Raw genomic sequence first — 48,588 nt, forward strand, 5'->3', positions numbered from 1 at the left:
GTGCGTGGACCGGCCCCTCTCCGCTGGGGATCCAGGAGACGTACGGAACGGATCCGCGGGATCCGGCTGGTCCGCGGGATCTAGGGCGTGTTTCGAAAGTAGCGCCGTCCGCCCGTAGGGCACGGCCTGCGGCGTCCGGTGCACTGCACTCGCTCCGCTCGCTCCGTCTCGGCACACCGAATCCTCCTTCGGATGCCGAGCGCGATCGCGAGGCGGAGGATCGGCACCCTCGATGGCCCGGACGTACTCGGACGACTCCGGCAACGCAGCGAGCGTGCGTGCCAGACGTCGCGGGCCAGGCGGGACTTTCGAAACACGCCCTAGTAGATCGGCTTCTCCGGCTCGATCTGGTTGACCCAGCCGATGACCCCGCCCCCGACATGCACCGCGTCCGAGAAGCCCGCGGACTTGAGCACCGCGAGGACTTCCGCACTGCGGACGCCCGTCTTGCAGTGCAGGACGATCTTCTTGTCCTGCGGGAGGGTCGCCAGGGCGGTGCCCATCAGGAACTCGTTCTTCGGGATCAGCTTGGCGCCGGGGATGGAGACGATCTCGTACTCGTTCGGCTCCCGGACATCGATGATCTCGATGTTCTCCTTCTCGTCGATCCACTCCTTGAGCTGCTTGGGAGTGATCGTCGAGCCGGCCGCCGCCTCCTGGGCCTCCTCGGAGACGACGCCGCAGAAGGCCTCGTAGTCGATGAGTTCGGTGACGGTCGGGTTCGCGCCGCAGACCGCGCAGTCGGGGTCCTTGCGGACCTTGACCTGGCGGTACTGCATCTCCAGGGCGTCGTAGATCACCAGTCGGCCGACCAGCGGGTCGCCGATGCCCGCCAGTACCTTGATCGCCTCGGTGACCTGGATGGAGCCGATGGACGCGCAGAGCACGCCCAGCACGCCGCCCTCGGCGCAGGAGGGGACCATGCCGGGGGGCGGCGGCTCCGGGTAGAGGCAGCGGTAGCAGGGGCCGTGCTCGGACCAGAAGACGCTGGCCTGGCCGTCGAAGCGGTAGATCGAACCCCATACGTACGGCTTGTTCAGCAGCACGCAGGCGTCGTTGACCAGATAGCGGGTGGCGAAGTTGTCGGTGCCGTCCACGATCAGGTCGTACTGGGAGAAGATCTCCATCACGTTCTCGGCCTCAAGCCGCTCTTCGTGAAGGATCACGTTCACATAGGGGTTGATGCCGAGAACGGAGTCACGCGCCGACGCGGCCTTGGAACGGCCGATGTCAGCCTGGCTGTGAATGATCTGACGCTGGAGGTTCGACTCGTCGACCTCGTCGAACTCCACGATGCCGAGAGTGCCGACACCGGCCGCGGCCAGATACATCAGGGCCGGGGAGCCAAGACCTCCGGCGCCCACACACAGCACCTTCGCGTTCTTCAGCCGCTTCTGCCCGTCCATCCCCACGTCCGGGATGATGAGATGACGGGAGTACCTGCGGACCTCGTCGACGGTGAGCTCGGCAGCGGGCTCGACCAGGGGTGGCAGCGACACAGGGACCTCAACTAGGGGGTTGGCCGGTCATTCAGTACGGTTGTTCTCCCTGTAACACTGCCACGGCCCTTCTCATTCCGAGACACACGGTCCGACTCGCGAGACGAATTCGTCCCAGAAGCCGGGCAGGGTCTCGAACGGGTCGGTCGTCCCTGTCCGGTCCGTGAAGAAGATCGTCCCCGCCCCTTGCCGGCGCGCGACGCGCAACGCCTCGTCGAGACGGGCGCGCGGCACCCCGTGGACGAGATGGACGAAGCGCTCCGGCGGGTACTCCGCCGTCCACTCCGCCGCCTGCGACCAGCGGTAGTCGCTCCACGGCCCGGAGAAGGTCACCAGCTGGTCGGCGGCCCCCGCGTACCCGGGGTGCGGGTGGATCCCGTGTCCGAGGACGATGTAGCCGCCGTCACCGGCGCCGCCGTGGACGTCGTCCAGCAGCGCCTCCAGGGCCGCGGCCGTCCGTCGTACGTGGGGCAGCTCCGCGCGCCCCGCCGGGCACCGGTCGAGGTAGAAGCCGCCGACCCGGTACCAGTCGAGGAAGCGCCGCGCGTCGGCGACGATCTCCTCGAAGGGCCGGCCCCCGTACGCCAGGTCCAGATGGCCGAGCACCCGGAGCCGTGCGTTGGTGAGCCGCCCCGCGGTGTCGAGGCAGTGCGGGTCGGGGCGGATGCCGGGGCCGTCCGCGACGTTGAGGACGGCCCAGTGCAGGGGGACGTCCTGGCGGGTCAGTTCGGCCCACTCGACGGGCGCGACCAGCGGGTGCGCGTAACCGGGGACGCCGAGGCCGAGCCCGCCCGCGCGGACGGGGCGGGGCGCGGCCCGGGGGAGGGCGGTGAGAGGCAGCGCGTTCCGGTGGTGGGGGGACGCGCCGCCTCCGCCCGGGGTCAGATGCGGCATGCCGCCTCCATCCAGATGTCCGCGAGGGACTCCTCCAGATTGATCCGCGGGCGCCAGCCGAGCCGGTCGCGCGCGGTCCGTACGTCGGCCTGCTGCCAGGCACCGCAGCCGTCGGGGTACGGGAACGGGCCCGCGCCCAGGTGTTCGGCCACCGTCTCGGCGCGGGGGGCGCCGATGACGGGGTGCGCGGCGCGCAGCCCGGGGGGCCCTTGGGGCAGGTCGAGTTCGTTCAGGGCGCCGGCGAATCCGGCGACCCTGGCGAGTACGGCGGCGGCGTCCCTGAGCTTCACGGCGCGGCCGGTGCCGATGTTGACGACGCCCTGGGCCGCGGAGAGCGAGGCGGCGTGCACGGCGCGCGCGACGTCGCGTACGTCCACGAAGTCGCGCTGGACGCCGAGTCCGCCGAGCTTCAGCTCGCCGTCGCCGGACTGCATGGCGCGGCGCATCGCCTCGGCGAGCCGGCCGAGCGGGGAGCCCGCCGGGGTGCCGGGGCCGACCGGTGAGAAGACCCGGAGCACGATGGCGTCGAGCCCGGAGCCGAGGACCAGCTCGGACGCGGCGAGCTTGGAGACGCCGTACGGGCCGCCGGGGCGGGGCACGGCGTCCTCGGCGGTGGACGAGCCCTGCTGGGAGGGACCGTACTCGGAGGCACAGCCGAGCTGGACGAGCCGGGCGCCGCAGCCGCTGCGGCGCAGGGCCTCGCAGACGGTGGCGACGGCGACGGTGTTGTGCCGGGTGAGTTCGCGGGCACCGCCGCGGGTGGCTCCGGCGCAGTTGATGACGACTCCGGGGTGGACGGCGTCCAGGAACCGGGTGAGCGCGCCGGGGCTGCCCCCGGCGAGGTCGAACCGTACGTCGGCGTCGTCGCCGCGGCCGAGCGCGGTCAGGTGCACGGCGGGGTCGGCGAGCAGCCGGTCGGCCACGAAGCGGCCGAGGAAACCGTTGGCACCGAGCAGCAGGACCCTCATCGCGCGCCCCCTCCGTGCGGACGGGCCGTCTCGGGGGCCGGTACTGGGGATTGCGGGGTCATGTCGTGCGTCTCCTTCTGCCTGCTTCTTCTGTGAGCTGTGAGCTGTGAGCCGAGGGCTGTGGGGGCCGGGGGCGTGCGGGGGTCAGGTGTGCGCCGAGGCCCGGGAGAGGGCGACGGCGGCGTGGATGAGGAGTCCGAGGGCGGCGGCGCCGCAGGCGAGGGCAGGTACGGCGGCCGGTCCTGCGGCATCGACGAGGGCGCGGACCGGGGCGGCGAGCGCGGCGCAGCCGGGGAGGCGGCCGGCGAGCACGGACCCGCAGGCCAGGACCTCCAGGGCGCAGGCGGTGGCGAGGCCGGTGGCCGCCGAGTCGGAGAAGCCGTGGACGGCGAGGAGCCGGGCGAGCAGGAACAGGGTGCCGAGCGCGACGGTGGGGGCGAGCGCGCCGCTCTCGGCGTAGAGCAGGTTGGTCAGCGGGGTCAGCACGGCGAGGGCGCAGGTGTACAGCCCGACGACGGCGAGGAGCAGGGGGCGCGCCCGCGCGGCGAAGTCGGCGAGGCCGCGGCTGGCGGTGAGCCCGCGGCGCGCCCGTACGGAGAAGAGGCGGGCGCACCAGGCGGCGGGCGCGACGGCGGCGGCGAGCGTCACGAGGGGGGTCGCGGTGGCGGGCCAGGGCCCGTGGGGGCCGCCGTCGAGGAGCGCGGTGAGGAGGCCGTCGCCGCAGAGCAGGTAGGCCAGCAGCGCGTACGTCCAGAGTCCGGCGGCGGGTACGGTACGGCCCTCGGCGCGCAGGGGGCCGCGGCGGAGGCAGGCGGACACCGTGCCGGAGAGCGCGAGGGCGCCCGCCAGGGCTATCGCGAGCTGCCGCTGGCCGGTGCTGTGCTCAAGCCCGGCGAGGGTGAGGGAGGCGACGGCGCCGGGCAGCAGCACGACGCCCGCCCACGCGGCGCCGGTCCGTGCGGCGCCGGTCCGTGCCGTGTCTGTCCGTGCCGCGCTTGTCCGTGCCGTGTCCGTCCGTGCGGGGCGCGCGCCTCGTGGGCGGCGCGCGGGGCCCGCACCGTCGGTACCGTCCGCCCCGTGGGCGCCGTCCGCACCGACCGTCCCCTCCGCACCGCCGGCTCCGTCGGTGCCCTGTGGAACCCGTGCGTACAGCTCCTCGGCGAGCGAGAACACGTCCCGGTGCCGGAAGCGCGCGGCGGTACGGTCGGTGATCCCGTGGGCTTCGAGTCCGGCGGCGATCTCCAGCGGATCGACGGCCCGCTCGCAGAGCGCCCGATGCCGGTGCAGCAGCGCCTTGACCGGATCGGCGGACCCCCCGCGCCGCCCGCTCCCCTTCTTCCCCGGGCCGTGGCCCCCGGCCACCGGGTGACCGGCCCCGGTCGTGCGGGCGTGGTGGGTGTCAGCCATCGTGGTCCCCCGCTCCGGCGTAGGCGCCGACGCGCGGCCCGGTGGGGTTCGCCCAGCTCGGGGTGGTGTGCGGGGACCGGCGGCGGGTCGCCGTCCAGTGGCCCGGGACATGGGTCTCGGCCGGGTGGGCGAAGGGCAGGGGGGCTCCGTCGGCGTCGACCGACTCGGCCGCGCGTCGTACGGGGGCGTGGGAGATGAGTTCCAGGTAGAGCGCGCGGAACGCGGCGAGGTTCTGCTCGACGGTGAAGAGTTCGAGTGCGCGGGCGCGGGCCGCGGCGCCCAGGAGTGCGCGGCGCTCGGGGTCGCGCAGCAGCGCGACGCACGCGTCCGCGAGCGCCCGCGGATTGCGCGGGGGTACGACCAGTCCCGTACCGCCGATGACCTCGACGACCGCCCCGACGTCCGTCGAGACCGTGGCGCGCGCGCAGAACATCGCTTCGACCAGGCTGATCGGGAAGCCCTCGACCACGCTGGACAGCACGACCAGGCTGCCCGAGCCGTACGCCTCCGGCAGGTCGGGCGCCTCGGGGCCGCCGATCTCCTCGAAGGAGACGGGGTTGTCGCCGACGGCGTGGGCGTCGGCCGCCTCGTCGGGGAAGAGCTGGGCCGCCAGCCCCCGGCAGTGCGCGAGGTACGCGGCGCCCGCCTCGTCCCGTACCGGCGCGCCGACGATCCGCAGCCGGGTGTCCGGCTCCGCCCTGCGGATCTCCGCGAAGGCGTGCAGCAGCGAGATCAGGTCCTTGGCCGGTTCGATCCTGCCGACCCAGACCAGCGTCGCAGGACCGTCCTCGCCACCGCCGCCGACGCCACTGCCGTCCACGCCACCGACGCCAACGCCGTCCACGCCCGCACTGTCCTCGGGGCCACCGCCGGGTTCGTCCGCGAACGCCGCGAACCGTTCCGCCTCCATCCCCGGGTAGACCGTCCGCAGCTTGGCGCGGTCGGCGCCGCACCGTTCCTGCCAGCGCCGGGCGTGCAGGTTGCCGGGGGTGATGACGCCCGCCTGGCGGTAGATCTCGGCGGCGAGCCGTCGGTGGAAGGCCGCGAGCAGGGCGCGCACCGGCGCGCCGGACAGGACGTCCACGCTTCCGGTGCCCGCACCCGGGGCGCCCGCCGTCGCCAGGTAGTGCGCCCGCAGCCGTACGCCGTACTCGGTGACCAGGAGCGGGACCCCGAAGAAGCGTTTGGCCAGCAGTCCCGACAGGGCCGCCGAGCCGCCGGAGGCCGCGTGGCAGAGGTCGACCGCGCCCAGCCCGTCGTCCTCGCCGTACCAGTCGAGCGACAGGGGACGCAGCGCGCGCTCCAACTGGTCGGCGAACGCGAGGAAGTCGGGCACGGTCGCGGTCTGCACGCTCCGGCGCGCGCCGGGTGCCCGGCAGGCCGACTCCAGCAGCCGTACGGCGGTCTCGGAGCGGAGCGCCGCGTACAGCCCGCCGCGCTCCCTGCCGAGGTCGGCCAGTCCGTACAGCCCCTCGGCGAAGGCCACGCGGCCCGTGCTGTCCGGCCCGCCCTCGGCACAGACCGCCTCGGCCAGCCGGCCGAAGTGGAGTGCGAACCGTCGCCGGTCGCGCCGCCCGTAGCCGCGGCCGTCGTCGGCCGGCGCCCAGAGCGGCGCCGTGCGCACCTGTTCCGCGGGGATGTGGGGTGGCAGCAGGACCCAGCCGGCGCGCTCCTGTTGGGCGCTGCGGCTGAGCGCGTAGATGTGGAACTCGTGCGGCGCGAGGCCGCGTACGAGCCGGTCGCACCAGAGCCTGGACTCACCCGTCGCATACGGATACCCACCGTCCGTAAGCAGTCCGATCCGCACGAGCGCACCCCCGATCTCCCTTGTGGGCGGCCACCGTTGATCGGCGACACGCAGCGGAACGACCGTAAGCGGACAACCGGGTGGTACGACGGACGGTTGTCCGTCGCACCACCGGAAGGGGTGAATGCACGTAACTTTCTCGTACCGGCGGCGTTCTGTCGCACTACGAAAAGGAACAGTTACGTACGGCGAACCTCGTGGCTCAGGTCAGGGCGGCTTCCTCGGCGGGCGCGGCGGGCGCCGGAAGCTCCCGGCGGGCCGCGCGGCGCGCCGCCGCGAGCCCCGGGTCGAGCGCGGGGACGGCGGCCAGGAGCTGCTTCGTGTACGCCTCTGAGGGCGCCCCGTAGACCTCCTCGACCGTGCCCTGTTCCACGATCCTGCCGTCCTTCATGACGGCGATGCGGTCGCTGACCTGGCGGACGACGGCGAGGTCGTGCGCGATGAAGACCAGCGCGAGACCCAGCTCCCGCTGGAGCTCCGCCAGGAGCGCGATGACCTGTGCCTGGGTGGTCACGTCGAGCGCGGAGACGGGCTCGTCGCAGACGATCAGCCGGGGCTCGGCGGCGAGCGCGCGGGCGATCCCGACGCGCTGGCGCTGGCCGCCGCTGAACTCGTGCGGGTACCGGTCGTACCGGTCGGGGTCGAGCCCGACCCGCTCCAGCAGCCCCCGTACCCGCTCGACGATCCGGTGCTCGTCCAGCTCCCCCGCGGCCCGCAGCGGGTCCGCGACGGACTCGCCCACCGAACGGCGCGGGTTGAGCGACGAGACCGGGTCCTGGAAGATCATCTGGAGTTCGCGGCGGTAGGGCCGCAGCTCCTTCTCGGACGCCGTGGCGATCTCCGTACCCCGGTAGTCCAGGGTCCCGGCGGTCGGGTCGAGCAGCCGTACGAGCATCCGGCCGAGCGTGGTCTTGCCGCTGCCGGACTCGCCGACGATGCCCAGGGTCTCCCCCGGCGCGACGGTGAGCGAGACCCCGTCCACCGCAGTGACGGTCTCCCGTCCGCGCCGGAACTCCCGGCGCAGTCCCACGGCTTCGATCAGCGGGCCGTCGGAGCCCGGAGCGCCCGGGGCGCGTTCGACCGGCGCGTCCACCCGGGGCACCGCCGACAGCAGGGTGCGCGTGTACGTGTCCTTCGGCGCGCCCAGGACGTCCGCGACGGAGCCGCGCTCGATCTCGCGCCCGTGCCGCATCACCAGGACCTCGTCGACGCTCTCCGCGGCGACGCCCACGTCGTGGGTGACCAGCAGCAGCCCCATGCCCGTCTCACGGCGCAGGTCGTGGAGGAGGTCGAGGATCTGCGCCTGGACGGTCACGTCGAGCGCAGTGGTCGGTTCGTCCGCGATCAGCAGGCGCGGCTCGCAGGCCAGTGCCATCGCGATCAGCGTGCGCTGGCGCATTCCGCCGCTGAACTCGTGCGGCCGGGAGCGCGCGCGGCGCGCGGCGTCGGGGATGCCCACGCGGTCCAGCACCTCGACCGCCCGCGCACGCGCCGCGCGCCGGGTGGCCCGGGTGTGCACGCGGTAGACCTCCGCGATCTGGTCCCCCACCGTGTAGTACGGGTCCAGTGAGGAGAGCGGGTCCTGGAAGACCATCGCGGCCACCGCGCCGCGCAGCGCGCGCAGTTCGCGCTCGGAGGCGGTGCCCACGTCCGTACCGGCGACCCGGACCGTACCGCCGACGTGCGCGCCGGTCCCCCGGTGCAGCCCGAGGAGCGCGCTCGCGACGGTGCTCTTGCCGCTGCCGGACTCACCGACCAGGCCGATCGCCCGGCCCGCGGCGAGCGAGAAGGAGAGCCCGTCCACGGCGCGTACGGTCTCGTCGTCGCCCGCCGTGAAGTCGACGGTCAGGTCCTCCACGAGGACCAGTTGCTCCGTAGCGGACACCTCAGGAGTCACAGAGGTCGTACGCGTCACAGGAGTGCCACCCTTCGGTCGGCCACGGCGTACAGCAGGTCCGCCACGACATTGGCCAGCACGACGGCCGCTCCGGTCACCAGCACCACGCCCACCACCACCGGCAGGTCGACGTCCCGTACCGAGTCGATGAGCGTCTTGCCGACGCCGGGGATGCCGAACAGGGTCTCGGTGAGCACCGCGCCGCCCATCACCGTGCCGAAATCGTTCGCGTTGAGCGCGATGACCGGCGGCAGGGCGCCGCGCAGCGCGTGCCGTCCGACGACCGCGCGCTCCCCCACCCCGTAGGCGCGGAAGGTGCGGATGTGGTCCTCGGCCAGCGTCTCCAGCGTGGAACTGCGCGTCAGCCGCGCGTATTTCGCGCTCTCGAAGAGCCCCAGGGTGAGCCAGGGGAGCAGCATGTTCCACATCCACTGCTCGGGGTCCTCGCTCAGCGGTACGTACGAGGGGAACGGCAGCCACTGAAGGTACGCGCAGACCACCATCAGGAGCAGCAGGCCCAGGATGAAGACGGGCGTGCCGGTCCCGGCGAGGGTGAGCACGGTCAGCGCGCGCTCGGTGATCCCGCCGCGCCGCAGCGCGGAGAGCAGGCCGGTGCCGATCCCGATGACCAGCCAGACGACCATCGCGCCTACGGCGAGGGAGAGCGTCGCGGGCAGCCGCTCCAGGATGAGCTGGGTGACCTGCTGGTCGGTCTTGTACGAGAAGCCGAGGCAGGGCGCGTCGCAGTGCAGCATCGAGGTGCCGGTGGAGTAGTCGCGCCCCGCGACGATGCCGCGCAGGAAGTGTCCGTACTGCGCGAAGACCGACTGGCCGAGGCCGAGGCGTTCCCGTACCTGGTCGACCTGCTGGGTGGAGCAGCGCTCGCCGCAGGCGAGCCGGGCCGGGTCGCCGGGCGCCAGGTAGAAGAGCGCGTAGACGACGACGGAGAGCACGAGCAGGACCAGGAGCGCGCCGGCCAGCCGTTTGAGCAGATAGCGCGTCATGAGGCGGTGTCCTTGAGGGGGGTGCGGGCCTTGCCCGGCGTACGGGTGCGGGTCCGCGTCCCGACCCGCAGCCGGCTGGCCTCGCGCGGGTCGAGCGCGGTGCGTACCGCGTCGCCCAGCACGGTGAAGGCGAGCACGGTCACGAAGAGCAGCCCGGCGGGGAGCAGGACGTACATCGGGTCCGCCCGGAACCAGGTCTGCGCGGTCGACAGCATCACGCCCCACGACGGGGTCGGCGGCTTGACGCCGACCCCGAGGAAGGACAGCGACGCCTCGATGACGATGTTGGTGGGGACCAGGATCGCCGCGTAGGTGATGACGGGCGCCGCGAGCGAGGGCAGCACCTCGCGTCGCGCGACACGCAGCCGTCCTGAGCCGCCGAGCCGGGCCGCGGCGACGAAGTCGAGCTGCTTCAGCGTGAGGGTCTGCGCTCGGACGATCCGTGAGGTGCCGCCCCAGTTGAGCAGGCCGATGACGAGGATCAGCAGCAGGGGGCGGGGGAAGTCCTGGGGGACGACGGCCGTCAGGGCGATGGCGAGCACCAGCATCGGCAGCGAGATCATCACATCGGCGACCCGGCTGAGGAAGGTGTCCAGCCACCGGTTGCCGAGACCGGCCGCGAGGCCGACGGTGACGCCGATCGCCACCTGGACGACGGTGGCGCCGAGGGCGACGAGCAGCGAGACGCGGGCGCCGTAGAGGAGCCGTACGAACAGGTCGCGTCCGGTGCCGGGTTCGACACCGAGCCAGTGGTCGCCGCTCACCCCGCCGAACGAGCCGTGGGGCACGCCGCCGCGCGCCGAGTCGACGAGCGAGTCGTGGTACGTGTTCGGGTCCTGGCCTTCGAGCGCGGCGAGCAGCGGCGCGGCGAGCGCCAGTACGACGAGCAGGGCGAGGACGCCCCCGGCCACCAGGGCCGAGGGTCGTCCGCGCAGCCGTCGCCAGACCTGGCCCGCGCCGGAGACGGGAGCGGCAGCGGCCGGGGCGGGGGCCGTGGTGGCCGCCGCCCCTGCCGTCACCGGGTCGGGAGCGGTATTCACTTGACCGCGACCTGCGAGATGTCGAGGACGCCGGTCCAGTCGCTGATCACGATGTTCTTGACGTCCTTGCCGTAGAGCCGCTTGTAGACGGGGTGGAAGAGCGGCACGTCGAGGGCCTGCTCACCGATCTTCTTGTCGAGCGCGCCCCAGCGCTTCGCCGCCGCGGACAGGTCGGTCAGCTTGTTGATCTCGTCGATCTCCTTGTTGACCGACGCGTCGTCGAACTGCGCGTGGTTGAAGTTGGAGCCGTCCTTGACGATCTGCCGGCCGTCGAAGATCGGCGCCAGGAAGGGGCCGCCGGACGGCCAGTCGGCGCCCCATCGGGAGAGGAAGAGGCCGGGCCCGTTCTTGACGCTCCAGCGGGCCTCGTTGAACGCGTTCGGTTCCAGTCCCACCAGCTTGACGGTGATGCCCGCCTTCTTGAGCCCTTCCTGGACGGCCGTGGCGACCTCGGGGCTGGTCTCGCGGTTCTGCGCGGTGGAGTGGATCAGGGAGATGGTCAGTCCGTTCGGGTGACCGGCCTCCTTCAGCAGTTCCTTGGCCTTGGCCGGGTCGCCGGTCTTACCCGCCGGGAAGTGGTCGTACGGCGTGTAGCCGAACGCCTTCTGCTCGGGCAGGAAGGTGGTGGCGGGCTCGGCGAGCGCGGAGCCGCCCGCAGCGTTGATCACGCTGGTGCGGTTGATGGCGTAGGAGATCGCCTGGCGCACCTTGGGGTTGTCGAACGGCTTCACCTTCGGGTTGAAGGCGAGGTAGTTCGTGTAGCCGAAGTGACCGGTGCCGACGCGGGCGGCGAGCGCCTTGTCGCTGCCGACCTCGGCCAGTTCGGCGGGGCCGAGGTTGGTGTCGGTGGTGATGGCGGCGGCGTCGGCGCCCGAGCTGGTGGCGAGCCGCTGGTTGATGACGGCCGAGTCGAGACCGGCCTTGACGTCGATCTTGTCGGGGTAGGCGTGGCGCTGGTCGTCGGTCTTCTCGGACCAGTGCGGGTTGCGCTCCAGCACCATGTGCTGGCCGTCGCCCTCGTTCTTGACGACCTTGTACGGGCCCGAGGAGACCGGGTGCTCCTCGTACTTGGCGCCCTTGTCCTTGGCCTTGGGCACCGGCGCGAACTGCGTCTGGGTGGCGACGAAGGGGAAGTCGCCCTCGGGCTTGTTCAGCTTGAAGACGATGGTTCTCGCGTCGGGCGTCACGATCGAGGCCAGCCCCGTCGACGACGTGTCCTTGTACGGGCCCTGGTAGTCGGCGCCGCCGATCAGCCAGTCGCGCAGGTAGGGGGCGCCGCCGGAGAGTTCGCCGGCGAAGGAGCGCTCGATGCCGTACTTGATGTCGGCGGTGGTGATCGGGGTGCCGTCCTCGAACTTCAGCCCCTCTTTGAGGGTGTACGTCCACTCGGTGGCATCCGCGTTGGGGCGGCCCGTGTCGGTGGCGAGGTCGGGGACGACCTTGGTGCCGGCGGCGCCGTCCTCGCGGTTGCGGGTGGTGAGCGTACGGAAGACCAGTGAGGGGACGTTGCCGCCGCCGGAGGTGTAGAGGCGCGCCGGGTCGAAGTCGGCCTGCGGCTCGGTGTTGAGGACCGAAAGCGTGCCGCCCTTCTGGGGCTTGCCCTGGGCCGAGCCGTCGCTCTTGGCATCGTTGTCCTGGGGGCCCGCGCAGGCGGCGGCGCCCGCTGCCACGGCCAGGGTGACGGCTGCCACGGTCACGCGGCGGGTGAACACGGACGGTTGACGCATCGGAAGAAGCCTCTCGGTGGGCTGCGCGCACGGCGTGCACAGAGTGACGGAGTGCACAAGAGTGACAGGAGGGAGCGGGACGGGAACAGAGGGCGTGGAACGCCCGGTGTCCGCGCAGGCGGCAGCGGCGGAGAGGACGGAACAGAGAAGACCGGGACGCCGCGCCCGCGTACGGACGGAATGCGCCGACCACGGCGGTCTGCGGCGGAGAAGAGCGGCAGACGTAACGTGTTCGGGCGGCGTCAGCTACAGAGAATGTCGGCCACGCACAGCGGCGTCACACCGATGAGCGCGAGCTCAAAGGCGGTGTGACGGGAGGCTGGTGCGTAGGGGGACGACATGCGGAGAAATATGGAGGAGGCAGTGTTCGAATGTCAACGCGGAGTGAGACAGCTCTCTCACCATGCGGACGATCACGACACATCACGGGTGCTCGCGGATGATCAGGACGCGTCGTTCTTGATCACGCGCGCTCCTCGTGGCCCCGGGATCACGCGTCCGGATAGACCCAGGGGTTCGGCCGGCACTTGATGCCGTCGAGGTCGAGCGTCTTGGTCTGCTGCTGCATCACCGGCGCGAGCGCGCCCGGCGTGCGGCAGCTCACATGGTTGTGGCCGAGCCGGTGGCCGACCTCGTGGTTGATCAGCATCTGCCGGTAGGGGAACATCGCCTTGACGCCGAAGGTCTCCGCGCCCTGCGCCCAGCGGAAGGCGTTGATCATGACGCGGTCGGTCGCGGCCGAGTCGCAGGACACGTTGTCGACGGTCGTGTCGAGACCGGACTTCGCGCACCAGAACGCCGTGGTCCCCGGGCTCGCCAGCGTGATCACGAAGTCGGACTCACCGCTGGAGATCCGCTCGAAGGCCATGGCACCGTTGTGGGCCCAGCTCCGCCGGTCGTTCAGGGTCTTCTGGACGGCGTCCGCGAACAGCGCCCCGTCGAGGCCGAGTCCGTTCTCGATGTCCACGCGGTAGCGGAACTTCTGCCCCTTGGCGGGCGCCTTGCCGGGCGGCTTGGCGAGGCCCGGTACGGCGGTGAAGCTGCCCGCCGCCTTCAGCTTCGGGTCCAGCGGGAACTGGCGCGTCATCAGCTCGGAGTACGTGGCCACGGTGGCGGCGGCCGAAGGCGCCGCCTTCCCTCCGGCGGGGCCGGTCCGCTCGTCGGAGCGCGAGGCCCCGTCGCCGTCCTGCTCCGTACGGTCGATCCCGCCGTCCGCCCGCGCGTCGGAGTCACCGGAGCCGGCGCCGGTGACCTGCCCGGCCACCACGACCGCGAGGACGGTGGTCACCGCCGCCGCGGCGATCCCGGTGATCGCGCGGCCCCAACCGCCTCTGGCGGGCTCCTCCGTGTCCTGCCCGGCGTCGTCCTCGTCCTTGTCCTCCCCGGTGACCGTCGTGCCCGTACCGTCGCCGCCGTCGCGCCCGCCGGTCTTCGGTGCGGGCCTGGGGGCCGGGGTGACGGGGACGGCCGGGGTGGCCGCGGCGGGGGCGTCGAACGCGCCGAAGGCGTCGAACGCGTCCACGAACTCCCTGCGCGGGCCCGGGATCTGCGGCGTCGACGTACCGCCCGTGGCGTGTGGTGTCGCGCGCTGCCGGTCGCCGTAGCGCCGCGCGCTGCCCCAACCGCCTCCGGACTCCCGCTGTTCGGGATGGCCGCCGCGCACCTGCGGCACGCCGTGCGCGGGGGTGCCGTGACCCGGTCCGCCGTGCTGGTCCGGATCCTGGTCCCGGTCGTCGCCGGAACGCCTGCGCCGCCCCTGCCCCTCCCGGTCCTGACCGGGTTCGCCCGCCGCGGGGCCGCCCGCGCCGGGCGAGCCCTGGGGTAGGGGGCCTTTGCGGCTGTGTCGTCCCACGCCCCGGATCAGCTCCTGCCGTGTTCGTCGATCGAGTCGTCGGAGTCGTACGCGTCGATGAGGTCCCGGCATGCCTGGGCGACCTGCCGCGGGTACTCCATCATGGCAACATGCCCGGCGTCGGGGAGCGTAAGGAGCCGGGAATCACGGAAGGCCGCCGAAGCCCGCCGGGCCATACGGTACGAAACGATTTGGTCCCGCCCGCCGTAGACGAGCAGGGTCGGTGCCAGCACCCGTTCGGCCTGCCGCCACAACGCGTGCTGCCCGCCCAGGGTGTAGGCGTCGACGATACCGCGTGCCGAACCCGTCATCGCCTCCCAGAAATGAGGCAGTTGGAGCCGGCGCTCCATCTCCGCCACCGCGTGGCGCACGTCCTCGTCCTTGACCGAGGAGGGGTCGCCGTAACAGAGCTCCATCACCCCCCGGGTGCGCTGCTCCGCCGTCCACCCCCGGGTCAGCCGGCCGAAGAGCGGGGCGACGCCGGGCACCGCGAGCAGCGCGGTGGGCAGCGCGGTCCGCTGCACCCGGATCTCCGGCAGCGCCGGGGAGACCAGCGTCAGCGTCCGCACCAGATCCGGCCGGGCGGCGGCCACGCGGGTCACGACCGCGCCGCCGAGGGAGTTGCCGAAGAGGTGGACGGGGCCGCGCCCGCCCGCGTCCAGCAGCCGGACGACCGCGCGGGCGTGGGCGGAGACCGAGTAGGCCCGGTCCGGCGGCGGGGGCGAGTCCCCGAAGCCGGGCAGGTCGACGGCCTCGCCGTCGATCAGGTCCGCGAGGTACGGCATCAGCGCCGACCAGTTCTGCGACGACCCGCCGAGCCCGTGCACGTACAGCCCGGGCGCGGCCCCGGCACCGGTCGCGGGCCGCGCCCGTACGGTCAGCGTGAGTCCGGGCAGGGTGACGGAGCGCAGTTCCTCCCCCTCCGCGACGCGTACGGGACTCACCTTCGGAGCCGCGGCGGCGGCTACGGATTCCGGCAGCTCGGTCGACGACATGCGGCAATGTTACGAGACGATCACGCCGGAATCCCGGTGTTCACCGTCACAGGCCGTATGGCGCGGGACACCCCCGGCTCCTACCCTCGGAGGAAGAGAAAGGGGGCCGGTATGAGAGTCGATCCCACGGACCCCGAGACCTTCGACGCGGAGGCCCGGGACGGCAGGAGCGCCACGGCGGCCGACGAGGTTCCCGAGGCCGACGCCGCCGAGCAGCGCGCGGAGGTACGAGGGGACCGCGACGAACCGCTGACGCACATCGACCCGGACACGGCGAGCGAGGGGGACGCGGCCGACCAGGCGAGGGCGGTGGAGCTGGACGAAGAGGACTACCGCTGAGGTGACGGCCCGGTTCACCGGCCGCGTTTTCCCCGGCCGGGCGGATCCTCACGGCCCGGTGCGGTTTCCGTACGCGTCCGGTCCGTGAAATTCTGCCTCCTCACCACGCGCGGCCGGGTTACCCAAAAGTACGATGGCGGAGCGGCGCACCACGCGCACGGAACGAATTTTGGGAGGCGGCGTGACAGCCATAGAGCAGACCGAGGCGGCGCGCCCGCGGGGCACCCGTCTGCCGCGTCGCGCCCGGCGCAACCAGCTACTGGGCGCCGCACAGGAAGTATTCGTCGCGCAGGGGTACCACGCGGCCGCGATGGACGACATCGCCGAGCGGGCGGGCGTCAGCAAGCCGGTGCTCTACCAGCACTTCCCGGGAAAGCTGGAGCTGTATCTCGCCCTGTTGGACCAGCACTGCGAGTCGCTGCTGCTGGCCGTCCGTACGGCGCTGGCCTCGACCACGGACAACAAGCTGCGCGTCGAGGCGACGATGGACGCGTACTTCGCGTACGTGGAGGACGAGGGCGGCGCGTTCCGGCTGGTCTTCGAGTCGGACCTGACGAACGAGCCCGCGGTGCGCGAGCGGGTGGACCGGGTCGCCCTCCAGTGCGCCGAGGCGATCTCCGACGTGATCGCCGAGGACACCGGGCTCTCCAAGGAGGAGTCCATGCTGCTCGCGGTGGGGCTCGGCGGCGTCTCCCAGGTCGTCGCGCGCTACTGGCTCTCCAGCCAGTCCCAGATCCCCCGCGAACAGGCCGTCCAACTGCTCACCTCGCTGGCCTGGCGCGGTATCGCCGGCTTCCCGCTGCACGGCAGCGAACAGCACTGAGGCGACCGGTTGCCGCCCGTGTTCGCTGCGGGCGTGCACCGCGGCGCCTTCCAGCAGGTCTCGCCGGGCTAGTGTGTGCTGCGTACAGCGCGGCTGGCCGCGCAACGCAGACCGTTCGGAGGGACATAGCCGTGGAGGTCAAGATCGGCGTGCAGCACACGCCCCGCGAGATCGTTCTGGAGAGCGGGCAGTCCGCCGAGGAGGTCGAGCGAGCCGTGTCCGCGGCGCTGGCCGGCAAGGCGCAGTTGCTCAGCCTCACGGACGACAAGGGGCGCAAGGTGCTCGTACCGGCCGAGCGGATCGCGTACGTGGAGATCGGTGAGCCGGCGGCGCGACGGGTCGGCTTCGGCAACCTGTAGCCGCTGCCGTCAACCGGCGGAAGGAGTGGCCCGGCGGGCATTACCGCCGGGCCACTTCGCGGTGGTGAGGGTTGTTTTCACCGCACGCCGGGTAGTGACGTGACGGGCCGGCAGGTCCGGACCGCGTAGCCACCCCCGGTGTTGTGAGGTGATCGACAGTGATCCTGGAAATCCTCGGATCGGTCCTGCTCGGACTCGGTCTGTCATGGGCCGCCGCCCACCACCTGGCGGACCGGCTCCCCGCGCTCCGTACGGTGTACGCGGCAGGGCCCCTCGGCGCCCTCTTCGGTACGTATGTGACGCACATGGCGCTCGGCGCAGGCCATGTCATGGCGACCCTGGTCGGCGCCCTGCTGGTCGCCTCGGTGCTGCTCTCGCTGCTGCTCCGCCCGGCGGGCGCGGGCCGCCCGCTGCACCGCGCCGTACCGTCCTGACGCGGGCGGACGGCCCGTCGAGGAGCGAGCGGGTCAGGCGGCCAGCCCGAGGGCGGCCATCCGCTTGGTGTGCGCCTCGGTGATCCGGGAGAACATCCGGCCGACCTCCGCGAGGTCGAAACCGCCGGCCACCCCGCCCACCAGCATCGTGGAGAGCGCGTCCCGGTCGGCCACCACCCGCTGGGCCTGCGACAGAGCCTCGCCCATCAGACGGCGCGCCCAGAGCGCGAGCCGGCCGCCGACGCGCGGCTCCGCCTCGATCGCGGCGCGCACCTTCTCCACGGCGAAGTTGCCGTGCCCGGTGTCGTCCAGCACGGCCAGGACCAGCGCGCGGGTGTCGGTGTCCAGGCGGGCGGCGACCTCGCGGTAGAAGTCACTGGCGATCGAGTCGCCGACGTACGCCTTGACCAGGCCCTCCAGCCAGTCCGACGGCGCGGTCAGGTGGTGGAAGTCGTCCAGTGCCTTGGCGAACGGCTCCATCGCCCCGGTCGGCTCGGCGTCGATCGCCCGCAGCCGGTCGTTCAACTGTTCGAAGTGGTGGAATTCCGCTGCGGCCATCTTCGCCAGCGCCGCCTTGTCCGCCAGGGTCGGCGCGAGCTTGGCGTCCTCCGCGAGCCGCTCGAAGGCCGCCAGCTCGCCGTAGGCGAGCGCTCCCAGCAGGTCCACGACGGCCGCGCGGTACTGCGGCTCGGCCGAGGCCGTCTCCCAGTCCTGGGCGGCGGTACCGGTCGGCCCGGCCGGCTCGGAGGCGGTGGATCCGGTCGATCCGGCGGATCCGGTCGGTTCCTCGGCTGCGGATGCGGGCGGCGTGGCGTTGTCGGGCGTCTCCATGAGGGGCACAATAGCCCGCTCCGCCCAGGGCGTAAGGGCCTGGTCAGACCCTGCCGTCACACCACCCCGACGAATTCGCCCAACACACATGCGCGATTCCGGGGTACAGTGGTAAAGAGCCTGCCGACTATTCGGCGGGCCGTCGCATGTTTGACAGTGTTTGTACTGTTTGTACGAGGTCCGTTCTTCACGGACAGGCCCCAGAGGATGCCCGGTCGGTGGCCCGATCGGCTCCGACCCCGACCGCCCTCCGCGCGGACCGTGCGCACAGAAGCGTACGACCGCAGATGAGGGGCCCCCTCAGCGGCATGAGCGCTCTGAGCGACGGCAGTGGTCCCGCGCCATCCGGCCAACCCACGGCCGGCCGAGTACCCAGGTGCGGTACGACCCCCAGCGTTCGCCTCACGCCGCGTCTCACAGAAGAGGCAGCACCCTGACTACGACTTTCCGAGAACTCGGAATCCTCCCCGAGACAGCCGAAGCGCTTGAAGCCGTCGGCATTCTGTCTCCGTTCCCCATCCAGGAGATGACCCTCCCCGTCGCACTGTCGGGCAAGGACGTCATCGGACAGGCCAAGACCGGCACGGGCAAGACGCTCGGCTTCGGCCTCCCGCTGCTGGAGCGCGTCACCGTACCCGCGGACGTCGAGTCCGGCCGGGCCGTGCCCGAGCAGCTCACCAACGCCCCGCAGGCCCTGGTGGTCGTCCCCACCCGCGAGCTGTGCCAGCAGGTCACCAACGACCTGCTGACGGCCGGCAAGGTCCGTAACGTACGCGTTCTCGCGATCTACGGCGGCCGGGCCTACGAGCCGCAGGTCGAGGCCCTCAAGAAGGGCGTCGACGTGATCGTCGGCACCCCGGGCCGGCTGCTGGACCTGGCGGGCCAGCGCAAGCTGGACCTCTCGCACGTCCGCGGGCTCGTCCTCGACGAGGCCGACGAGATGCTGGACCTGGGCTTCCTGCCCGACGTCGAGCGGATCATCCAGCTCCTGCCGCCCAAGCGCCAGACCATGCTCTTCTCCGCGACGATGCCCGGCGCGGTGATCGGCCTCGCCCGCCGCTACATGTCGCAGCCGACGCACATCAGCGCCACCTCGCCGGACGACGCGGGCGCGACCGTGGCCAACACGACCCAGCGGGTCTACCGCGCCCACTCCATGGACAAGCCGGAGATGGTCTCGCGGATCCTCCAGTCCGAGGGCCGCGGACTCGCCATGATCTTCTGCCGTACGAAGCGCACGGCCGCCGACATCGCCGACCAGCTCGCCCAGCGCGGCTTCGCCTCCGGCGCGGTCCACGGCGACCTGGGCCAGGGCGCCCGCGAGCAGGCGCTGCGCGCCTTCCGTAACGGCAAGGTGGACGTGCTGGTCTGCACGGACGTCGCCGCGCGCGGGATCGACGTCGAAGGTGTGACGCACGTCATCAACTACCAGTCGCCGGAGGAGGAGAAGACCTACCTCCACCGCATCGGCCGCACCGGCCGCGCGGGGGCGTCCGGTACGGCGGTGACGCTGGTCGACTGGGACGACATCCCGCGCTGGCAGCTCATCAACAAGGCGCTCGACCTCGGCTTCCCCAACCCTCCGGAGACGTACTCCACCTCCCCGCACCTCTTCGAGGAGCTGAACATCCCCGCCGGGACCAAGGGTGTCCTGCCGCGCGCCGAACGGACGCGCGCCGGGCTCTCGGCCGAGCAGGTCGAGGACCTGGGCGAGACCGGTGGCCGTGGCCGCAGGTCCGCGCCGGCCGCCGCGCCCGTACGGGAGGAGCGTCCGGCCCGTACGCGCACGCCGCGCCAGCGCCGCCGCACCCGTGGCGGTACGAACCTGGACGCGACGGCCACACCCACGGCCGCCGCCCCGGCCCCGGTCCGGGCGAGCGCCCCGGCGGTGTCCGCACCGGCCGAGGCTCCGGAGCCGCAGTTCCAGACGGCCGTGGTCGACCTTCCGGTGGAGCCGCGCACCCCGCGCCGCCGCCGGCGCACCCGCACCGGTGCCGGCGCGGAGACGCCGTCCCCGGAGACCGTGGTGGCGGAGGCCGTGGCCGAGGCCCCGGTAGAGGTGGAGCCGGAGGCCGCGGCCAAGCCGCGCCGTCGCCGTGCCCGCGCCGTCAAGCCGGAGACGGAGGCCCCCGAGGCGGCCGTAACGGCCGTGGCGGCCCCCGAAGCGCCGGTCACCGAGGCTCCGGCCGAGGAGCCCAAGCCGCGCCGCCGCACCCGCGTCGCCAAGGCCAAGGCCGCTCCCGAGGCTCCGGCCGCGGAAGCGGTCGAGGCCCCCGCGGCCCCGGAGGCCGCCGAAGCCGAGGAGCCCAAGCCCCGGCGCCGTACCCGCGTCGCCAAGCCGAAGGCCGAGAAGACCGAGACCGCCGAGGCGGCTGAGAAGCCCGTCAAGGCGGCGAAGAAGGCCAAGGCCACGGCGGCGGAAGCTGTCGCCGAGGCGCCCGGCACGGATGCGGAGGCGGAGCCCAAGCCGCGCCGCCGCCGCGCCCGTACGACCCCGGCGAAGACGGCCCAGGCCCAGCCCGAGGAGAGCTGAGCCGAGCCGCACCCCGCCAGGCGCCCTGACCGGCGCCGCCAGTGACACCGCCGATGGCCCGACGCCCCGCACTCAGGGGGTGCCGGGCCATCGGCGGTTCCGGGGTCCGCGTACCGGAAACCGGGCGTACCGGAGCCTTCACGTACCGGCAGCCCGACGCGCACCGGAGCCCTTCGCATACCGGAACCCCCGCGCGTGCCGGGGCCCGGCGTGGACCGGGGCCCTGTGGGGATCGGGCGCGTACGCGGTTAGCCTCGTCGCATGAGTCGGCCGCCCACCTTCACCCCGCCCCCCTGCGCCCGCGCCCGTACGCTCGCCACCCGGCGGGGGCGGTTCGCCGTCCTCGACGCGCGGCCCTCCGGGGAGCCGCACGGGACCGTGCTGATGCTGCCCGGGTTCTCCGGCAGCAAGGAGGACTTCGTCGCGCTGCTCGAACCACTCGCTGAGGCCGGGTACAGAACCGTCGCCGTGGACGGCCGCGGACAGTACGAGACCGACGGCCCCGACACCCAAGAGGCTTACACCCGGGCCGAGTTGGCGGCCGATGTGCTGGCACAGGCGGCGGCGCTCGACACCCCCGTACATCTGCTCGGGCACTCGCTCGGCGGCCAGATCTCACGCGCCGCGGTGCTGCTCGACCGGGACCCGTTCCGCTCGCTGACGCTGATGTCCTCGGGGCCCGCCGAGGTCACCCCCGGCCAGCGGGAGCGGATCAAGCTGCTCAGCGACACGCTCGCGGTCATGACCATGGCCCAGGTCTGGGACCTGATGCGGACGATGGAGCCCCCGGCAGACGTCTCCACCCCCGGCCACGACGCCGCCCTGCGCGAACGCTGGATACGCACCAGTCCGGCGCAGCTCGTCGCGACCGGCGCCCAGCTCAGCGCCGAGCCGGACCGGGTGGCCGAGCTGGCCGGCGTGCAGCGGCTGCCGCTCCACGTGATCTCCGGCGAGCGGGACGACGTGTGGCCGGTGCCGCTGCTGGACGCCATGGCGCGGCGGCTCGGGGCCCGCAGGACCGTCGTCGCGGGTGCGGAGCACTCCCCCAACACCGACCGGCCGGCGGAGACGGCGGCGGCGCTGGCCGACTTCTGGGACAGCCTCTACTGACGCCGCCGGACGCGGGCGGACGCCACCGCCCGCCTGCTCGGTCCCGCCCGCTCAGTACTGGGCCTGGAGGTGCTGCCAGAAGCCGTCCCGCAGCGACCGGCGCAGCATGGCGTGGCCCCGCAGCGAGCGCTGGAGCAGCTTCTCCGCCTCGATCAGCAGGTCCTGGTCGACCGGTCCCGGCAGATAGGGATGGCCCGGCAGCAGCTCCGCCATGGCGTCCCTGCCCCGCTCGGCCAGCCAGGTCGCGGCGATCTGCGCGCCGATGAACCGGACCTGGTCACGGGAGGGCGGCGGCTCGCCCTCGTGCTCGTACGTGGTGACCGGCCGCCTGGTGACGTACGGCTTGCAGAACTCCAGGTCGAAGGTGCGCTGGCTGTCGACCTCCCAGAGCAGCGGCTCGGCCTGGTTGCGCCCCTCGCCCGCCTCGATGCCCCAGAGGTGGACCCGTGCGCCGTACCCCTGCGCCGCCTCGACGGCCGACACCAGGTCCTCGTCGCCGCCGACCAGGGCCGCGTCGCTGATGGCGCGGTGCCGGGCGAGCGATTCGAGGTCGGTGCGGATGAGGGAGTCGACGCCCTTCTGCTGGTTGTTGGCGTTGAGGTTGCCGAGCCTGACCTTGACGTCGGGCAGTTCGGCGATGGACTGCTGTTCGGTGGTGTGGATCCGCCGCCTCGCGCCGTCGTACCAGTAGACGCGGAGCAGCCGGCTGTCCGCGAAGATGATCCGGGCCTTGTCGATGAAGGCCTCGATGAGCCCTTCGGCGTCCAGGTCGAAGGAGCGCCGGTCCTCGGTACCCGACACAAGCAACCCGGCCGCAGCATAGACGTAACCGGCGTCGACGAAGATGGCATGGGTGGACGGGGTCTTCGCCACCTCGGCGAGCATGCGCTGGAGCAACTCGTTGGTGCGCTCCAGCTGGGCGCCGATAGCGGCGTTCTCTGAGTTGATCTCTGCGTTGATCTCTGCCTCGTTCATACGCCGTTCGTTCTCCGTGGACGTCACCTTACCCAGCGGTAGTTAGCCTCCCAAAACTTTTCCTTAGCGTAGGGAATGTTTGCAGAGGGCAAGTCGTTGAGAGGTATGTACCTGCCCGCCATATAACCAACGACGGAGTTGCCCGTCACCCCACCAGTTCTCCGCCAGGAGGATCAGACGAAGGGAGAAGCCTTGCGCTTCGAAATCATGCGACTCGACGACGTCGACGGCTCGGCCGTGGACAGCACCGTTGTGGACGCCGCCTCCGTCAACCGGATAGTGCAGCAGGCCGCGGCGATGGGCCAGCGCATCTACATCCGCCCGGCCGAATCCCCGGCCTCGTAGCCTCTCCGGCTTCCAGGATTTTCACGCGTCGCCCGAAGCGCCCCCGTACGGATCACCCGTACGGGGGCGCTGCCCGTTGCCCCGGGCCTCACGAAGCCCGCCTGGGCCCTCGACGAAGCCGCTCCGGCCCTCACGAGGACCGGACGACCTGGGTGACGCCGTTGATGATCTGCTGCACGGCGATGGCCGAGAGCATCATCCCGGCGAGCCGGGTCACCAGCACCACCCCGCCGTCCCTGATCACCCTGATGATCAGCAGCGAGTAGCGCATCGTCAGCCAGAGCACCACGTGCATCGCGACGATCGCCGCCCAGACCGAGAGCTGCCCCGTGGCGCCGTCCGCGTGCTGGACGGCGAGGATGACGGAGACGATCGCGCCGGGCCCCGCGAGCAGCGGCATGCCCAGCGGTACGAGCGCCACGTTGACGTCCTTGGTCTGCTGCGGCTCGTCGGTCTTGCCGGTCAGCAGGTCCAGCGCGATGAGCAGCAGGAGCAGGCCGCCGGCGATCATCAGGGCCGGTACGGAGACGTGGAGGTAGTCCAGGATCTGCTGGCCGAGCAGCCCGAAGACGGTGATCACCCCGAAGGCGACGGCCACCGCCTGCCAGGCCATGGCGCGCTGGACCTTGGCGGGGCGCCCTGAGGTCAGGGCGAGGAAGATCGGGGTGATCCCGGGCGGGTCCATGATCACAAAAAGGGTGAGAAAGAGGGATCCGAAGACAGCGAAATCGAACACAGTGAGGCCCTGAGGGAAGAAGAAGCGGGGAGGAACGGAGCACGGCGGGGTGCCGGGCAGCCGGGGACGGCGCGGGGAACGAAGGACGGGGAGACGGTCGGCGGCCGGCCGGTTACGCCGGGAAATACGCCGGACGTACGGGAGAGCCGCGCTACGGCAGGAGTACGGCGGAGACCTACGCGCGTCCGCCCGCACCCGGCACGGGGAAGGCACCGGAGGCCCGCCGGGTGATCTCGCCGTAGATCTCCGGGTCGGTGGTACAGGCGCCCAGCTCCACGGACTTGCGGGTGCCGTGGTAGTCGCTGGAGCCGGTGGTCAGCAGCCCGAGTTCGGCGGCGAGCCCGCGCAGCCTGGCGCGGGTCGGCCCGTCGTGGTCCATGTGGTCGACCTCGATGCCGTCGAGCCCGGCGTCGGTGAGCCGCGCGATGGCCGGCTCGGGCACGACCTCGCCGCGCTTGACGGCCTGCGGATGGGCGAGGACGGTGACCCCGCCGGCGGCCTTGACCAGGCGGATCGCCTCGAAGGGGTCGAGTTCGTGCTTCTCGGCGTAGGCGCGTCCACCGTTCGCCAGCCACTGCGGCGTGAAGGCGTCGGAGACCGTCTCGACGACGCCCAGTTCGACGAGGGCGGTGGCGATGTGCGGCCGGCCCAGGGAGGCGTCGCCGGCGATCCGGGCGACCTGTTCCCAGGTGATCGGGACGCCCAGCTCCTGGAGCGTGGCGACCATGGCGCGGGCGCGCGGCACCCGGTCGTCCCGTACCAGCTCGCGCGCGTCCAGGAACGCGGGCTCGTCCGGGTCGAAGAGGTACGCGAGGAGGTGCAGCCCGACGCCGTCGAGCCGGCAGGACAGCTCGGCGCCGGTGACGAGGGTGAGCGGCCGGTCGAGTCCCGGGAGCGCGGCGATCGCCTCGGCGTGGCCTCGGGTGGAGTCGTGGTCGGTGAGCGCCACGACGTCGAGTCCGGCACCCGCGGCGTTACGGACCAGCTCGGCGGGGGTGTCGGTGCCGTCCGAGGCGGTGGAGTGGGTGTGCAGGTCGATACGCACGACGCGGACTCCGGGGCTCGGGACGGGCCAGGGGTAAGGGCCCTGGGGGACGCTCAAGGATAACGTCAGGCCTCCCCGGCACCGCACGCCCCCTGTGCGCCCCCGGTTCACCTCCGGGTGCGCCCCTACGGGCCAGGCACCGGACTTCAGTGGAGCAGCCGGGGGGAGAGCGCCCCGCAGGGCAGCAGCTCCACCTCCGTACCCTCTTCCCGCAGGTCGGTCAGGACCAGTTCGTCGTAGAGCAGCAGCCCCGACTGCTCCGGCCAGACGATCGCCCACAGCCAGAGCCCGAGCGCCTCGCCCACGAAGACGGCACGGTCCTGCGGCGCCTGCGGGACATGCCAGAGCGGCGTGGGCCGCCCCGCGGCCAGGAGTTTGGTCTGCGGTGGCTTGTCGGCTCCGATACCGGGCCCCGGGTCGGGTCCCTCGATCCCCGCGTACCGCGCGCCGAGTCCGACGCCCAGCTCCTCGGCGATCAGCAGCAGCTCGCCGCTGCCGCCGAGCGGCCCCGGACCGGAGCAGGCGACGGCGGTGGCCCGGCCGCCGCTGCGGTCGTCGCCCGCGTACGCCACGCCGGTGAACAGCCAGCCGACGGGCAGCGGCCAGGGCATCCAGACCGGGACCCGCGCACGGTGCACCACGGCACCGAGCGCCTCGACGCTGGGCGGTATCACGGGCTGGAGCGGATGCACGGTGCCGTGCTCGTCGCACTGCCAGGAGTCGGCGAAGAGACCGGGCGCCCTGACCCGGCCACCGCACTTCGGACAACTGGGTTCGCCCCTCATAGCGCCCCACGGTCCTCCGCGTCCGTCGTCGCGTCAAGGACGATCACCCGTCCGGCCCGTGGCGTCACGGAGCGGGGTAGATGTAGCTTGCACTTATTAGCTCCCCTAACTTAATATGTGCATACGCCACCCATCCATCCGGAGAGCGAGGAGACCCCTCATGCGCGCAGAGCCGGGCGAAGCAGGCCGAGAAGATCCGTTCGACGAGGGGTCGCCGGGGCTGTTGCACCAGCCCAAGGCCGTCTGGGCCACGGCCGGGGCCTCCGTCGTCGCCTTCATGGGCATCGGACTCGTCGACCCGATCCTGCCGTCCATCGCCAAGGGACTCGACGCCACGGCGAGCCAGGTCTCCCTCCTCTTCACCTCCTACTTCCTGATCACCGCCGTCGCCATGCTGCTCACCGGCTGGGTCTCCAGCCGGATCGGCGGACGCAAGACCCTGCTCCTGGGCCTGGCCCTGGTCGTCGTCTTCGCCGGACTCTCCGGTACGTCGTCCTCCGTAGCGGAACTGGTCGGCTTCCGGGCCGGCTGGGGCCTCGGCAACGCGCTCTTCGTCTCGACCGCGCTCGCCGTCATCGTCGGCGCGGCGGCCGGAGGCCCGGCGGCGGCCATCCTGCTGTACGAGTCGGCGCTCGGCCTCGGCATGGCCTGCGGGCCGCTGCTCGGCGCGCTCCTCGGCGACGCGAGCTGGCGCTACCCCTTCTTCGGCACGGCCGCGCTGATGGCCATCGGCTTCGTCTGCATCACCGCGTTCCTCAAGGAACAGCCCAGGCCCGCGCGGAAGACCAAGCTCCTCGACCCGATCAGGGCGCTCGGCCACGGCGGGCTCGCGTCGGCCGCCGCGGCGGCGTTCTTCTACAACTACGCGTTCTTCACGGTCCTGGCCTTCACGCCCTTCGTACTGAACATGTCGCCGTACCGGTCGGGCGCGGTCTTCTTCGCCTGGGGCCTGCTGCTCGCGGTCTTCTCCGTGCTGGTGGCGCCCCGGCTCCAGGCACGCTTCGGCTCGCTGCGGGTGCTGGGCGGCTCGCTCGTCCTGCTCGCCGCCGACCTGGTGGTGCTCGGGTACGGGAACCACACCGCGGCCGTCGCCGGCACCGTCGTCTCCGGCGCCTTCATAGGCCTGAACAACACGGTCTTCACCGAACTGGCGCTGGGCGTCTCGGACGCGCCCCGCCCGGTGGCGAGCGCGGGCTACAACTTCGTCCGCTGGTTCGCCGCGGCGGCCGCGCCCTTCCTCGCGCCGAAGATCGAGGAGTGGAGCGACATCCACGTCCCCTTCCTGGTGGCGGCGGGGGCGGCGGTCATCGGCGCCGTCGTCGTGGGGGTACGGCGCACCGCGCTGAGCCACCGGGCCGGGGAACCGCGCCCCGCGCACGCCACGGAGGACGGCGTAGGAGTCTTCGCCAACTGATCGGGCCGGTACGAGCGCTGGTGCGTGTAAGGAGCCGGTACGAGCGCCGGCGCGCGTACGGATCAGTCCAGCGCGACCGAGCGGCGCAGCGGGTCGCGCAGATCCGTACCGCGCGCGAGCCAGCGCTCCTCCAGTTCCGCGGCGCCCCTGACCCGTTTCCACGCCGCCTCGTTCGGCGTCATCGGCAGCAGCGGCAGGAACCGTACGGGCTCCAGCGGCGCGTCCAGCTCCAGGTCCGGCACCAGCCCGCCGGACTCCCCGACCAGTACGGAGTGGAACGGCGCCCCCGGCCACAGCGGACCGCCCACGTCGAGCGAACCGCCCGGCGCCACCACCACACCCTCGACCTGCGGCGACGCGGCCAGTACGGCGAGCGTGCGCAGCACCTGGTCGGTGCCGGCGAGCCCTGCGCGTACGGAGAGGACCAGCTCGGCGCGCGGGCCCTTCACCTGGTCGGCGAGGAGTTCGGACGGGTCGGCCATCGGCTGCGCGGACATCCCGAGCGTGGCGTACCGCACGATGCCGGAGCCGTCGAGGAAGCGCAGGACCTCGATTCGGTCGGTGCCCAGGAAGGTCACCGCGGCCCGCGCGTCCGGTTCACCCAGGGCCGTGCGGAGCCGCGCCTCGACCGGTCCAAGAATTTCTTCCATACGGCGAGCATAGATCGCGTAAGGATTGGGCAAGAGGACAGTTTGGCCCTGAGGCTGCTGATAGGCTAGGCCGCCGGTCGGGACAGCACGCAGAAGCGTCGCTCTCCAGTCCCGACGACACGTCATCCCCCACGGGGGACAGACTGGAGGAGGTGGGGCTGCGGTGGACCGAAGTCACCCGGCCAGTACCAGCCGCTCTTCCGCCCGAGCCGTACCGCGTTCGTCCCGGTGAACTGACACCTCAGGACGAGGCCCGCCGCACCGGGCACGGCCATGGCAGATCGCACGACGGAAGAGCACTTCTCGATCGCCGGTGTTTTTTCCTGTCATTAGCGAACGCCGTCACCGCGTACCCCGCGGTGCCGCCCGCTTTGCGGACGTCACTCAACACGTCCCCATTCCGGGCTGTGCCACGCTCCCGCCGACGGCCTCTCCGTAGAGGAGCCCCGCCATGTCGATGATCCGTGACCTGCGCGCAGCGGTCCGCCCGTCCCTGCGCAAGAGCGACGCCGCCTTCGGCACGCACGACGGCTACGACGCCACCCGCGACCCGTCCGCCTCGACCGCGGTCGTCGACTGCGCGGTCTACCGCGACGGCCGACGCGTCCGGGAGGATCCCTGCCTGACCCCGCGTGAGGCGATGCTGCGCGTCCGGGAGGGCGGCGGCTTCGCCTGGATCGGACTGCACGAGCCGACCGAGGAGGAGTTCGCGGGCATCGCCGCCGAGTTCGGGCTGCACCCGCTGGCGGTGGAGGACGCGGTCCACGCGCACCAGCGGCCCAAGCTGGAGCGGTACGACGACACGCTGTTCACCGTCTTCAAGACGATCCACTACGTGGACCACGCCGAACTGACCGCGACCAGCGAGGTGGTCGAGACCGGCGAGGTGATGTGCTTCACCGGCCGGAACTTCGTGATCACCGTCCGGCACGGCGGAAAGGGCTCGCTGCGCAGCCTGCGCCACCGCCTGGAGTCCGACAGCGAACTGCTGGCCAAGGGCCCTTCGGCGGTGCTGCACTCCATCGCCGACCATGTCGTGGACGGGTACATCGCGGTGGCGGCGGCCGTGCAGGACGACATCGACGAGGTCGAGATCGATGTGTTCTCCGCCCCGGCCAAGGGCGGCCCGCGCGGCTCGGACGCCGGACGGATCTACCAGCTCAAGCGCGAGGTGCTGGAGTTCAAGCGCGCGGTGTCCCCGCTGCTGCGGCCGATGCAGTTGCTGAGCGAGCGGCCGATGCGGCTGATCGAACCCGACATCCAGAAGTACTTCCGCGACGTCGCCGACCACCTCGCCCAGGTGCACGAGGAGGTCATCGGCTTCGACGAACTCCTGAACTCGATCCTCCAGGCCAACCTGGCGCAGGCGAGCGTCGCGCAGAACGAGGACATGCGCAAGATCACCTCGTGGGCGGCCATCATCGCCGTGCCGACGGCGGTCTGCGGGGTGTACGGCATGAACTTCGAGCACATGCCGGAACTGCAGTGGCGGTTCGGCTACCCGCTTGTCCTCGGCGTCATCATCACGACCTGTGTGATGATCCACCGCACTCTCAAGCGCAACGGCTGGCTGTAGCGCCCCTACGGTGCGGAACCGAGCGCCACGGCGGCGCGGAACGGGCGGAAACCGACCGTACGGACCGGATCTGACGGTGGTCGGGTCCGGTCCGTACGGCCTTGACACGCGGGTCAGTTCAGCGCGCGGAAGCCAGGCATCCCCGTGCCGACCGTGACTCCGCTGCCCTTGATGTTCGGGTAGAAGAGCAGGTCACCCGCCGCGTTGGTGGACCAGACCGCGGGCTTGCCGTCGCCCAGGACGTTCGGGACGGCGGTGAGCAGGGGGCGGTTGGCGGGGGTCCAGCCGGTGCCTATGGCGGTGCGGTCCGGTCCGGAGCCGAGTCCCTCGCCGCTCGGGCCCGTGCCCGCGTACAGGAACAGTTCGCCGGTGTCCTTCTTACGGGCGACCAGGTCCACGCGGCCGGAGCCGGCCGTGTCGCCGGGGGCGGCGAGATCGTAGTTGGACCAGCTTCCGTCGCCGATCAGGACCGGCGGCTGGTCGACGAAGTCGTCCAGGTAGTAGACGTAGTCGTCGAGGTAGCCGGACGGGGAGCCGAAGTAGAGCCAGAGCTGGTCGCCCTGCTTGACCAGCAGGTCCGGGTAGCCGGGCCGGTCGTCGGGGCCGATGACGCCGTCGCCGTCGAGGTCGAGCGGTCCGTCGACGTCACCGATCGCGAGGATCTGGTCGGCGCCCTGCCAGTGGTCGTTCTCGGACTCCCAGACGCGCAGTTCGCGCTTGTCGGACTCGTCGACGGCGCCTGAGCCGTCGTTGGGGTGGACCCAGAGGCGGTCGCGGCCCACGGCCGGGTCGCCGGCCAGGGTGATCAGGTCCTCGTAGCCGTCGTCGGTCCAGTCGCCACGGCGCGTCGTCTTCGAAGCGGTGTAGCGGCCGGCCGGGGAGGCGGCGCGGTCGGCCTTGACGGCCTTTCCGGTGCCGTCGCCGAAGTAGCGCTGGAGGGTTCCGGCGGCGTCGACGGCCCACAGGTCGGCCTGGCCGTCGCCGTTGAGGTCGCCCACCTTGTCGGCGACCTTGGCGCCGTTGGCGTAGAAGAGGTAGGCGCGCGTGTCGGAGCGGTTGCCCGCGCGGTCGAGGCTGCGTACGTAGAGCTGGTGCGCGCCCGCCTTGGTGGGCGTCAGGTCGATGGTGACGGAGCCGCCGAGGGCGCCGGGTGCGCGGGTCGTGATCGTCGGGTCGATCGTGGACCAGAACTCGTACGAGGCGATGTCGGTGGCGGCGCCGGGGCCGACGGTGAAGGTGCCCGGGGTGCGGACCGTGCCGGTGTCGACGGGCCATCCGGCGGTGCCGTCGGGGAACTGCTGGGAGGTCACGTTCGGCGGGGTGCTGGGACGGTCCGGCAGATAGACGAAGCGGCAGCCGGGAGCGCCCTCGGTCGGGTTCCAGTCGCTGGTCAGGGAGCCGTCTCCGGCCTGCACCTTCCAGGAGAAGTTCCCGTTGGCCGTGGCGACATGGGCCTTCAGGGTGGCCTTGGGGATGGTGACGCGGGCGACGGAACCGGAGGTGACGGAGACCGTCTGGTTGACGATCAGGACGCCCTTGGGGTCGGCGCCGGGGTGGTGGCCGGTCGCCCAGAGGTGGAACTTCATCTGGACGGCCCCGCCGTCCGGGTCGCTGCCCTTCGCCGTGAGCTGGACGTCGGTGTCACCGATCAGACCGTACGGCGCGGTGTTGCCGCACCCGGCGGTGTTCTTCGTGCTGGGCACGGTGTCGAGCGCGGACGGCACCGCGGGCGGCGTGTTGTACTCCGTGGTCAGGACGGCGGTGGCGGCGTCGAACTTCTTCCAGCCGTTGGTGTCCGTCGTGCTGGCCTGGAGGCTGAGCGTCATCGTCGCCCAGTTGGAGGCGGCGGCCTTCACGGCGTTGCCCTTGACGCCGAACTCCAGGTTGCCCGCCGGGCACCCGGTGCCCCAGCCCTTGGCGTCGGTCACGGTGGTGAGCAGCGCGCCGAGCGTGGGCTGCTTGGCCCAGGTGGTGGCGGAGCTGATGGGGTTCGAGGCGTACAGGTACACCGGCTTCTTGGTGCAGGACCAGGAGTGGGTGTTCTTGATCCGGAACGTGGAGTTCACGATCGACTTGCCGGAGAGGTTCCGGGTGTCCATCGTGAAGTACGAGAACCAGGTGCCGCCGGTCTCGTCCTCGTGGCCGACGCGGGCGACGTTGTCCGACTTGTTCCAGTAGCTGGTGGTCGGGTAACTCTTCGCGACCGACGTCCAGTTGTTGCGTCCGCCGGAGACGTACGGGTCGATGTGGACCGGGAAGACCGTGTCGGGCGCGGTGAGCAGGCCCTGATCGGGCGTCAGCTTGAGGGCGCCGCCCTCGACGACGGCGGGTACGGCGCTCTCCTTGGCGCCGGCGGCCGGGGCGAAACCCTCCTCCTCGATGGCCGGTGCCTGCCGGACGGACCGCTTCGCGGCGGATCCGGTCGCGGCGAGCGCGGCGCCGAGCGAGGCCGCGCCCCTGGGCTCCTGGCCCGTGGCGACTCCGGAGCTGTCCCACATGACCGGGGTCGGCGCGGCGAACACGTTCTGCCCCGCCGGGTCGACGGCGGTGAGGTTGCCCGCCGCGTCGGTTCGGGCCCGTACTCCGTCGGTCTCCATCGGGAAGGTCAGCCGCTCCAGCCGGGGATCGGCGGCGGCCTCCCGGTCCTTGACGACCAGGACCTGCTGGAAGCCGACGACGCCGGCGCGCAGCTTCAGGTCGACGCCGGGCAGCACCTCGGGGTACGTGGCGGTGTCGCCGTCGAGTTCGGGCGTGGGGAGCTTGCCCTGCCAGTCCAGCGACATGGTGCGGCCGTGCTGCTCGATGGTGGCCATCACGGCGTCGCCGCCGCCGGAGAACTCCAGGCCGACGGAGGTGGCGCGTGGCCGTACGGTGCCGTCGGGGGTACGCACCAGTGTCGGATCGGCCGTCACCAGGCGCCCGTTCTGGCGGACCCGGATCGGGACGATGTGGGTCTCCTGGGTGAAGGTGCCCGAGGGGTTGGCGAAGGTGGTGGAGAACTCACCGCGCGCGGCGACCACTTCGACCTGTTCCCCGCTCGCCGCCGCCTTCTTGAGGGCGCGCTCGGCCGGTGTGCTCCGCCCGGCCGCCGCGTCGGCGGTGGTGGTGGCGCCGGCGGCGGTGAGCGGTATGACGGCGCCGGCCAGGCCGGTGACGACGGCGGCGGCGATCAGCGGACGCAGTCGCGCCCGGCGCCTGCGCAGCCGTGGTTGACGTGACAAGACTTTTCCTCCCCGAAGCCCCCGGCGGCCTCCCGCGCGCGTCTCGCGGAGCGGTGACCGAGGGGGACCCAACAGCCTTTGTGAATGAACGGTGATGACGAACGAAAGGAGAGTAAAGCGCACACCAACGATGAATTATTCAGGCATTTATCGTCAACACCGACATTCCGCTTGTGCAAATCACAACAGAAGCGATCAGGTATGCCCCCTTTAGCCGTGCTTTACGTAGCTCTTAGACACGTATCCTCCACACGCGGTTATCAACATCACCACTAGGGGGATTCCATGAACGACCCTTCGGGCCGCGCCGTGTACAGCCGGCGCAGAACGAGACCGACACGTCGAAGAAGGTGGACGAAAACCACATCCGTCATCACCGCGTCTCTGCTCCTCGGGGGGTTCCTGAGCGCCGAGACCGCCTTCGCGGTCGGCTCGCTCGCCCTGCCGAAGCTGGACGAGAACAAGCCCGTACCGGTCTCCCCGGTCGACCGGAAGCGCGCGGGCGGCAAGGACGACGCCGCCGGTGACGCGCTGAGGTCCGCGCCCGGCGTGAGCTGGCCGGCGCCCGGTACGGCGGAGGTCGAACTCCCCGCCACCCGGGGCGCGGTGAAGCGCGCGGGCACGCTGCCCGTACGGCTCGGAACAGCCGCGGGAGAGACCGCGGCCGGTGCGCGTGGCGAGGCACCCGGCTCCGCGAAGGTCCAGATACTCGACCGGAGGACCACCGGGAAACTGGGCGTCGAGGGCGTCGTCCTCGCCGTGCGCGCGGCCGAGGGCGGCAGCGACGCGAAGGTCCGGCTCTCCCTCGACTACTCCCGGTTCGAGCACGCCTTCGGCGCCGGCTGGGCCTCCCGACTCTCCCTCGTCCAACTGCCCTCCTGCGCCCTGGAGTCGCCCGGCGCGAAGGACTGCGGCGCAACCGCCCCGCTCGACACCGACAACGACGCGGGCGCCCGGACACTGACCGCGGACATCCCGGTCGACGCGACGGACGGGACGGACAGGACGGACAGGACGGACGGGACGGACCCGGCGAACAGGGCGGGCGCCGCCACCGCGCAGGCGCCCGTGACGTCCGCGCCGAAGAGCGCCCGCTCCGCCACCGGCCTCACCGCCGCCTCCGGCGTGACCCTGCTCGCGGCGACCGCGGGCCCCTCCGGCACGGGCGGCGACTACAAGGCGACGCCGCTGAGCCCGTCGGGCAACTGGACGGCCGGCGATTCCTCCGGAGGTTTCGGCTGGGGGTACGAGATCCAGACCCCGGAGATCCCCGGTGGCCTGGAACCCGAGCTGGCCCTGAGCTACTCCTCCCAGTCACTGGACGGCCGTACGGCGGCCACCAACAACCAGTCGAACGAGGTCGGTGACGGCTGGTCCGTCACCGAGAACTACATCGAACGCCGCTACGTGTCCTGCAACGAGGACATGACCGGCGGCACCAACAAGGCCAAGAACGGCGACCTCTGCTGGGGCACCTGGAACGCCACCATGTCGCTCGACGGCCAGTCCCATGAACTGGTCAGGGACGACACCCGCGGCGAGTGGAAGCTCAAGGACGACGACGGCACCAAGGTCGAGCGGCTGACCGACGCCGACGCCGCCACCCCGCGCGCCAACGGCGACAACGACGGCGAGCACTGGCGGATCACCACCACCGACGGCACCCAGTACCACTTCGGCTACAACCGGCTGCCCGGCTGGTCGTCAGGGAAGGCGGAGACCAACTCCACCTGGACCGTGCCGGTGTACGGCAACCAGAGCGGCGAGCCCTGCTACAAGGCCGCCTTCGCCGACGCGTACTGCCAGCAGGCGTGGCGGTGGAACCTCGACTACGTGGTGGACACCAACGCCAACGCCACCACGTACTACTACACCCCCGAGAAGAATCGTTACGGCCGTAACGTCTCGGCGACCACCGGCCTCGGCACCCCGACCGAGTACGTCCGGGGCGGCTTCCTCTCCCGTATCGAGTACGGACTGCGCTCCGACAACCTGTACGGGACCAACGCGGCCGGCGCCAAGGTGGACTTCACCGTCGCCGAGCGCTGCCTGCCCGACGCCTCCTTCGACTGCGCCCCGGCCAAGATGACCACGGCCAACGCCAAGCGCTGGCCGGACGTCCCGGTCGACCAGGACTGCAAGGCGGGAGAGGACTGCAAGAACCGGATCGCGCCGACCTTCTGGACCAGCAAGCGGCTGACGAAGATCACCACCTCGGCGCTGTCCGGCTCCTCCTACCAGCCGGTCGATTCCTGGACGCTGCGCCACGAGCTGCCCGACCCGGGCGACGGCTCACCCGCCTCCCTCTGGCTGGCGGGCATCACCCGCACCGGTCACACCGGTGAGGCGCCGCTCAGCCTGCCCGAGGTCACCTTCAAGGGGTGGCAGCTCCCCAACCGCGTGGACACCACCGGCGACGGAATCCCCGCGCTGGTCCGTTACCGCGTCAACCAGATCAACAGCGAGACCGGCGGATCGATCGGCGTCACCTACTCGGAGGCCGACTGCAAGCCGGGCGACCTGCCCTCGGAGACGTCCAACACCCGGCGCTGCTATCCGGTCCACTGGTCGTCCGCGGACTCCCCCGCCGCCGACTACAAGCCGGTGAAGGACTGGTTCCACAAGTACGTCGTCACCCGCGTGCTGGAGAACGACCTGGTCGGCGGCTCGCCCAGCGAGCAGACCGACTACACGTACGTGGGCGGCGCCGCCTGGGCCAAGAGCGAGGACGAGTTCACCAAGGCCGAGCACCGCACGTACAGCGACTACCGGGGTTACGCGGAGGTCCGCACCCAGAACGGCAACGGCACCGACGGTCCGAAGCAGGACAGCCGCACCCGGTACTTCCGAGGTCTCGCCGGCGCGAAGGTCGCGGACTTCGAGGGCAACGAGGTCGCCGACCACCCCGCCTTCCAGGCGATGGTGCGGTCGGAGATCGTCTACAACGGATCCGAGGTGATCTCCGAGGAGACCTCCACCCCCTGGCACAAGGGGCCCACGGCCACCCGTGCCCGTCCTGGGCTCTCCGCCCTGGAAGCCGGCATGACGGACGTCCAGGCGGAGACCACCCGGTCCCCCGCCAAGGGCGGTGGCTGGCAGCGCACGAAAACCGAGCGGACCTTCGACGCGTACGGCATGGTCGCCACCGAGACCGACCACGGCGACACGTCGAAGACCGGCGACGAGACGTGTGAGACCACGACGTACGCCCGGAACACCGCGGCCAACATCCTGGAGCTGGAAGCCTCGGAGAAGGCCACGACGGGCACCTGCGCCGCGCCCGGTGAGCTGCTCTCGGAGAACCGCAGCTTCTACGACGACACCACCACGCCGGGCGCCGCGCCCACGCGCGGCAACACCACGCGCGAGGACGAGAACAACGCCGAAGGGACCGGATTCTTCACCGCCTCGCAGACCACGTACGACCTCTACGGCCGCCCGCTCAAGGTGACGGACTCGCAGAACCGCGCCATGACGACGCGGTACGCGCCGGCCACCGGCACGCCGACGAGCATCGTCGCCACCAACCCGCTCGGCCACACCCTGACCACCGAGATCGAACCGCGGCGCGGGGTGCCGACCGCCGAGGTCGACGCCAACGCCAAGCGGACCGAGCTGGCGTACGACGCGCTCGGCCGGATGACCGGCGTCTGGGAGCCCGGTCGTACCAGGGCCAGGTTCCCCGACCACCCCAACGCCTCCTACGCGTACCGGATCTCGCCCACCGACACACCCGCCGTCACCACCCGTGAGCTGCGCGGGGACGGCTCCGTCGAGACCAGCTACGAGATCTACGACGGTCTGCTGCGCGAGCGCCAGACCCAGGGTCCCTCGCTCACCGGCACCGGACGGGTACTGACCGAGACGCTGTACGACTCACGTGGGCAGGAGTGGAAGTCGTACGACGACTACTACGCCACCGGGTCCGCCGAGCCGAAGCTGGTCACCGTCGACGACACCAAGGCCCCGGCCGGGGTGCGTACGGTGTACGACGCCGCGGGGCGGCCCAGCGACGCCATCGCCCTGAAGTACGGCACGGAGACGCGCCGGACGAGGACGGTGTACGAGGGCAACCACACCACGCTGATCCCGCCGAAGGGCGGCCTCGCCAGTACGACGGTCACCGACGCGCAGGACCGGCCGGTCGAGGTCATCGAGTACACCGACGAGGCGCGCACCGCCTCGCAGTCCGTCAAGTACGGCTACGACAAGCGGGGTCTGCTGGAGACCGTCACGGACCCCGCGGGCAACGTGCGCACGTTCACCTACGACACCCGCGGGCGGGAGATCCGCACCGACGACCCGGACAGCGGCACTCTGCGCACCTCCTACGACTCGCTCGACCGCCCGGTGACCACCACGGACGCCCGTGGGGTGACCCTCACGGTCGCCTACGACGAACTGGGCCGCAGGACCTCGCTCAGCCAGGGCGACAAGGTCCTGTCCGAGTGGGGGTACGACTCGGTCGTCAAGGGCGAGATCGGCGAGTCGCGACGGTACGTGGACGGAAACGCCTACGTGCAGAAGGTCACCGGCTTCAACGACGACTATCAGCCGACCAAGGTGGAGGTCACCGTCCCGGAGTCGGAGGGCGCCCTCGCGGGCACGTACTCCGTGGGATACGTCTACGACGAGCTGACCGGGCTGCCGACGGCCGTCAACCAGCCCGCGCTGGGCGATCTGCCGGCCGAGCGGGTGGTCACCCGCTACGGCGCGGACGACCAGGCGCAGGGTCTGACGGCGGGCGGCAGGACGCTGGTCAACTCCTCGACGTACGACCCCTTCGGACGGGCGCTGCGGACCGAGTACAACGACGCCGCCCGGCGTCTGTACCGCTCCGCCGCGTACGACGAGCACACCGGCGAACTGCTGCGGACCACGACGGACCGTACAGCGGCGCCGAACCGGGTGGACGACACCACCTACGGCTACGACCCGGCCGGCAACGTCACCCGGATCACCGCGGTGACCGGCCAGGACGCGACGAAGCAGACCGACACCCAGTGCTTCACCAACGACGCGCTCCAGCGCCTCACCGAGGCGTGGACGGCCGAGGACTCCTGCGACGCGGCCCCGGCCCCGTCGACGGTCGGGGGTCCGAAGCCGTACTGGCTGACGTACAGCTACGACGCGCTGGGCAACCGCACCAAGGAGGTGCGCCATGATGTGGGCACGGACGGCTCGGCGGGCGACAGCGCGCTGGACTCGGTCCGTTCCTACGACTACGCGAAGAAGGGCGGCGCCCAGCCGGCCGCGCTGACCTCGGTCAGCACGGAGCGCGACGGCGTCACGGCCGTCACGGACTCGTTCGGCTACGACGCGGTGGGCAACACCACCTCGCGCAACACGAACGGGCGCGACCAGAAGCTGGTCTGGGACGCGGAGAACCAACTCGCGAAGGTCGAGGAGCCGGGCAGGACCACCGTCGAGTACACCTACGACGCCGACGGCGGCCGGCTGCTGCGCGAGGATCTCACCGGGACCACGCTGTATCTGCCGGGCGGCAACGAACTGCTGCTGCGTCCGGACGGCAAGAAGGCCGGCACGCGCTACTACGACTTCGACGGCGAGACGGTCGCCGCGCGGTCGGACGGCGCGGTCCAGTTCCTCTTCGACGACCACCACGGGACCGTCTCGACCACGATCGACGCGGCCACCCAGGACGTCCAGCACCGCGCGCTCGCCCCCTTCGGAGAGGAACGCGGCTCGCCGTCGGCGCAGCCCGCGCTCTGGCCGGGTGGCGACCAGGGGTTCGTCGGCGGGACGATCGACAGTACGGGCCTGACCCAACTGGGCGCCCGTGCCTACGATCCGAAGCTCGGCCGGTTCCTGAGCGTCGACCCGATGACGGACGTCTCCGAGTCGCAGCGCATGAACGCGTACGCCTACGCGAACAACAGCCCTGCCACCTTCTCGGACCCGGACGGCCTGTTCTGGGGCAAGATCACCAAGGCGGTCAAGAAGGTCGCCAAAAAGGTGACCAAGAAGGTCAAGAAGGCGGTCAAGAAGGCCAAGAAGGTCGTGAAGAAGGTCGCCAAAAAGGTGACCAAGGTCGTCAAGAAGGCCGCCAGAACCGTGAAGAAGGTCGCCAAAAAGGTGGCCCGAGTCGCGAAGAAGGTCATCAAGCGGACCACGGCGACGGTGAAACGGTATGCGAAGAAGGCATCCAGTTTCGTCAAGAGAAACGCCAAACGCGCCGGCTCCTACATGAAGAAGCAGGCCAAAAAGGCGGGGGGTTACATAAAGAAGGCCGGAAGCTCGGCGAAGAAAACAGGCCGTTCCGCCCTGTCCGCCGGGAAGTCCGCGGGTCAGGCCATCGGGAAGAGCGCCGGTAAACACGGAGGAAAGATAGGCGGGGCCGTGGGCCTCATCGCGTCCGTCGCCGGCGGCATGGGCACCGGACCGTCCGGCGGAAGTATGGGCGACCTGCTCGGCAGAGTGTCCACCCTCGCCGGAACCGCGGGCATGATCGCGGCCTTCATCCCCGGCATGCAGGGGGCCGCACTGGCCCTCGGAGCGGTCTCCGTCGTGGCGGGTGCCGCGAGTGGCTACGCCTACCAGCGGGAAGGCAACAGCGAGAGCGCCCGCAACGCGTACATCGGAGCTGGACTCGGACTGTTCGGCGGAGGGGCGGGCAAGCTGGCCGGTCGCGCCGTCGGAGGAATGAGCACCCGGGCCTTCACCGGCATTACCGGGCGCAGTTACTCGTCCGGTTTCCAGAAGGGCGTGGCGAACACCTTCGCTAACATCGGTGCGGACCTGCCCGGCGCGGCCTGGGCGTACTCCACCACCGACTTCAAGTAACCGGCGTTTCCCACCCTGTTCCCCCGGGGCCGAGCGGCCCCGGGGGAACAGGGCCGACCTTGCGGACAGGATCCATGCAGCTTTCCTCAATACCACTGACAGTCGTGATCATCGCGGTGGCTCTCTCCGCGGCCCTCTTCGTCCGCCTCTGGGTGCCTCTGATGGACACCAAGGAACAGAAGGTGAAGATCGGGGTGGCGGCGGCAGCGGGCCTCATCGCGATCAGCGTGGGCGGGGTGATGAAGTTCGGCTTGCCGCTGAAGACGGCGCTCGCCTACTACGCCGTCATCATCGTGTCGTTCGCGATCGGTGCCCTCGGCCACTCCGCGTCGATCAGAGCCGTCGCGACCCGCGAGGCGGCCGAGGGACCGAGCAAGGAGAATCAGATGTCCGGTCTGCTGATCATCCAGATCTTCGCGGTGATGGTGGCCCTGTTCTTCCTCGGCGGGTGGCTCTTCGAAGACTTCTGAGCCGGCCCGAGAACGGCGCCCCGTGCGCACGTCACCACGGGAGAGCGCGGAGGCCGGCGGTGCACAGGACGCGTCCCTGGATGCCGACCGCGCCATGACGCCAACGCTCCTACGGGCGCTTTCCGCGCGATCGGCTCTCTGTCGCCGGGCCATAGGCGCGTTGTCGCCGGGCCCCGGCCGCCCCTTTCCGTGCCGCCCTCGTCAGGGGAATCGCGATGCTCGACATCCCACGCGAAATAATCGTCTTCGTCTTCGTCCTCGGCCTGGGCGCTTTCGCGCTTGTCCACACCATGCTGACCGCCACCTGGGGGCAACGGTCGGTACTCCTGTGGATGCTCATTCCGCTCGGCGGCGGAACAGGACTCGGACTCACCAAGGGCGAATCGGTCGACGTCCTGCTCCTCAGTCTGGGCGGAGCCCTGGCGATGATGGCCGTTCTGATGGCTTTCCCCGGTGGCAGGAGAAAAGAGCTCTACCGGCGTCAGGCGGCCGGGGAGAAGGTCGACTGGAAAGAGGCCGAGCCGCCCACGTGGGCGACCTGGGTCTTCATCTGCGCGGTCCTCGTCTGGATCGCCTTCTCCTTCATCGCGACCGGCGGATGACCCCGCCCCGGGAAGGACCGGAGCGACAGGTCACCGCGAAGCGGCGTGTGCTGCGGAGAACGGGCACCTTCGTCTTCATGGCGCTGCTCTGCTGCGGAATGTTCGCCATGACACTGATGGTCTGGCTGACCGCACCGTCCTCCGGCCCCCTGGGCGAGACGCTCATGGTGTCCTCGGTGGAGCTGGCGATCTCCTGGCCGATGATCCGCCTCGGCAGGGCTCGCGTGGAGATTCACGGCGGCGGACTGCACATCGTCGACTTCGTGCGCCGCACCTGGATCCCCTGGGGCGCGTACCGGATGGTCGAGACCGACGACGGACTCAGCGTCGTCTCCCGCGGCGAGGAGCGGCACGCCGCCGTCGCCTTCAGCGGATCCCTGATGGAGGACGTGCTGGCCCGGCGCGGCAGAAGCCGCACGGTCACGGCGGCCGCGGAGATCAGGGCCGCGAGCCGGCAAGCGTCCCCCGCGTCCCTCCGGGACACGGAAGTGACGACGAGGCGGTGGGAGTTCGTCCCCGCCGATCTCCTCCTGGCCCAGGTGCTCGTCTGCCTGGCGCTCACCCGGTCGGGCATCGTCCCGATGTGAGCGGACGACGCCGGGGGCCGCCCGGGCCGCCGCGCCCGACGGCCCGGGAGGGGATCGCGCCGGCGCCGCCGATAGGCTGCGCGCATGACAGAACCACAGCTCGGGCAGGCGCTCGTCGAGGAGGCCACGAAGAAGTCCGGCCTCGTGTGGGTACGGGGCTCAGGGCCCGACCGGGCGCTCTGGCACGTATGGCACGAGGGCGCCGCGCTGATCGTCGGGGACGGGCCCGGGGAGCAGCCGCTGCCGGGGCTCGTGGACGGGGCGCCCGCCGAGGTGACCGTACGCAGCAAGGACAAGGGCGGCCGGCTGGTCGCCTGGACGGCGGTCGTGGCCGAGCTGGCGCCGCACTCGCCGGAGTGGGAGAGCGCGGTCGCCGAGCTGAAGGGCAAGCGGCTCAACGCGCCGGACGCCGGGACGATGACGGAACGCTGGGCGCGCGAGTGCCGGGTGGTGCGGCTGGTGCCCAGGGAGACGATCACGGAGCTGCCCCAGGGCTCGCTGGCCGCCGTACCGCTGGAGACCCCGGCGACGACCCGCGAGCCCGTGCCCGCCTCGCTCGGCCGGCTGCTGCTGCGGCGTAAGAAGCGGTCCGGCGCGTAGGGAACCTGCGCGCAGGTGACGGTCAGTCGCCGGTCTTCGGGAGCCTGCTGCCGTAGTCGACCGTCTGGCCCTTCGTCGGGGCCGCCAGATCGAAGTCCTTGCCCCACTCGGTCAGGGAGAGCGTCCCCGCGCCGCCCGCGCGCAGCAGTTGCAGCGGGTACGGCGTGCCCTCCAGGGAGACGTCCAGCGTCCCGCCCGCGCCCTTGGTGCCGTTGATCTTGATGGTCCGCACCCCGCCGATACGGTCGCGGTCGCCCTTGTCCAGCGTGCCGTGGAGCGTCAGTATCCCGGCGAGAAGGACCTTCTTGTCCGTGAAACCGCTGAGCTGCTTGTACGACGGGTCGTCCGGCGGGACCTTCACGAACTTGTCCTTGAGCTTGCCCGCGGCCTCCGCGTCCGAGCCGCCGCTGGGCGCCGGGCTCGACGCGCCGCCGGAGTCGTCGGCGTGGTTCCAGAACCCGGCGTCGGCCTTCAGATACAGCTCGTCCTCGATGCGCAGAAGCTGGAAGGTGCTGTTCTTAGAGGTGACGGAGCCGGTACCGCCGTTCCCCTTCAGCCGCATGTTGAGCCGGAACGTCCCGCCCTCGCTGACCAGCGCGCCGGAGAGGTGGACCGCGTCGGCGGAGTCCGCCGCCGCCTTGGCCTTTCTCTCGATCTCCACGGCGGTGAGCTTGCCCACCCCGTTCGTCCCCTTGTCCGGATCCTCGGGCTCACCGCCGCACGCCGTGAGCACCGCCGTGAGTCCCAGGCAGAGCGCCAGGGGAAGTCCTGCCCGGCGGAAGCGGTCGGACGACAGGGGAACGATCACAGACGCACTGCCTCTCATACGCTGCTGGGGGGTGGCAGACCGCAGCGTACCCGGGGCCCGGACGCCCCAGAACAGAGAGCGGTACGAACGGCGGACGGACGGATCCGTCAGCGCGGGCCGCAGCGGTACGGGCTAGCCTGAACCCGTAATCACGCTGGATAGAAGGACAATCAAGGACAAGGAGGCGCTGGGAAATGGCGGCAGGCGTCCCCCGTGTCTTCGTCTCGCACCTCGCCGGCGTTCCGGTCTTCGACCCCACCGGCGACCAGGTCGGCCGAGTCCGCGATCTCGTCGCCGTCCTGCGCGTCGCGGGACGGCCGCCGCGCCTGCTCGGCCTGGTCGTGGAGGTCCTCAGCAGGCGGCGGATCTTCCTGCCGATCACCCGGGTCACCGGGATCGAGTCGGGCCAGGTGATCACCACCGGGGTGCTCAACGTACGCCGCTTCGAGCAGCGCCCCACCGAGCGCCTGATCCTCGGCGAACTCCTCGACCGCCGGGTCCGGCTGGTGGAGGACGGCGAGGAGGTCACGGTCCTCGACATCTCCGTGTCGCAGCTCCCCGCCCGCCGTGACTGGGAGATCGACAAGGTCTTCGTACGGCGCGGACGCAAGGGCGGCGCGCTGCGCCGGGAACTGATGGGGCGCGCGGCTCCCTGGAAGGCCGCCGGCGGGGGCAGGTCGGGCGAGACCCTGACCGTCGAGTGGTCCGCCGTCAGCGGTTTCTCGCTGGAGGAGGAGGGACAGGGCGCGGAGAACCTGGTCGCCACCTTCGAACGGCTGCGCCCCGTCGACCTGGCCAATGTGCTGCACCACCTCACCCCGAAGCGGCGCGCCGAGGTCGCCGCGGCGCTCGACGACGACCGGCTCGCCGACGTCCTGGAGGAGCTGCCCGAGGACGACCAGGTGGAGATCCTCGGCAAGCTCAAGGAGGAGCGCGCGGCCGACGTCCTGGAGGCGATGGACCCGGACGACGCGGCCGACCTGCTCTCCGAGCTGCCCGAGGCCGACAAGGAGCGGCTGCTGACGCTGATGCGCCCCGACGACGCGGCCGACGTGCGGCGTCTGATGTCGTACGAGGAGCGCACCGCGGGCGGTCTGATGACGACCGATCCCATCGTGCTGCGCCCGGACGCGACGGTCGCGGACGCGCTGGCCCGGGTACGGCAGCAGGACCTCTCCCCCGCGCTCGCCGCCCAGGTCTACGTGTGCCGGCCGCCGGACGAGACGCCCACCGGCAAGTACCTGGGCACGGTGCACTTCCAGCGGCTGCTGCGGGACCCCCCGTACACGCTGGTCAGCTCGATCGTGGACAGCGATCTGCCGCCGCTCGCCCCGGACACCCCGCTGCCCGCGATCACCAGCCATCTCGCCGCGTACAACATGGTCTCGGCGCCGGTCGTGGACGACGGCGGGGCGCTGCTCGGCGCGGTGACGGTCGACGACGTCCTCGACCACCTCCTGCCGGACGACTGGCGCGAGACCGGGTTCCACGGCGGGGAGGCGGACCGTGGCGCCTGAGCGGCGGGACAACAACGAGGGCTTCGGCCCCCGGGAGCGCCCGAAGGCCGGCGCCATGGCCGGGTCGACGGCGCTGACGCGCGGCGGGCGGGTCCGGCTCGACCAGCCGAAGGCGCAGCGGCGCAGGGTGCTGCCGGAGTACGACCCGGAGGCGTTCGGGCGGCTCTCGGAGCGGGTGGCGCGCTTCCTGGGGACGGGCCGCTTCATCGTCTGGATGACGCTGGTCATCATCGTGTGGCTGGGGTGGAACATCACCGCCCCGGTCTACCTGCGCTTCGACCCGTACCCGTTCATCTTCCTGACGCTGGTGCTGTCGCTCCAGGCGTCGTACGCGGCGCCGCTGATCCTGCTGGCGCAGAACCGGCAGGACGACCGGGACCGGGTCACCCACGAACAGGAGCGCAAGCAGAACGAGCGGTCGATCGCGGACACCGAGTATCTGACGCGGGAGATCGCGGCGCTACGGATCGGTCTGGGCGAGGTCGCGACCCGCGACTGGATCCGCTCGGAGCTCCAGGACCTGGTACGGGAGATGGCGGAGCAGCGCCTCGTCCCCCCGTCCGGACCCGGTGACGAGCCGCCGGCGGGGCGGACGGAGACGGACCGCTGACGGACTTGTCGGTGGCGGTGCGGATCGCCGTACCATCTCGGTATGGCTACCGACACGTACGGAACCGCCGTCCCCGCGGAAGAAGCGGTGCGCGAAGCGCTGGCGACGGTGAACGACCCCGAGATCCACCGGCCCATCACCGACCTGGGTATGGTCAAATCGGTGGAGATCGCCGCGGACGGTGCGGTGGCTGTCACGGTCTATCTCACGGTGTCCGGCTGCCCGATGCGCGACACGATCACCCGGAACGTGACGGACGCGGTCGCCCGGGTCGAGGGCGTCACGCGCGTCGACGTCACGCTGGACGTGATGGGCGACGAGCAGCGGCGCGAGCTGGCGGCCTCGCTGCGCGGCGGCGCCGCCGAGCGCGAGGTGCCCTTCGCCAAGCCCGGCTCGCTCACCCGGGTGTACGCGGTGGCCTCCGGCAAGGGCGGTGTCGGCAAGTCCTCGGTGACGGTCAACCTGGCGGCGGCGATGGCGGCCGACGGGCTGAAGGTCGGCGTGGTGGACGCGGACATCTACGGGCACAGCGTGCCGCGGATGCTCGGCGCGGACGGCAAGCCCACCCAGGTCGAGAACATGATCATGCCGCCGTCCGCGAACGGCGTGAAGGTGATCTCGATCGGCATGTTCACACCGGGCAACGCGCCGGTGGTGTGGCGCGGGCCGATGCTGCACCGCGCGCTCCAGCAGTTCCTGGCGGACGTCTACTGGGGCGATCTGGACGTGCTGCTGCTCGACCTGCCGCCGGGGACCGGCGACATCGCGATCTCGGTGGCGCAGCTCGTGCCGAACGCCGAGATCCTGGTGGTCACCACCCCGCAGCAGGCCGCGGCCGAGGTGGCGGAGCGGGCCGGCTCGATCGCCGTGCAGACCCACCAGAAGATCGTCGGTGTGGTCGAGAACATGTCGGGGCTGCCCTGCCCGCACTGCGACGAGATGATCGACGTCTTCGGCACCGGCGGCGGCAAGCTCGTCGCGGAAGGGCTGACGCGGACGACCGGCGCCGAGGTGCCCGTGCTGGGCGCGATCCCGATCGACGTACGGCTGCGCGAGGGCGGCGACGAGGGCAAGCCGATCGTGCTCTCCGACCCGGACGCCCCGGCGGCGGTGGCGCTGCGCACCATCGCGGACAAGCTGGGCGGGCGTCAGCGCGGTCTGTCGGGCATGTCGCTGGGGATCACGCCGCGCAACAAGTTCTGAGCCCCCCAGGGGGCCGTACGGCGCTCCGCGATCTTGCGCGCCGGATGTGGGTAAGGGGCGGCCGTCCATGGTGGTCGCCCCTTACACGTGGGCCATGGCGCGTGGGCCCGTCGCGCGTGGGCCCGTCGCACGTGGGCCCGCTAGGGGCCGTACGACCTGATGTCGCCGATCGCCGAGAACCCGATGCCGTACGCGCTCATCCCGCGTCCGTACGCGCCGAGGTGTACCTCGCCCCGGGCCGACCCCGCCAGCACCCAGCCGAACTCGGACTCGCGGTAGTGGAAGGGCGTCGGCTCGCCGTCGACCGGCAGGGAGAGCGTCGACCAGGCGGACCCGGTCAGATGGTCGGCCAGCTCGAACGCGGCCTCCGTCTGCTGCTCCAGCCATTCGGCGCGCAGGACGTGGTCGAGTTGCGGGGGCCAGGTGAAGGCCAGCAGCCCCGAACCGGCCAGCCAGGCCGCCGAGGACGCCGTCGTGGCGTCCAGGTGCCCCGTACCGTCACCGGTACGGTGTTCGGCGCTGTGGGCGACCGTGACGACCGCGGCGAAGCGTTCCCTGTCCGCGGCGGCCGCGTCCGGTCTTATCGACGGCTCTTCCCCATGGCCCGTGGCGCCGTGCCGTACGGTGCCGTCGGCGGTCACCCCGACCTGCATCAGCCAGCGGGAGCCCGTGAACGCGTCGTCCAGCCCGTACCAGGGAAAAGGCGCCCGCAGATAGGCGTCGAGGGAACGGAGACCCGTCTGCCCTCCCTCGGAAGGAGCTGGTCCGGCCGCGTCCCACGCACCCGCCCGACTCGTGGTCTCCATCTGCCCGCGCCTCCTCGATCTCGGTCGTCCGGCGCGATCCGCCCCCGGCGGGCGTTTCACTGCCGGACAGATGGAGGATAGCCACCCGCTCCCGACTCGTAGGGAATGGTCGGGCTCAGGTGGCGTCTGCGTCGAAGGGGGGCCGTTCGACCGGATCGGGCTTTTCGCGCTTCTTGAGCAGGTCGGGCGTCTGCGGGGAAGCCGGGGTTTTCTTGAGGAGATCGGGTGTGGCGGACCCGCCGCCGACCGGCCCGCCACCGGCGGACGCGCCGCCGGACGACCCGTTCGCCGATGATCCGTTCGCGGCACTTATGGCGGGCGCGGGGGTCTCCGACTCGTCGGGCTCACCCTCCCGGCCGTTCACCACGTCCGCGATGTCGTTCATCTCCTGGCGGAGGTCGAAGGTGCTGCGGATCTCCTTGAGCCCCAGGTCGTCGTTGTCCATGAGCTGTTTCCGGACGAAGTTCTTGGGGTTGAGGTCCTCGAACTCGAAGTCCTTGAACTCCGGGCCCAGCTCGGAACGGATGTCCTCCTTGGCGTTGTCGGAGAACTCACGGACCTTCCGGATGAAGCTGGAGACGTCCTGGATGACCTTGGGCAGCTTCTCCGGACCGAAAACGATCACGGCGAGGACCGCGATCGTGATCACCTCAAGGGCGCCAATGTCGTTGAACACCTTGCTGCTCCTTGTGTTCTCCATACACGCGGGACGGGGACGGGACGGTCCTGGTCCGCACTGGGTCGAGGTGGGGCGGGGGCCGGGCCGCTCCACGGTACCTGCCCGAACTGTCCGGGCGGTACCTTCCGGTGACCGTCAGGTGCCGTCCGAAGAACCGAGGGCCAGACTCATGGTCCGCTCCTTGCCTCCCCGTACGAGGGTCAGCTCCAGCCGGTCGCCGGGGCGGTGCGCGCGGATCTTCACGATCAGCTCCTCGCCGCTGTGCACCCGTTGCCCGTCGACCTCGGTGATGACGTCGCCCGGCTTGATGCCCGCCTGTTCGCCGGGGCCGCCCGCGGTGACGGCGGGGCCGCCGTCGGCCGCCTTGTCGCCGACCTTGGCGCCGTCGCCCGCGTACTCCATGTCGAGGCTCACCCCGATCACCGGGTGCGTGGCCTTACCCGTGTTGATCAGTTCTTCGGCGACGCGCTTGCCCTGGTTGATGGGGATGGCGAAGCCGAGCCCTATGGACCCCGACTGGCCGGTGCCGAGCCCCGTACCGCTGTCGGCGGCGCGGATGGCGCTGTTGATCCCGATGACCCGGGCCCGGGCGTCCACCAGTGGTCCGCCGGAGTTGCCGGGGTTGATGGGGGCGTCGGTCTGGAGGGCGTCGACGTAGCTGATGTCGCTGCCGTCGCCCTTCTCGCCGCCCGCGGTGATGGGGCGCTCCTTGGCGCTGATGATCCCGGAGGTCACCGTGTTGGAGAGGTCGAAGGGCGCGCCGATGGCCACCACCGGGTCGCCGACCTGGACGTTGTCGGAGTTGCCCAGCGGGAGCGGCTTCAGCCCGGATACGCCGGTGACCTTGACGACGGCGAGGTCGTAGCCGCTGTCCTTGCCCACGAGTTTCGCCCGGGCGGTCTCGCCGCCGCTGAACGTGACCGATATCTCTCCGCCGGAGCGGGAGGACGACGCGGGCTGGACGACGTGGTTGTTCGTCAGGATGTGGCCCTGCCGGTCGAGGACGAAGCCCGTGCCGGTGCCCGCCTCGCCGCTGCCGCTGACGTGGAGGGTGACGACGCTGGGCAGCGCGCTGGCGGCGATGCCCGCGACGCTGCCGGGCGCGCGCCCGGCGGACTCGGGTCCGGCCTGCGGGAGTTCGACGCTGGTGAGGCCGCCGTTGCGCTCGATGTACGCGCCGGCCGCGCCGCCCACGACACAGGCGGCGAGCCCGACCAGCACGAGGGCGGCGATGCCCGCCCGGCGCCGCTTCGGGGCGGGCTCCCCGTAGTGGGTCAGGGGCCTGCTCGCCGGGGTGCTCCAGGGGTCGTACTGGAGCCACTGGGAGGGCGCGGGCCGCGGATGCTGCTGGGTCGGGACGGGAGGCTGCGTGTGGGGCTGTGCGTAGGGCTGCTGCGAGTCGGGGGGTCCCGGCGTTCCGGGGTACGGCGCGGGCAGCGGCGTACCGCCCGCGGGGGTCGGGAACTGCACCGGGGGCGCGGGCGCCCAGGGCCCGGGGCCACCGTACGGCGGGGTGCTGTAGGCGTCGGGCTCGTGCAGCGGCCGGGGCCGCGCCGGGGGCGCGTCCGACGGCTCGGGCCCGGCGGCCGGCGCCGCCGCGTCGGCGGGCGGCCCGGCGGGGTGCCCGGCCGTGGCG

Annotated in this window: 40 protein-coding genes; 17 read left to right on the forward strand and 23 right to left on the reverse strand. The window is 71.6% G+C overall.

Going from position 1 to position 48,588, the window contains the following annotated elements; genetic code table 11:
- Positions 1-320: 320 nt before the first annotated feature.
- The 12 genes from moeZ to ACFXPL_RS30050 all read right to left on the reverse strand — a co-directional run bounded on the left by moeZ (position 321) and on the right by ACFXPL_RS30050 (position 15,090).
- Positions 321-1,499, reverse strand: coding sequence for an adenylyltransferase/sulfurtransferase MoeZ (gene moeZ / locus ACFXPL_RS29995; RefSeq protein ID WP_384925474.1), 1,179 nt, complete (start codon positions 1,497-1,499; stop codon positions 321-323).
- A 72-nt stretch (positions 1,500-1,571) separates the two neighbouring features.
- The gene (locus ACFXPL_RS30000) at positions 1,572-2,393 is read right to left on the reverse strand and encodes a spherulation-specific family 4 protein (RefSeq protein ID WP_384925476.1); all 822 of its coding nucleotides are present in this window, start codon (positions 2,391-2,393) and stop codon (positions 1,572-1,574) included.
- Positions 2,381-3,361, reverse strand: coding sequence for an NAD-dependent epimerase/dehydratase family protein (locus ACFXPL_RS30005; RefSeq protein WP_384925478.1), 981 nt, complete (start codon positions 3,359-3,361; stop codon positions 2,381-2,383). Before ACFXPL_RS30005 ends, ACFXPL_RS30000 begins: the two co-directional genes overlap by 13 nt.
- A gap of 144 nt (positions 3,362-3,505) precedes the next feature.
- Positions 3,506-4,768, reverse strand: a complete 1,263-nt coding sequence (locus tag ACFXPL_RS30010; protein ID WP_384925480.1) for a hypothetical protein — start codon at positions 4,766-4,768, stop codon at positions 3,506-3,508.
- Positions 4,761-6,575: a glycosyltransferase gene (locus ACFXPL_RS30015; RefSeq protein ID WP_384925482.1), complete on the reverse strand. Its 1,815-nt coding sequence runs from the start codon at positions 6,573-6,575 to the stop codon at positions 4,761-4,763. The genes ACFXPL_RS30010 and ACFXPL_RS30015 overlap by 8 nt, the downstream gene beginning before the upstream one ends.
- Before the next feature lie 202 nt (positions 6,576-6,777).
- A complete protein-coding gene (locus ACFXPL_RS30020) occupies positions 6,778-8,460 on the reverse strand; it encodes an ABC transporter ATP-binding protein (RefSeq protein ID WP_384925484.1) in 1,683 nt (560 codons plus the stop codon).
- A gap of 26 nt (positions 8,461-8,486) precedes the next feature.
- Positions 8,487-9,476, reverse strand: coding sequence for an ABC transporter permease (locus ACFXPL_RS30025; protein ID WP_384925486.1), 990 nt, complete (start codon positions 9,474-9,476; stop codon positions 8,487-8,489).
- Complete coding sequence (locus ACFXPL_RS30030) at positions 9,473-10,516, reverse strand: ABC transporter permease (RefSeq protein ID WP_384925488.1); 1,044 nt, start codon at positions 10,514-10,516, stop codon at positions 9,473-9,475. Before ACFXPL_RS30030 ends, ACFXPL_RS30025 begins: the two co-directional genes overlap by 4 nt.
- Positions 10,513-12,243, reverse strand: coding sequence for an ABC transporter substrate-binding protein (locus ACFXPL_RS30035; RefSeq protein ID WP_384925490.1), 1,731 nt, complete (start codon positions 12,241-12,243; stop codon positions 10,513-10,515). Before ACFXPL_RS30035 ends, ACFXPL_RS30030 begins: the two co-directional genes overlap by 4 nt.
- Positions 12,244-12,485: 242 nt before the next feature.
- Positions 12,486-12,584, reverse strand: coding sequence for an Ms4533A family Cys-rich leader peptide (locus tag ACFXPL_RS30040; protein ID WP_384925492.1), 99 nt, complete (start codon positions 12,582-12,584; stop codon positions 12,486-12,488).
- A gap of 149 nt (positions 12,585-12,733) precedes the next feature.
- Positions 12,734-14,095: a DUF3152 domain-containing protein gene (locus tag ACFXPL_RS30045; RefSeq protein WP_384925494.1), complete on the reverse strand. Its 1,362-nt coding sequence runs from the start codon at positions 14,093-14,095 to the stop codon at positions 12,734-12,736.
- A gap of 8 nt (positions 14,096-14,103) precedes the next feature.
- Positions 14,104-15,090 carry an alpha/beta fold hydrolase gene (locus ACFXPL_RS30050; protein ID WP_384925496.1) on the reverse strand — a complete coding sequence of 329 codons (987 nt, stop codon included), beginning with the start codon at positions 15,088-15,090 and terminating at the stop codon, positions 14,104-14,106.
- 111 nt (positions 15,091-15,201) lie between these two features.
- On the opposite strand from ACFXPL_RS30050, the gene ACFXPL_RS30055 reads away from it, so the two are divergent.
- The 4 genes from ACFXPL_RS30055 to ACFXPL_RS30070 all read left to right on the forward strand — a co-directional run bounded on the left by ACFXPL_RS30055 (position 15,202) and on the right by ACFXPL_RS30070 (position 17,045).
- The gene (locus ACFXPL_RS30055) at positions 15,202-15,429 is read left to right on the forward strand and encodes a hypothetical protein (protein ID WP_384925498.1); all 228 of its coding nucleotides are present in this window, start codon (positions 15,202-15,204) and stop codon (positions 15,427-15,429) included.
- Positions 15,430-15,610: 181 nt separating this feature from the next.
- Positions 15,611-16,252: a TetR/AcrR family transcriptional regulator gene (locus tag ACFXPL_RS30060; protein ID WP_384925500.1), complete on the forward strand. Its 642-nt coding sequence runs from the start codon at positions 15,611-15,613 to the stop codon at positions 16,250-16,252.
- A gap of 131 nt (positions 16,253-16,383) precedes the next feature.
- Positions 16,384-16,611, forward strand: coding sequence for a DUF3107 domain-containing protein (locus tag ACFXPL_RS30065; protein WP_329829234.1), 228 nt, complete (start codon positions 16,384-16,386; stop codon positions 16,609-16,611).
- A 158-nt stretch (positions 16,612-16,769) separates the two neighbouring features.
- Positions 16,770-17,045 (forward strand): hypothetical protein, encoded by a 276-nt coding sequence (locus ACFXPL_RS30070; RefSeq protein ID WP_384925503.1) that lies wholly within the window; start codon positions 16,770-16,772, stop codon positions 17,043-17,045.
- 33 nt (positions 17,046-17,078) lie between these two features.
- Here the strand turns inward: ACFXPL_RS30070 and ACFXPL_RS30075 are convergent, their stop codons facing one another.
- Complete coding sequence (locus tag ACFXPL_RS30075; protein WP_384925505.1) at positions 17,079-17,876, reverse strand: ferritin-like fold-containing protein; 798 nt, start codon at positions 17,874-17,876, stop codon at positions 17,079-17,081.
- A 526-nt stretch (positions 17,877-18,402) separates the two neighbouring features.
- Here ACFXPL_RS30075 and ACFXPL_RS30080 point away from each other — a divergent pair.
- Both ACFXPL_RS30080 and ACFXPL_RS30085 read left to right on the forward strand, forming a co-directional pair.
- Positions 18,403-20,409 (forward strand): DEAD/DEAH box helicase, encoded by a 2,007-nt coding sequence (locus tag ACFXPL_RS30080; RefSeq protein WP_384925507.1) that lies wholly within the window; start codon positions 18,403-18,405, stop codon positions 20,407-20,409.
- 261 nt (positions 20,410-20,670) lie between these two features.
- Complete coding sequence (locus ACFXPL_RS30085; protein ID WP_384925509.1) at positions 20,671-21,519, forward strand: alpha/beta fold hydrolase; 849 nt, start codon at positions 20,671-20,673, stop codon at positions 21,517-21,519.
- A gap of 51 nt (positions 21,520-21,570) precedes the next feature.
- Here the strand turns inward: ACFXPL_RS30085 and ACFXPL_RS30090 are convergent, their stop codons facing one another.
- Positions 21,571-22,494 carry an NYN domain-containing protein gene (locus ACFXPL_RS30090; protein ID WP_384925511.1) on the reverse strand — a complete coding sequence of 308 codons (924 nt, stop codon included), beginning with the start codon at positions 22,492-22,494 and terminating at the stop codon, positions 21,571-21,573.
- Between the two features lie 192 nt (positions 22,495-22,686).
- Here ACFXPL_RS30090 and ACFXPL_RS30095 point away from each other — a divergent pair, with 192 nt between their 5' ends.
- Entirely contained in the window at positions 22,687-22,839 is a 153-nt protein-coding gene (locus ACFXPL_RS30095) for a hypothetical protein (protein WP_181957505.1), read from the forward strand.
- A gap of 130 nt (positions 22,840-22,969) precedes the next feature.
- Here ACFXPL_RS30095 and ACFXPL_RS30100 read toward each other — a convergent pair whose 3' ends face one another.
- The 3 genes from ACFXPL_RS30100 to ACFXPL_RS30110 all read right to left on the reverse strand — a co-directional run bounded on the left by ACFXPL_RS30100 (position 22,970) and on the right by ACFXPL_RS30110 (position 25,405).
- Positions 22,970-23,575, reverse strand: a complete 606-nt coding sequence (locus ACFXPL_RS30100) for a MarC family protein (RefSeq protein ID WP_384925513.1) — start codon at positions 23,573-23,575, stop codon at positions 22,970-22,972.
- A gap of 175 nt (positions 23,576-23,750) precedes the next feature.
- Positions 23,751-24,620 (reverse strand): PHP domain-containing protein, encoded by an 870-nt coding sequence (locus tag ACFXPL_RS30105; protein WP_384925515.1) that lies wholly within the window; start codon positions 24,618-24,620, stop codon positions 23,751-23,753.
- Between the two features lie 146 nt (positions 24,621-24,766).
- A complete protein-coding gene (locus ACFXPL_RS30110) occupies positions 24,767-25,405 on the reverse strand; it encodes a DUF6758 family protein (protein WP_384925517.1) in 639 nt (212 codons plus the stop codon).
- 160 nt (positions 25,406-25,565) lie between these two features.
- Between ACFXPL_RS30110 and ACFXPL_RS30115 the strand changes: the two genes are divergently transcribed.
- Positions 25,566-26,819, forward strand: a complete 1,254-nt coding sequence (locus ACFXPL_RS30115) for an MFS transporter (RefSeq protein WP_384925518.1) — start codon at positions 25,566-25,568, stop codon at positions 26,817-26,819.
- Between the two features lie 62 nt (positions 26,820-26,881).
- On the opposite strand, the gene ACFXPL_RS30120 is transcribed toward ACFXPL_RS30115, so the two are convergent.
- Positions 26,882-27,469, reverse strand: coding sequence for a suppressor of fused domain protein (locus tag ACFXPL_RS30120; RefSeq protein ID WP_384925520.1), 588 nt, complete (start codon positions 27,467-27,469; stop codon positions 26,882-26,884).
- 451 nt (positions 27,470-27,920) lie between these two features.
- Between ACFXPL_RS30120 and ACFXPL_RS30125 the strand changes: the two genes are divergently transcribed.
- Complete coding sequence (locus tag ACFXPL_RS30125; RefSeq protein ID WP_384925522.1) at positions 27,921-29,045, forward strand: magnesium and cobalt transport protein CorA; 1,125 nt, start codon at positions 27,921-27,923, stop codon at positions 29,043-29,045.
- Between the two features lie 113 nt (positions 29,046-29,158).
- Here the strand turns inward: ACFXPL_RS30125 and ACFXPL_RS30130 are convergent, their stop codons facing one another.
- A complete protein-coding gene (locus ACFXPL_RS30130; RefSeq protein ID WP_384925524.1) occupies positions 29,159-32,266 on the reverse strand; it encodes a VCBS repeat-containing protein in 3,108 nt (1,035 codons plus the stop codon).
- Positions 32,267-32,551: 285 nt separating this feature from the next.
- On the opposite strand from ACFXPL_RS30130, the gene ACFXPL_RS30135 reads away from it, so the two are divergent.
- The 5 genes from ACFXPL_RS30135 to ACFXPL_RS30155 all read left to right on the forward strand — a co-directional run bounded on the left by ACFXPL_RS30135 (position 32,552) and on the right by ACFXPL_RS30155 (position 41,329).
- Entirely contained in the window at positions 32,552-39,070 is a 6,519-nt protein-coding gene (locus ACFXPL_RS30135; protein ID WP_384925526.1) for an RHS repeat-associated core domain-containing protein, read from the forward strand.
- A 104-nt stretch (positions 39,071-39,174) separates the two neighbouring features.
- Entirely contained in the window at positions 39,175-39,540 is a 366-nt protein-coding gene (locus ACFXPL_RS30140) for a hypothetical protein (protein ID WP_384925528.1), read from the forward strand.
- A gap of 215 nt (positions 39,541-39,755) precedes the next feature.
- On the forward strand, positions 39,756-40,142 hold the full coding sequence (locus ACFXPL_RS30145) for a hypothetical protein (RefSeq protein ID WP_384925530.1): 387 nt from the start codon (positions 39,756-39,758) through the stop codon (positions 40,140-40,142).
- A gap of 47 nt (positions 40,143-40,189) precedes the next feature.
- On the forward strand, positions 40,190-40,729 hold the full coding sequence (locus ACFXPL_RS30150; protein WP_384925531.1) for a hypothetical protein: 540 nt from the start codon (positions 40,190-40,192) through the stop codon (positions 40,727-40,729).
- Positions 40,730-40,813: 84 nt separating this feature from the next.
- Positions 40,814-41,329: a hypothetical protein gene (locus ACFXPL_RS30155; RefSeq protein ID WP_384925533.1), complete on the forward strand. Its 516-nt coding sequence runs from the start codon at positions 40,814-40,816 to the stop codon at positions 41,327-41,329.
- Positions 41,330-41,351: 22 nt separating this feature from the next.
- Here ACFXPL_RS30155 and ACFXPL_RS30160 read toward each other — a convergent pair whose 3' ends face one another.
- Positions 41,352-42,155, reverse strand: a complete 804-nt coding sequence (locus ACFXPL_RS30160) for a hypothetical protein (RefSeq protein WP_384925535.1) — start codon at positions 42,153-42,155, stop codon at positions 41,352-41,354.
- 176 nt (positions 42,156-42,331) lie between these two features.
- Between ACFXPL_RS30160 and ACFXPL_RS30165 the strand changes: the two genes are divergently transcribed.
- Genes ACFXPL_RS30165 through ACFXPL_RS30175 form a run of 3 tightly spaced genes read left to right on the forward strand, consistent with a single transcriptional unit; the run spans position 42,332 to position 45,467 of the window.
- The gene (locus ACFXPL_RS30165; protein ID WP_384925537.1) at positions 42,332-43,654 is read left to right on the forward strand and encodes a magnesium transporter MgtE N-terminal domain-containing protein; all 1,323 of its coding nucleotides are present in this window, start codon (positions 42,332-42,334) and stop codon (positions 43,652-43,654) included.
- Positions 43,655-43,709: 55 nt separating this feature from the next.
- Entirely contained in the window at positions 43,710-44,264 is a 555-nt protein-coding gene (locus tag ACFXPL_RS30170; RefSeq protein ID WP_384925547.1) for a DUF1003 domain-containing protein, read from the forward strand.
- A 42-nt stretch (positions 44,265-44,306) separates the two neighbouring features.
- On the forward strand, positions 44,307-45,467 hold the full coding sequence (locus tag ACFXPL_RS30175) for an Mrp/NBP35 family ATP-binding protein (protein WP_384925539.1): 1,161 nt from the start codon (positions 44,307-44,309) through the stop codon (positions 45,465-45,467).
- 140 nt (positions 45,468-45,607) lie between these two features.
- Here ACFXPL_RS30175 and ACFXPL_RS30180 read toward each other — a convergent pair whose 3' ends face one another.
- The 3 genes from ACFXPL_RS30180 to ACFXPL_RS30190 form a co-directional block, all read right to left on the reverse strand.
- Positions 45,608-46,273 (reverse strand): hypothetical protein, encoded by a 666-nt coding sequence (locus tag ACFXPL_RS30180; protein WP_384925541.1) that lies wholly within the window; start codon positions 46,271-46,273, stop codon positions 45,608-45,610.
- Positions 46,274-46,388: 115 nt separating this feature from the next.
- On the reverse strand, positions 46,389-46,949 hold the full coding sequence (locus tag ACFXPL_RS30185) for a sec-independent translocase (RefSeq protein ID WP_384925543.1): 561 nt from the start codon (positions 46,947-46,949) through the stop codon (positions 46,389-46,391).
- A gap of 138 nt (positions 46,950-47,087) precedes the next feature.
- A partial coding sequence (locus tag ACFXPL_RS30190; RefSeq protein ID WP_384925545.1) for a trypsin-like peptidase domain-containing protein occupies positions 47,088-48,588 on the reverse strand: 1,501 nt, incomplete at its 5' end.

Origin of the sequence: Streptomyces sp. NPDC059092, from assembly GCF_042756365.1 — a bacterium.
Lineage (GTDB): Bacteria > Actinomycetota > Actinomycetes > Streptomycetales > Streptomycetaceae > Streptomyces.

What these genes read in the sequence shown, in the direction of transcription:
- ACFXPL_RS30080 (WP_384925507.1), top strand. Translation starts at nt 18,403, where the DNA reads ATGACCCTCCCCGTCGCACTGTCGGGCAAGGACGTCATCGGACAGGCC.
- ACFXPL_RS30090 (WP_384925511.1), bottom strand. Translation starts at nt 22,494, where the DNA reads ATGAACGAGGCAGAGATCAACGCAGAGATCAACTCAGAGAACGCCGCT.
- ACFXPL_RS30000 (WP_384925476.1), bottom strand. Translation starts at nt 2,393, where the DNA reads ATGCCGCATCTGACCCCGGGCGGAGGCGGCGCGTCCCCCCACCACCGG.
- ACFXPL_RS30175 (WP_384925539.1), top strand. Translation starts at nt 44,307, where the DNA reads ATGGCTACCGACACGTACGGAACCGCCGTCCCCGCGGAAGAAGCGGTG.
- ACFXPL_RS30135 (WP_384925526.1), top strand. Translation starts at nt 32,552, where the DNA reads ATGAACGACCCTTCGGGCCGCGCCGTGTACAGCCGGCGCAGAACGAGA.
- ACFXPL_RS30120 (WP_384925520.1), bottom strand. Translation starts at nt 27,469, where the DNA reads ATGGAAGAAATTCTTGGACCGGTCGAGGCGCGGCTCCGCACGGCCCTG.
- ACFXPL_RS30125 (WP_384925522.1), top strand. Translation starts at nt 27,921, where the DNA reads ATGTCGATGATCCGTGACCTGCGCGCAGCGGTCCGCCCGTCCCTGCGC.
- ACFXPL_RS30050 (WP_384925496.1), bottom strand. Translation starts at nt 15,090, where the DNA reads ATGTCGTCGACCGAGCTGCCGGAATCCGTAGCCGCCGCCGCGGCTCCG.
- ACFXPL_RS30165 (WP_384925537.1), top strand. Translation starts at nt 42,332, where the DNA reads ATGGCGGCAGGCGTCCCCCGTGTCTTCGTCTCGCACCTCGCCGGCGTT.
- ACFXPL_RS30040 (WP_384925492.1), bottom strand. Translation starts at nt 12,584, where the DNA reads ATGTCGTCCCCCTACGCACCAGCCTCCCGTCACACCGCCTTTGAGCTC.
- ACFXPL_RS30055 (WP_384925498.1), top strand. Translation starts at nt 15,202, where the DNA reads ATGAGAGTCGATCCCACGGACCCCGAGACCTTCGACGCGGAGGCCCGG.
- ACFXPL_RS30160 (WP_384925535.1), bottom strand. Translation starts at nt 42,155, where the DNA reads ATGAGAGGCAGTGCGTCTGTGATCGTTCCCCTGTCGTCCGACCGCTTC.
- ACFXPL_RS30025 (WP_384925486.1), bottom strand. Translation starts at nt 9,476, where the DNA reads ATGACGCGCTATCTGCTCAAACGGCTGGCCGGCGCGCTCCTGGTCCTG.
- ACFXPL_RS30115 (WP_384925518.1), top strand. Translation starts at nt 25,566, where the DNA reads ATGCGCGCAGAGCCGGGCGAAGCAGGCCGAGAAGATCCGTTCGACGAG.
- ACFXPL_RS30170 (WP_384925547.1), top strand. Translation starts at nt 43,710, where the DNA reads ATGGCCGGGTCGACGGCGCTGACGCGCGGCGGGCGGGTCCGGCTCGAC.
- ACFXPL_RS30145 (WP_384925530.1), top strand. Translation starts at nt 39,756, where the DNA reads ATGCTCGACATCCCACGCGAAATAATCGTCTTCGTCTTCGTCCTCGGC.
- ACFXPL_RS30180 (WP_384925541.1), bottom strand. Translation starts at nt 46,273, where the DNA reads ATGGAGACCACGAGTCGGGCGGGTGCGTGGGACGCGGCCGGACCAGCT.
- ACFXPL_RS30035 (WP_384925490.1), bottom strand. Translation starts at nt 12,243, where the DNA reads ATGCGTCAACCGTCCGTGTTCACCCGCCGCGTGACCGTGGCAGCCGTC.
- ACFXPL_RS30085 (WP_384925509.1), top strand. Translation starts at nt 20,671, where the DNA reads ATGAGTCGGCCGCCCACCTTCACCCCGCCCCCCTGCGCCCGCGCCCGT.
- ACFXPL_RS30010 (WP_384925480.1), bottom strand. Translation starts at nt 4,768, where the DNA reads ATGGCTGACACCCACCACGCCCGCACGACCGGGGCCGGTCACCCGGTG.
- ACFXPL_RS30005 (WP_384925478.1), bottom strand. Translation starts at nt 3,361, where the DNA reads ATGAGGGTCCTGCTGCTCGGTGCCAACGGTTTCCTCGGCCGCTTCGTG.
- ACFXPL_RS30155 (WP_384925533.1), top strand. Translation starts at nt 40,814, where the DNA reads ATGACAGAACCACAGCTCGGGCAGGCGCTCGTCGAGGAGGCCACGAAG.
- ACFXPL_RS30110 (WP_384925517.1), bottom strand. Translation starts at nt 25,405, where the DNA reads ATGAGGGGCGAACCCAGTTGTCCGAAGTGCGGTGGCCGGGTCAGGGCG.
- ACFXPL_RS30075 (WP_384925505.1), bottom strand. Translation starts at nt 17,876, where the DNA reads ATGGAGACGCCCGACAACGCCACGCCGCCCGCATCCGCAGCCGAGGAA.